The 56,684-nt window shown below is 70.6% G+C and carries 52 protein-coding genes and 1 tRNA gene (1 of these 53 running past the window's edge); 12 read left to right on the top strand and 41 right to left on the bottom strand.

Annotation, left to right across the window (positions count from 1 at the left end; genetic code table 11):
• The 5 genes from QM572_RS03395 to pdxH all read right to left on the bottom strand — a co-directional run.
• A partial coding sequence (locus QM572_RS03395) for a hypothetical protein (protein ID WP_415090038.1) occupies positions 1-229 on the bottom strand: 229 nt, incomplete at its 3' end.
• Positions 230-321: 92 nt separating this feature from the next.
• Positions 322-2,322 carry an ABC transporter ATP-binding protein gene (locus QM572_RS03400; RefSeq protein WP_415090040.1) on the bottom strand — a complete coding sequence of 667 codons (2,001 nt, stop codon included), beginning with the start codon at positions 2,320-2,322 and terminating at the stop codon, positions 322-324.
• Between the two features lie 55 nt (positions 2,323-2,377).
• Positions 2,378-4,111: an ABC transporter ATP-binding protein gene (locus tag QM572_RS03405; RefSeq protein ID WP_415090042.1), complete on the bottom strand. Its 1,734-nt coding sequence runs from the start codon at positions 4,109-4,111 to the stop codon at positions 2,378-2,380.
• A gap of 2 nt (positions 4,112-4,113) precedes the next feature.
• Positions 4,114-4,695, bottom strand: a complete 582-nt coding sequence (locus QM572_RS03410) for a TetR/AcrR family transcriptional regulator (protein WP_415090044.1) — start codon at positions 4,693-4,695, stop codon at positions 4,114-4,116.
• Between the two features lie 105 nt (positions 4,696-4,800).
• Complete coding sequence (pdxH, locus tag QM572_RS03415; RefSeq protein ID WP_415090046.1) at positions 4,801-5,457, bottom strand: pyridoxamine 5'-phosphate oxidase; 657 nt, start codon at positions 5,455-5,457, stop codon at positions 4,801-4,803.
• A gap of 52 nt (positions 5,458-5,509) precedes the next feature.
• Here pdxH and QM572_RS03420 point away from each other — a divergent pair, with 52 nt between their 5' ends.
• Positions 5,510-6,610, top strand: a complete 1,101-nt coding sequence (locus QM572_RS03420; protein WP_415090048.1) for a citrate synthase 2 — start codon at positions 5,510-5,512, stop codon at positions 6,608-6,610.
• A 108-nt stretch (positions 6,611-6,718) separates the two neighbouring features.
• On the opposite strand, the gene QM572_RS03425 is transcribed toward QM572_RS03420, so the two are convergent.
• Positions 6,719-7,189 carry a GNAT family N-acetyltransferase gene (locus QM572_RS03425; protein WP_415090050.1) on the bottom strand — a complete coding sequence of 157 codons (471 nt, stop codon included), beginning with the start codon at positions 7,187-7,189 and terminating at the stop codon, positions 6,719-6,721.
• Positions 7,190-7,208: 19 nt separating this feature from the next.
• On the opposite strand from QM572_RS03425, the gene serC reads away from it, so the two are divergent.
• Positions 7,209-8,324, top strand: a complete 1,116-nt coding sequence (gene serC / locus QM572_RS03430) for a phosphoserine transaminase (RefSeq protein WP_415090052.1) — start codon at positions 7,209-7,211, stop codon at positions 8,322-8,324.
• 219 nt (positions 8,325-8,543) lie between these two features.
• Here serC and QM572_RS03435 read toward each other — a convergent pair whose 3' ends face one another.
• The 5 genes from QM572_RS03435 to QM572_RS03455 form a co-directional block, all read right to left on the bottom strand.
• Positions 8,544-9,554 (bottom strand): DNA topoisomerase IB, encoded by a 1,011-nt coding sequence (locus tag QM572_RS03435; protein ID WP_415090054.1) that lies wholly within the window; start codon positions 9,552-9,554, stop codon positions 8,544-8,546.
• Positions 9,555-9,563: 9 nt separating this feature from the next.
• A complete protein-coding gene (locus QM572_RS03440) occupies positions 9,564-10,565 on the bottom strand; it encodes a hypothetical protein (RefSeq protein ID WP_415090056.1) in 1,002 nt (333 codons plus the stop codon).
• Positions 10,566-10,567: 2 nt separating this feature from the next.
• Positions 10,568-11,776 carry a class I SAM-dependent methyltransferase gene (locus QM572_RS03445; protein ID WP_415090183.1) on the bottom strand — a complete coding sequence of 403 codons (1,209 nt, stop codon included), beginning with the start codon at positions 11,774-11,776 and terminating at the stop codon, positions 10,568-10,570.
• A gap of 186 nt (positions 11,777-11,962) precedes the next feature.
• Entirely contained in the window at positions 11,963-12,337 is a 375-nt protein-coding gene (locus QM572_RS03450) for a type II toxin-antitoxin system death-on-curing family toxin (RefSeq protein ID WP_415090058.1), read from the bottom strand.
• Entirely contained in the window at positions 12,337-12,537 is a 201-nt protein-coding gene (locus tag QM572_RS03455) for a ribbon-helix-helix protein, CopG family (protein WP_415090060.1), read from the bottom strand. The genes QM572_RS03450 and QM572_RS03455 overlap by 1 nt, the downstream gene beginning before the upstream one ends.
• A gap of 164 nt (positions 12,538-12,701) precedes the next feature.
• Between QM572_RS03455 and QM572_RS03460 the strand changes: the two genes are divergently transcribed.
• On the top strand, positions 12,702-12,887 hold the full coding sequence (locus QM572_RS03460) for a hypothetical protein (RefSeq protein WP_415090062.1): 186 nt from the start codon (positions 12,702-12,704) through the stop codon (positions 12,885-12,887).
• 4 nt (positions 12,888-12,891) lie between these two features.
• On the opposite strand, the gene QM572_RS03465 is transcribed toward QM572_RS03460, so the two are convergent.
• The 3 genes from QM572_RS03465 to QM572_RS03475 form a co-directional block, all read right to left on the bottom strand.
• Positions 12,892-15,711, bottom strand: a complete 2,820-nt coding sequence (locus QM572_RS03465) for an FAD-binding and (Fe-S)-binding domain-containing protein (protein ID WP_415090064.1) — start codon at positions 15,709-15,711, stop codon at positions 12,892-12,894.
• 119 nt (positions 15,712-15,830) lie between these two features.
• The gene (locus tag QM572_RS03470) at positions 15,831-16,733 is read right to left on the bottom strand and encodes an NUDIX hydrolase (RefSeq protein ID WP_415090066.1); all 903 of its coding nucleotides are present in this window, start codon (positions 16,731-16,733) and stop codon (positions 15,831-15,833) included.
• A 118-nt stretch (positions 16,734-16,851) separates the two neighbouring features.
• Complete coding sequence (locus QM572_RS03475; protein WP_415090067.1) at positions 16,852-18,102, bottom strand: geranylgeranyl reductase family protein; 1,251 nt, start codon at positions 18,100-18,102, stop codon at positions 16,852-16,854.
• Positions 18,103-18,169: 67 nt separating this feature from the next.
• Between QM572_RS03475 and QM572_RS03480 the strand changes: the two genes are divergently transcribed.
• Positions 18,170-18,604 (top strand): hypothetical protein, encoded by a 435-nt coding sequence (locus QM572_RS03480; RefSeq protein ID WP_415090068.1) that lies wholly within the window; start codon positions 18,170-18,172, stop codon positions 18,602-18,604.
• On the opposite strand, the gene QM572_RS03485 is transcribed toward QM572_RS03480, so the two are convergent.
• From QM572_RS03485 to QM572_RS03595, 23 genes are all read right to left on the bottom strand, one after another.
• Positions 18,586-19,107, bottom strand: a complete 522-nt coding sequence (locus tag QM572_RS03485; protein ID WP_415090070.1) for a DUF4232 domain-containing protein — start codon at positions 19,105-19,107, stop codon at positions 18,586-18,588. The genes QM572_RS03480 and QM572_RS03485 overlap by 19 nt on opposite strands.
• 105 nt (positions 19,108-19,212) lie before the next feature.
• Positions 19,213-23,058, bottom strand: a complete 3,846-nt coding sequence (locus QM572_RS03490) for a DNA-directed RNA polymerase subunit beta' (RefSeq protein WP_415090073.1) — start codon at positions 23,056-23,058, stop codon at positions 19,213-19,215.
• 23 nt (positions 23,059-23,081) lie between these two features.
• The gene (gene rpoB / locus QM572_RS03495) at positions 23,082-26,558 is read right to left on the bottom strand and encodes a DNA-directed RNA polymerase subunit beta (RefSeq protein ID WP_415090075.1); all 3,477 of its coding nucleotides are present in this window, start codon (positions 26,556-26,558) and stop codon (positions 23,082-23,084) included.
• Positions 26,559-26,757: 199 nt separating this feature from the next.
• Entirely contained in the window at positions 26,758-27,258 is a 501-nt protein-coding gene (locus tag QM572_RS03500; RefSeq protein ID WP_415090078.1) for a hypothetical protein, read from the bottom strand.
• Positions 27,255-27,884: a hypothetical protein gene (locus tag QM572_RS03505; RefSeq protein ID WP_415090080.1), complete on the bottom strand. Its 630-nt coding sequence runs from the start codon at positions 27,882-27,884 to the stop codon at positions 27,255-27,257. Before QM572_RS03505 ends, QM572_RS03500 begins: the two co-directional genes overlap by 4 nt.
• Positions 27,881-29,077 carry an MCE family protein gene (locus QM572_RS03510; RefSeq protein ID WP_415090082.1) on the bottom strand — a complete coding sequence of 399 codons (1,197 nt, stop codon included), beginning with the start codon at positions 29,075-29,077 and terminating at the stop codon, positions 27,881-27,883. Before QM572_RS03510 ends, QM572_RS03505 begins: the two co-directional genes overlap by 4 nt.
• Positions 29,074-30,483 carry an MCE family protein gene (locus QM572_RS03515; protein WP_415090084.1) on the bottom strand — a complete coding sequence of 470 codons (1,410 nt, stop codon included), beginning with the start codon at positions 30,481-30,483 and terminating at the stop codon, positions 29,074-29,076. The genes QM572_RS03510 and QM572_RS03515 overlap by 4 nt, the downstream gene beginning before the upstream one ends.
• A gap of 122 nt (positions 30,484-30,605) precedes the next feature.
• Positions 30,606-31,739, bottom strand: a complete 1,134-nt coding sequence (locus QM572_RS03520; protein ID WP_415090087.1) for an MCE family protein — start codon at positions 31,737-31,739, stop codon at positions 30,606-30,608.
• Positions 31,739-32,707: an MCE family protein gene (locus tag QM572_RS03525; RefSeq protein ID WP_415090090.1), complete on the bottom strand. Its 969-nt coding sequence runs from the start codon at positions 32,705-32,707 to the stop codon at positions 31,739-31,741. The genes QM572_RS03520 and QM572_RS03525 overlap by 1 nt, the downstream gene beginning before the upstream one ends.
• On the bottom strand, positions 32,704-33,756 hold the full coding sequence (locus QM572_RS03530; protein ID WP_415090092.1) for an MCE family protein: 1,053 nt from the start codon (positions 33,754-33,756) through the stop codon (positions 32,704-32,706). The genes QM572_RS03525 and QM572_RS03530 overlap by 4 nt, the downstream gene beginning before the upstream one ends.
• The gene (locus QM572_RS03535; protein ID WP_415090093.1) at positions 33,753-34,850 is read right to left on the bottom strand and encodes an MCE family protein; all 1,098 of its coding nucleotides are present in this window, start codon (positions 34,848-34,850) and stop codon (positions 33,753-33,755) included. Before QM572_RS03535 ends, QM572_RS03530 begins: the two co-directional genes overlap by 4 nt.
• A gap of 7 nt (positions 34,851-34,857) precedes the next feature.
• Complete coding sequence (locus QM572_RS03540; protein WP_415090094.1) at positions 34,858-35,682, bottom strand: MlaE family ABC transporter permease; 825 nt, start codon at positions 35,680-35,682, stop codon at positions 34,858-34,860.
• Between the two features lie 10 nt (positions 35,683-35,692).
• Positions 35,693-36,454 carry an MlaE family ABC transporter permease gene (locus QM572_RS03545; RefSeq protein WP_415090185.1) on the bottom strand — a complete coding sequence of 254 codons (762 nt, stop codon included), beginning with the start codon at positions 36,452-36,454 and terminating at the stop codon, positions 35,693-35,695.
• Positions 36,455-36,499: 45 nt separating this feature from the next.
• Positions 36,500-37,453 carry an ABC transporter ATP-binding protein gene (locus tag QM572_RS03550; RefSeq protein ID WP_415090096.1) on the bottom strand — a complete coding sequence of 318 codons (954 nt, stop codon included), beginning with the start codon at positions 37,451-37,453 and terminating at the stop codon, positions 36,500-36,502.
• A 112-nt stretch (positions 37,454-37,565) separates the two neighbouring features.
• Positions 37,566-37,958 carry a 50S ribosomal protein L7/L12 gene (rplL, locus tag QM572_RS03555; RefSeq protein WP_415090098.1) on the bottom strand — a complete coding sequence of 131 codons (393 nt, stop codon included), beginning with the start codon at positions 37,956-37,958 and terminating at the stop codon, positions 37,566-37,568.
• 14 nt (positions 37,959-37,972) lie between these two features.
• Positions 37,973-38,629 (bottom strand): 50S ribosomal protein L10, encoded by a 657-nt coding sequence (gene rplJ, locus QM572_RS03560; RefSeq protein ID WP_415090100.1) that lies wholly within the window; start codon positions 38,627-38,629, stop codon positions 37,973-37,975.
• Between the two features lie 242 nt (positions 38,630-38,871).
• Complete coding sequence (locus tag QM572_RS03565) at positions 38,872-39,582, bottom strand: hypothetical protein (RefSeq protein WP_415090102.1); 711 nt, start codon at positions 39,580-39,582, stop codon at positions 38,872-38,874.
• A 91-nt stretch (positions 39,583-39,673) separates the two neighbouring features.
• The gene (gene rplA, locus QM572_RS03570; RefSeq protein WP_415090104.1) at positions 39,674-40,387 is read right to left on the bottom strand and encodes a 50S ribosomal protein L1; all 714 of its coding nucleotides are present in this window, start codon (positions 40,385-40,387) and stop codon (positions 39,674-39,676) included.
• Positions 40,388-40,400: 13 nt separating this feature from the next.
• A complete protein-coding gene (gene rplK / locus QM572_RS03575) occupies positions 40,401-40,832 on the bottom strand; it encodes a 50S ribosomal protein L11 (protein WP_415090106.1) in 432 nt (143 codons plus the stop codon).
• 134 nt (positions 40,833-40,966) lie between these two features.
• Positions 40,967-41,701, bottom strand: a complete 735-nt coding sequence (nusG, locus tag QM572_RS03580; protein ID WP_415090109.1) for a transcription termination/antitermination protein NusG — start codon at positions 41,699-41,701, stop codon at positions 40,967-40,969.
• A gap of 22 nt (positions 41,702-41,723) precedes the next feature.
• Positions 41,724-41,969, bottom strand: a complete 246-nt coding sequence (secE, locus tag QM572_RS03585) for a preprotein translocase subunit SecE (protein WP_415090111.1) — start codon at positions 41,967-41,969, stop codon at positions 41,724-41,726.
• 24 nt (positions 41,970-41,993) lie between these two features.
• Positions 41,994-42,066 (bottom strand) — tRNA-Trp (locus tag QM572_RS03590).
• Between the two features lie 158 nt (positions 42,067-42,224).
• Complete coding sequence (locus QM572_RS03595) at positions 42,225-42,806, bottom strand: GNAT family N-acetyltransferase (protein ID WP_415090113.1); 582 nt, start codon at positions 42,804-42,806, stop codon at positions 42,225-42,227.
• Between the two features lie 18 nt (positions 42,807-42,824).
• Between QM572_RS03595 and QM572_RS03600 the strand changes: the two genes are divergently transcribed.
• Positions 42,825-43,430, top strand: a complete 606-nt coding sequence (locus QM572_RS03600; RefSeq protein ID WP_415090116.1) for a helix-turn-helix domain-containing protein — start codon at positions 42,825-42,827, stop codon at positions 43,428-43,430.
• Positions 43,431-43,457: 27 nt separating this feature from the next.
• On the top strand, positions 43,458-44,387 hold the full coding sequence (locus tag QM572_RS03605) for a carbohydrate kinase family protein (protein WP_415090119.1): 930 nt from the start codon (positions 43,458-43,460) through the stop codon (positions 44,385-44,387).
• Here the strand turns inward: QM572_RS03605 and QM572_RS03610 are convergent.
• Positions 44,335-45,549, bottom strand: a complete 1,215-nt coding sequence (locus tag QM572_RS03610) for an ROK family protein (RefSeq protein WP_415090121.1) — start codon at positions 45,547-45,549, stop codon at positions 44,335-44,337. The genes QM572_RS03605 and QM572_RS03610 overlap by 53 nt on opposite strands.
• Positions 45,550-45,634: 85 nt before the next feature.
• Here QM572_RS03610 and edd point away from each other — a divergent pair, with 85 nt between their 5' ends.
• The 3 genes from edd to QM572_RS03625 are packed head-to-tail and all read left to right on the top strand — an operon-like array spanning position 45,635 to position 49,884.
• Complete coding sequence (gene edd / locus QM572_RS03615) at positions 45,635-47,608, top strand: phosphogluconate dehydratase (RefSeq protein ID WP_415090124.1); 1,974 nt, start codon at positions 45,635-45,637, stop codon at positions 47,606-47,608.
• Entirely contained in the window at positions 47,601-48,263 is a 663-nt protein-coding gene (eda, locus tag QM572_RS03620; protein WP_415090126.1) for a bifunctional 4-hydroxy-2-oxoglutarate aldolase/2-dehydro-3-deoxy-phosphogluconate aldolase, read from the top strand. The genes edd and eda overlap by 8 nt, the downstream gene beginning before the upstream one ends.
• A gap of 28 nt (positions 48,264-48,291) precedes the next feature.
• Complete coding sequence (locus QM572_RS03625) at positions 48,292-49,884, top strand: catalase (RefSeq protein ID WP_415090128.1); 1,593 nt, start codon at positions 48,292-48,294, stop codon at positions 49,882-49,884.
• A gap of 177 nt (positions 49,885-50,061) precedes the next feature.
• Here the strand turns inward: QM572_RS03625 and QM572_RS03630 are convergent, their stop codons facing one another.
• Positions 50,062-51,408: an NAD-dependent succinate-semialdehyde dehydrogenase gene (locus tag QM572_RS03630; protein WP_415090130.1), complete on the bottom strand. Its 1,347-nt coding sequence runs from the start codon at positions 51,406-51,408 to the stop codon at positions 50,062-50,064.
• Between the two features lie 115 nt (positions 51,409-51,523).
• On the opposite strand from QM572_RS03630, the gene QM572_RS03635 reads away from it, so the two are divergent.
• The 3 genes from QM572_RS03635 to QM572_RS03645 all read left to right on the top strand — a co-directional run bounded on the left by QM572_RS03635 (position 51,524) and on the right by QM572_RS03645 (position 54,527).
• Positions 51,524-52,720 carry a pyridoxal phosphate-dependent aminotransferase gene (locus QM572_RS03635; RefSeq protein ID WP_415090132.1) on the top strand — a complete coding sequence of 399 codons (1,197 nt, stop codon included), beginning with the start codon at positions 51,524-51,526 and terminating at the stop codon, positions 52,718-52,720.
• Positions 52,721-52,823: 103 nt separating this feature from the next.
• Positions 52,824-53,849 (top strand): adenosine deaminase, encoded by a 1,026-nt coding sequence (locus QM572_RS03640; protein WP_415090134.1) that lies wholly within the window; start codon positions 52,824-52,826, stop codon positions 53,847-53,849.
• A 99-nt stretch (positions 53,850-53,948) separates the two neighbouring features.
• Positions 53,949-54,527 carry a DUF4190 domain-containing protein gene (locus QM572_RS03645; protein ID WP_415090136.1) on the top strand — a complete coding sequence of 193 codons (579 nt, stop codon included), beginning with the start codon at positions 53,949-53,951 and terminating at the stop codon, positions 54,525-54,527.
• A gap of 12 nt (positions 54,528-54,539) precedes the next feature.
• Here the strand turns inward: QM572_RS03645 and rlmC are convergent, their stop codons facing one another.
• Entirely contained in the window at positions 54,540-55,655 is a 1,116-nt protein-coding gene (gene rlmC / locus QM572_RS03650; RefSeq protein WP_415090138.1) for a 23S rRNA (uracil(747)-C(5))-methyltransferase RlmC, read from the bottom strand.
• A gap of 7 nt (positions 55,656-55,662) precedes the next feature.
• Positions 55,663-56,684, bottom strand: partial view of a UDP-N-acetylmuramate dehydrogenase gene (locus QM572_RS03655; RefSeq protein ID WP_415090140.1) — the 3' portion only. Its footprint extends 13 nt past the window's final position; only the last 1,022 of its 1,035 coding nucleotides appear in the window; its start codon lies off the right edge, out of view; it ends in the stop codon at positions 55,663-55,665.

Genomic DNA, 56,684 nt, shown 5'->3' on the forward strand with positions numbered 1-56,684 from the left:
GGACGGCGCGCGCCGCCTGCCGGGCGACCCGCAGCGTCCTGCCGCTGCGGTCGAGCGCCAGCACGGGCGCCACCAGCCCGGCCGCGTCGAAGGCCCCGATCAGGGTGGAGCGCTCACTCTCGAGCTCGGCCACCCGCTCCCGCGCCACGACGAGCTCCGAGCGCACACGGACGAGGAGGACGGCGAGCACCACCGCGGCGACGGCGAGAACCAGCGCGACAGCCCACACGGTCCCGATTCTCCCATCGCCCCCGACCCGCGCGCGGTCCTACTCTCCGATTGTGCGGTCGGCAGGGCCCGGCCGGCGTCAGGCGGCGCCGGTCACGTCGCCGACGCGAACTGCGACTGGTAGAGCCGCGCGTAGGCGCCGCCTGCCGCGATGAGCTCGTCGTGCGAGCCCTGCTCGACGATCCGCCCCGCCTCCATCACCAGGATCAGGTCGGCGTCCCGGATCGTCGAGAGCCGGTGCGCGATCACGAACGAGGTCCGGTCGGTGCGCAGGGCGGCCATCGCCTGCTGCAGCAGCAGCTCGGTGCGGGTGTCGACCGACGAGGTCGCCTCGTCGAGGATCAGCAGCGCCGGCTGGGCCAGGAAGGCCCGGCAGATGGTGAGCAGCTGCCGCTCGCCCGCGCTCAGCGAGCCGCCGTCGGCGTCGACGAGGGTGTCGTAGCCGTCGGGCAGCGAGTGCACGAACCGGTCGACGAAGGTCGCCCGCGCCGCCTCCAGCAGCTCGTCGGTCGTCGCATCCGGCCGGCCGTAGAGCAGGTTCTCCCGGATCGTGCCGGCGAAGAGCCAGGTGTCCTGGAGCACCATGCCGGTCTGCTCGCGGAGCACGCCACGCGGGATCGAGGTGATGTCCACACCGTCGAGCGTGATCCGGCCGCCGTCCAGCTCGTAGAACCGCATGATCAGGTTGACCAGCGTCGTCTTCCCCGCGCCGGTCGGCCCGACGATCGCCACCGTCTGGCCGGGCTGCGCGACGAGGGACAGGTCCTGGATCAGCGGGTGGGCGGGGTCGTAGGAGAACGAGACCTCCTCGAAGCGGACCTCCCCCCGCGCGCCAGATGATGCGGCGGGCAGGGAGCCGTCCCGGTCGGGCACCTGCTCCGGCGCGTCGAGCAGCTCGAAGACCCGCTCGGCCGACGCCACGCCGGACTGCAGCAGGTTGAGCATCGAGGCGACCTGGGTGAGCGGCATGTTGAACTGCCGGGAGTACTGGATGAAGGCCTGCACGTCACCGACCGTCATCGCTCCGTGGGCGACCCGGATGCCCCCGACGACCGCGACGGCGACGAAGTTGAGGTTGCCGATGAACTGCATCGCCGGCATCACCAGGCCGCTGGCGAACTGCGCCCGGAAGCCGGCCCGGAAGAGGCCCTCGTTGCGCTCGGCGAAGACCTCCTCGACGTCGCGCTGGCGGCCGAAGACGCGGACGAGGTCGTGGCCGGAGAAGGTCTCCTCGATGTGCGCGCTGAGCTGGCCGGTCTGGCGCCACTGCTCCTTGAACTGGCCCTGCGAGCGCTGCATCACCATCCGCGCGACGCCCATGGAGATCGGGACCGACACGAGCGCGATCAGGGCGAGCAGCCAGCTGATCGAGAACATCATCACGAGGATGGTCACCACCTGCGCGACCGAGGTCAGCAGCTGCGACATCGTCTGGCCGAGGGTCTGGCTGACGTTCTCGATGTCGTTGGTGACGCGGGAGAGGATCTCGCCCCGCGGCTGGGAGTCGAAGTACTCCAGGGGCAGCACCTGGAGCTTCTCCTCGACGTCGCCGCGCAGCTCCCGCATCGCCGCCTGGACGACCCGGTTGAGCAGCAGGCCCTGCACCAGGCCGAAGACCTGGGCGACGACGTAGAGCCCGATGACGAGCAGCAGGATGTGGCCGACCGCGCCGAAGTCGACGCCCTTGCCGGGCACGAGGTAGTCCATGCCGGCGATCACGTCGGCGAGACGGTCCTGGCCCCGCTCGCGGAGGCCGGCGACGATCTGGTCGACCGTCTCCCCCGCGGGCAGCTTGCGGCCGGTCGCGCCGGCGAAGATCCGGTCGGTGGCGTGGCCGAGGAAGCGCGGCGCCAGCGACTGCAGCACCACCCCGACCACGGCGAAGAGCACGACCGCGGAGAGCAGCAGCCGCTGCGGGGCCATCCGGCCGAGCAGGCGCTTGGCGGACGGGCCGAAGGTGGCGGCCTTCTCCGCCACCATGGGGCCGCCCATCGGGCCGCCCCGCCCGGGTCCGCGCGGGCCCGGAGCGATGCGCTCGGTCGCCTTCATCTGCTGCCCGACCTTGGGCGTGGCGGACGAGTTGTCAGCGCTCATCGGGGTCCCCGCTCGATGGTGCGGAGCGCAGCGGAGCAGCATCGCGTGGGGGTGTTCACGCCGCCTCCTCCGCGCTCAGCTGGGAGGCGACGATCTCCTGGTACGTCGTGTTGCCGGCCAGCAGCTCGGCGTGGGTGCCCCGCCCGACGATCCGGCCGTCGTCCAGCACGAGGATCTGGTCGGCGTCGCGGATCGTGGAGACCCGCTGGGCGACGATGACGACCGTCGCGTCCGTGGTCTCCGGCTTGAGCGCGGCGCGGAGCCGGGCGTCGGTCGCCAGGTCCAGCGCGCTGAAGGAGTCGTCGAAGAGGTAGATCTCGGGACGGCGTACGAGAGCGCGGGCGATGGCGAGACGCTGGCGCTGACCGCCGGAGAAGTTCGTGCCGCCCTGGACGACCGGGGCGTCGAGCCGGTCGTCCAACGCGGCCACGAAGTCGCGGGCCTGGGCGATCTCGAGAGCGCGCCACAGCTCCTCGTCGTCGGCGTCCTCCCGGCCGAAGCGCAGGTTGGAGGCGATCGTGCCGGAGAAGAGGAACGCCCGCTGCGGGACGAGCCCGAGACGCGACCCGAGCGCGTCGGGGTCCCAGTCGCGGACGTCGACGCCGTCGACCCGGACCGAGCCCGCGGTGGCGTCGAAGAGCCGCGGCACGAGGTTGACCAGCGTCGACTTGCCGGCGCCGGTCGAGCCGATGATGGCCAGCGTCTGGCCGCGGGTCGCGGCGAAGGAGAGGCCGGTGAGGACGGGCTGCTCGGCCCCGGGGTAGGTGAAGTCGACGCCGTCGAGGACCAGCTCGCCGCGGGTCTCGGCCGTCGTGACCCCGGCGGCCGGGGCGAGGATCGACGGCTCGGTGTCGAGCACCTCCTGGATGCGCTCGGCGCACACGGCCGAGCGCGGCACCTGCATGAAGACGAAGGTCCCCATCATGACGCTGAACATCACCTGCATGAGGTAGGAGAGGAAGGCGGTGAGCGGGCCGACCTGCATGTCGCCGGAGTCGACGAGGTGACCCCCGAACCAGATCACGCCGGCGCTGGCGACGTTGACGATGAGCAGCATCGACGGGAAGAACGCGGCGAGCCACCGGCCGGCGCGACGGCTGACGTCGGTGAGGTCGTCGTTGGCGCGCTGGAAGCGGGCGCGCTCCAGCGGCTCGCGGACGAAGGCGCGCACCACCCGGATGCCGGTGATCTGCTCGCGCAGGATCCGGTTGACCGCGTCCAGCCGGGACTGCACGAGCGACATGCTCGGCACGATCCGCGACACGATGAGCGCGACGGTCAGGAAGAGCGCCGGGATGAGGACGGCGAAGAGCCAGGCCAGGTGGGTGTCCTGGTGCAGCGCCATGAAGACCGCGCCGACCATCGTGATCGGGATGGACGCGCCCATGCCGCACAGGAGGTACGCCAGCATCTGCACCTGCTGGGCGTCGTTGGTCCCCCGCGTGATGAGGCTCGGGGCGCCGAAGCGGCCGATCTCGAACGCCCCGAACGAGCCGACCTTGTGGAAGAGATCGCGTCGCAGGTCCCGCCCGAACGCCATCGCCGAGCGTGCCGCCACGAAGCCCGCCGCCACCTGGCACACCACCTGCGCGAGCGCGACGAGGAGCATCACCCCGCCCACGCGCCAGATGTAGCCCTGGTCCCCCTGCGACACCCCGTTGTCGATGATGTCGGCGTTGAGCGTCGGCAGGTAGAGCATCGCCCCGACGCTCACCAGCTGGAGGGCGGCGATCACCGCCAACGACCGACGATAGGGCGCGAGGAAGGTCCGCAGGAGCCTGATGAGCATGGTCAATCGCCTATCGTGAGTACGCCGTGGAGGAGGGTGTCGACGATCTGCTCGGGGGTGAGCAGCTGACCGTCGGAGATCTGTTCGTTGCTGCCCGCGAAGGTCAGCATCCGCAGCATGTGGACGAGCATCTCGGGGGTCACCGACAGGCGCCACGCGTCGTTGGCGACGATGGCGGCCATGGCGGCGCGGGTCTCGTCGACCGCCGCGCGGCGGCTCTCGTCGAGGAGGTGCTTGGGCGGCCCCATCTGGCCGAGGGCGTGCATCAGCCCGAAGATCGCCCGGAACCGCTGCTGCAGGACGCTGACCAGCTTCAGCAGCTTCTCCCGCAGCGGCGCGTCAGGGTCGATCTCGTCGAGTCGTGCCAGCATCCGGCCGGGCGCGAAGGCCGTGGCGACGGCGGCGTCGATGAGCTCGTCCTTGGACTCGAACGCCCGGAAGATGGTGCCCTCGGCGACGCCGGCCGCCTCGGCGATCTGGCGCGTCGTCACGGCCCGGCCGTGCTCGTAGAGCAGGGGCAGCGTGGCCGCGACCAGCGCCTCGCGACGCTGGTCGGGCGACATCGGCCGGGCCCGCTCCCTCACGCCGGACACCCTAAGTGAGTGAGCACTCACTCACAACTGGATAAAATGGCCCTTTCGACAGAGGGGCATCGTCGCCCAGGTCAGGGCGAGCGCCAGGGTTCCCGCCTACGGCGCCAGGCGCTCGGTCGCCCAGCCGTCCTCGGCGAGCCGATAGACGAGGCGGTCGTGCATCCGGCCGGTGCGGCCCTGCCAGAACTCCACCACCTCGGGCGTGACGCGATAGCCACCCCACTCCTCGGGCGGCGGGATCTCCTCGACCCCCTCGAAGCGCCTCTCCGCCTCCGCGTACGCCGTCTCCAGCTCGGCCCGGCCGGAGACGACCTCCGACTGGTGGCTCGCCCAGGCCCCGAGGCGGCTGCCCCGCGGGCGGCGGGCGAAGTAGGCGTCGACCTCAGCCCGGCTCACCGGCGCCGCGGTCCCCTCGACCCGGACCTGCCGCTCCAGCGGGTGCCAGGGGAAGAGCAGCGCGACGCGGGGGTTGGCCGCGAGCTCGGCGCCCTTGCGGCTGGCCTGGTTGGTGTAGAAGACGAAGCCCCCGTCGGGACCGGCGTCGAAGCCCTTGAGCAGGACGAACCTCAGCGACGGCACGCCGTCCGGGGTGGCCGTGGCGACGGCCATCGCGTTGGGCTCGTGGATCCCGGCCGAGACGGCGTCGGCGTACCACCGCTCGAACATCGCCATCGGCTCGGGAGCCAGATCGGACTCGTCGAGCCCCCCGAGGGCGTAGTCGCGGCGTGCCGCTGCCAAGTCTCGCGCATCCATATCGCGACCCTAGGACATGCGCGACGGGGGGATCGCAGGCACAATGCGAGGCATGACTGAGGTACACCACGGCCTGGAGGGCGTCGTCGCCTTCGAATCCCAGATCGCCGAGCCCGACAAGGAGGGGTCCTCGCTGCGCTATCGCGGCGTCGACATCGAGGAGCTCGCCGGCCGGGTGCCGTTCGAGAAGGTGTGGGGCCTGCTGGTCGACGGTTCCTTCGATCCCGGCCTCCAGCCCGCCGAGGCGTTCTCGCTGCCGGTGCACACCGGCGACGTCCGCGTCGACCTCCAGTCCGCGATCGCCCAGCTGGCCCCGGCCTTCGGCATCACCTACACCTACGACTCGACGCCGGAGAAGGTCCGCGAGGACCTCGGTCGCGCGGCCGTCATGGTGCTCGCCTGGGCCGGCCAGTCGGCCCGCGGCATCGGCCACCCGGTGGTCTCGCAGAAGAAGGTCGACGAGGGCACGACGCTCGCGGAGAAGTTCCTCATCCGCTGGCGGGGCGAGGCCGACCCGAAGCACGTCCAGGCCGTCGACGCCTACTGGTCCTCCGCCGCCGAGCACGGCATGAACGCCTCCACCTTCACCGCCCGTGTCATCACCTCCACGGGCGCCGACGTCGCCGCCGCGCTCTCGGGCGCGATCGGCGCCATGTCCGGCCCGCTGCACGGCGGTGCCCCCTCCCGCGTCCTGGGGATGATCGAGGACGTCGAGCGCAGCGGCGACGCGACGGCGTACGTCAAGAACCTGCTGGACTCGGGCGAGCGGCTCATGGGCTTCGGCCACCGGGTCTACCGCGCCGAGGACCCGCGCGCCCGCGTGCTGCGCCGGACGGCCAAGGAGCTGGACGCCCCGCGCTACGAGGTCGCCGAGGCGCTCGAGAAGGCCGCCCTCGCCGAGCTGCGCGAGCGCCGCCCCGACCGCGTGCTGGAGACCAACGTGGAGTTCTGGGCCGCGATCGTCCTCGACTTCGCCGAGGTGCCGGCTCCGATGTTCACCTCGATGTTCACCTGCGCTCGCACGGCCGGCTGGTCGGCGCACATCCTGGAGCAGAAGAAGACCGGCCGCCTGATCCGCCCCAGCGCGATCTACACCGGCCCCGCGGCCCGCTCGGTCAAGGAGATCGACGGGTACGACGCCGCCTGGGCCTGAGCCGAATGGGGCCTCCCCTCCCGCCGAATGGGGGCTCCCCTCCCCCGAGTAGGGCCTCCCCTCCCGCCGAGTGGGGGCTCCGGGATCGGGGCGGCGGGCCGAGTCGGCTCAGAGGCGCTTGCCGAAGCAGCGGTTGAGGGGCATGCCGGCGTAGTGGCCGAAGCCCTCGATCGGCTCATAGCCGTGACGCCCGTAGAAGGCGATCGCCTCGGGCTGACCCAGTCCCGTCGAGAGGATGAGGGCCTCGATCCCCGCCTCCCGAGCCGACTCCTCGAGCGCGAGCAGGACCTCGCCCGCGAAGCCGCGGCGCTGGGCTTCGGGAACGACGTGCATCCGCTTCAGCTCGGCCGTGCGGGTCGTGCCGAGCCGGTCCTCGCCGACGACGCGCCAGGCGCCCGTGGCCACCGGCACCTCGTCGAGATAGCCGACGAGGAAGACACCGTCGGGCAGCACGAACTGGGCCGGGTCGGTCGGATCGTCGTCCCCGCCGCCGTACCGCTCGGTGTAGAACGCCTGCAGCCGCGAGGTGAGCGCCTGTGCGTCGGGGTGGTCGTAACCGAGGCGACGAAGCTCCAACACGGATGGGAGGATAGGCGCCGTGAGGCTCGAGATCCCAGCCGGTTTGCTGCCCGCCGACGGACGCTTCGGCTCCGGGCCGTCCAAGGTCCCGGCCGGCCGCCTGGAGGCGCTGGCCGCCACCGGCGTGACGCTCATGGGCACGTCCCACCGTCAGCCGCCGGTGAAGCAGCTCGTCCGCCGGGTCGTCGACGGCCTCGCCGAGCTCTTCGCCCTGCCCGACGGCTTCGAGGTCGCGATCGGCAACGGCGGCTCGGCCGCGTTCTGGGACCTCGCCACCTTCGCGCTCATCGAGCGGCGCAGCCAGCACGCCGTGTTCGGCGAGTTCGGCGCGAAGTTCGCCAAGGCCGCCAACGCCGCGCCGTGGCTCGCCTCCCCCGGGATGCGTACGGCGGAGCCCGGCTCCCTCGTCACCCCCGTGTTCGACGCCGACGTCGACACCTACGCGTGGACCCACAACGAGACCTCGACCGGTGTCGCGGCGCCGGTCGTGCGTCCCGCGGGAATGACGGCCGACCAGCTCACCGTGGTCGACGCGACCTCCGCGGCCGGCGGCCTCGGCGTCGACGTCAGCGCGGCGGACGTCTACTACTTCGCCCCGCAGAAGTCCTTCGCCTCCGACGGCGGCCTGTGGATCGCGACCCTCTCCCCCGCCGCGATCGAGCGCGCGGAGCGGATCGCGCGCAGCGACCGCCACATCCCGGAGTTCTTCTCCCTCGTCACGGCGCTCAAGAACACCCGTGCCGACCAGACGCTCAACACCCCGGCCATCGCGACGCTCTTCCTGATGGCCGAGCAGCTCGACCAGATGATCGCCGACGGCGGCCTGACGGCGATGGCGGCACGGAGCGCGGCGTCGGCCGAGGTGCTCTACGGATGGGCGGAGAAGTCGCCCTATGCGGCCCCCTTCGTCGACGACCCGACCCACCGCTCGCCGGTCGTCGGCACGATCGAGCTCGACCCGGACCTCTCCAAGGCGAGCGTCATGGAGGTCCTGCGGGCCAACGGCATCGTCGATCTCGACGCCTACCGCGGCATCGGCGCCAACCAGCTGCGCATCGCGATGTACCCCGCTGTCGACGCCGCCGACGTCGAGGCTCTCACCGCCTGCATCGACTGGGTCGTCGACCACCTCTAGCGACGCCTGGCACGCACGCTCCAGACGCCGCTGGCCCACCGGCTCAGCCAGATCCACCGATTTTCGCCGTCGCGAGCGTCACCAGACGGGTGCGCCGGCAAGGCGGAGTGCCGAAGGCGGGCCGAGGTCTGAACGAAGTGGCCTCCGTCGAGGTGCGACAACGCCGCCGGCGTGCCCGGATGGGGGCGCGCAGCAGGCGCAAAATCGGTGGATCTGGGCTCAGGCGTCGGCCTCGTTGCGGATCAGCCGCAGCGTTGCCCGCTCCAGCGCCACCTGGCGCTCGTCGGGGGTGTCGTAGGTCCGGCGGGTGACCGCGGCGATGGTGCGGCCCTCCTCGTAGGCCGACACGACCCGCGGGTCGACGTACGCGGATCGGGCGAGGGCGGGGGTGTTGCCCAGGAACTCCGACACCTCCCGCATCGTGGCGGCGACGACCCGCTTGCGCGCGGCCTTCGAGGTCGCCTCCGGAGCCTCGGCGAAGGCGGCAGCGGCGAGCACGCTGGCGTGCCAGGTCCGGAAGTCCTTCGCGCTCGCCGTCGCTCCGGTCACCTCGCGCACGTAGGTGTTGACCAGCTCGGGCAGCATCGCGCGCCAGTGCCGCTCGAGCCGGTAGGCCAGCAGCGTCTTGTCCGTGCTCCGCCGCCGGCGCATCACCTCGATCGCGTCGGTGACGGCCGCGTCGTCGATCTCGATGCGATGGTCGACCCCGGACTTCCCGGTAAAGGTGAAGACCAGCGTGTCTTGGTGCCGACGGACATGCGACCGCTGCAAGGTGGTCAGCCCGAAGCTGCCGTGGGCGTCGGCGTACACGTCGTTCCCGATCCGGAAGTAGCCGAGGTCCAGCAGCCGCACGGCCACGGCGCAGGCGCGCTCGAGGGGCATGCCCTCGCGGCCGAGGTCGTCGACGACCTGCTCGCGAGCGCGCACGAGCGCCTCCCCGAAGAGCAGCACGCGGTCGAACTTCTCGGCGTCGCGACGGGTGCGCCAGGCCGGGTGGTAGAGGTACTGCCTCCGCCCGGCGTCGTCGGTCCCCACCGCCTGCAGATGCCCGTTGTCGTACGGCGTGATCCACACGTCCTTCCAGGCCGGCGGGATCACGAGCGCCCGGATCCGGTCGACCGCCTCCGAGGGCAGCCGCTCGCCGTGCTCGTCGAGGTAGGTGAAGCCCTTCCCGGCGCGCCTGCGGGTCCAGCCCGCCTGATCCGGAGACGTACGACGGAGCCTGACCACGACAGGTGCTTACCCGTTCGGGTGCCGCCTCAACCGCACCCACCACGCGGCCAGCCCGGCCGCGACGACGCCTCCGGCCGCCCAGGGCCACCACTCCGAGCCCCCACTCGACTGAGGGGAGCCCCCACTCGGCTGAGGGGAGGACCCATTCGGCTGCGGGGAGGCCCCACTCGGGGAGGGAGAGGAGGGAGAGGGGGAAGGGGAGGTGGGGGCGACGATCGCCTGCAGCTCCGGGGTGAGCTGGAGGTGGAGCACCTCGGAATGGACGCCCTCGCTGGAGAGCCACAGGCTGCCGTCGGCGGCGATGCCGAGACCCTCGCCCTGCTTCTGGCTCGGCAGGGTCATCGACCCCAGCCGGTCGAGGCTCGGCCAGGCGTAGAGCGTCGCCGAGGTGTAGCCCCGCACGAGGAAGTGGCGCCCGTCGGGGAGGAACGCGCCATCGGTCGCCATCGGGAGCATCACATCGGGCGAGCTGAGCGCCTCCAGCGTGACCGGTCCCGTGGCGTCGTACTCCTGCGGCGTGGCGTAGAGCGTGCCGCCCAGGAAGCCCTTGGTGACGATCAGCAGCCGGCCGTCGGGGGCCTCCATGAGCGTCTCCGCGTCGTGGGCGCCGTCCGGGTAGCGCAGCTCGCGCGGGACGGAGCCCTCCTGGGTCTCCTGGTCGCCGAGGCCGACCTTCGCCACCCCCACGGTGATCGAGTCGCGGATCGCGGCGTTGTCGCCGATGTCGCCGACCCAGACGCGATCGTCGCGCGCCGGCCAGCCGAACGGCGCGAGCGCCTCGACGTCGGTGGCGTCGTCGGCCCACGCGCTGACCCGCAGGGTCTTCCCCTCCGGGCTGACGACGAAGACGCGCGCGGAGTCGCCAGAGTCGTTGGTCGTCACGAAGTCGCCGTCCGGCAGCACGACCAGCGCCGAGGACTCGGTGATCTCGGCATCCTGGAACGAGAACGCGCCGTCGCTCGACGGTCCGAGCGCCAGCACGACCGCCGCCGCGACCCGCGCGATCATCGTCAGAGCCCCAGAAGATCGGCGAGCTTGGGCCGCACGCCCCAGGTCGAGACGAGCTCGTCGTACTCCTTGCGGACGCTGCCTCCCTTCATCGCGCCGACCGCTCCGCCCGTGCGGACGGCGCGCAGCAGGGTGTTGCGTGGGGTGTGCCGGCTCTCGACGAACTGCACGACGTCGACCTTGTAGCCGCTGATCCGCAGCAGGCTCGCGCGGATGCCGTCGGTGAGCGTGTCGGCCAGGCGCTCCCGGAGGATCCCGTGGCGCGTGAGCATCGCGTACGGCGACGGGGTCGGCGCCCTGCGGAGCTGGGCCGCGATGTCGTGGTGGCAGCACGGCGCGGCCAGGACGAGCGGCGCCTCCCACGCGACGGCCCGCGCGAGGGCGTCGTCGGTCGCGGTGTCGCAGGCGTGGAGGGCGAGCACCACGTCGGGCGCCTGGTCGAGCTCGACGCCGTCGATCGTGCCGACGACGAACCGCGCGTCGACGCCCAGCTGCTCCGCCACGGCCGCGTTGTGCGACGCCGACTGCTCCTTGACGTCCACGCCCGTGACGACGACCGGCAGCTCGCGGACGGAGGCGAGGTAGCGCTGGGCGGCGAACGTGAGGTAGCCGTTGCCGCAGCCCAGATCAACGATCCGCAGCGGCTCCTCAGTGGTCGGTGTGCGGAGGCGCCCGCTGCCCAGGGCCTCGGAGATCGCGGCGTCGAGCTGCCGCAGGAACTCCTCGACCTGGCGGTACTTCGCGGTCCGGCTCGGCTTGAGCCGCCCGTCACGGTCGCTGATCCCGAGCGCCACGAAGACCGGATCCGACTCGGGGAGCAGCCGCTCCTTGGCTCGGTCGTGGGAGGCGGCTGCCGGCGAGGCCCCGCCAGAGGCGCCTTCCCCGTCGGATTCAATCGCCTCGGTGGTGACGAGAGCGGTGTGGGGCGTCTTGGCCTCGACCGTGGTCCTCTCCGTGCTCGTCGTCACCACCCAGCGGGCCAACGGGAGGTCGAGGAGCTCGTCGAGCGCGGCGATCAGCGCAGGGCCGCCGACCGGGTGGTTCGCGGTGAACGCCTGCGTGGCGTCGTACGTCGTGATCTGGAGGTGCCGCCCGGCCTTGAGCTCGACGTAGCGGATCTCCACCCGCCGCCACGGCGGCGTCGTGCCGCGCTGACGACCCGAGGCGACCGCCGTGACCAGCCGATCGGGGTCGAGGATCGCCGACCGCATCCGGTTGAGCGCACGCAGCAGTGGCTCGCTGGTCCGACTCGGCGCGCTCGCCACTCCGCTCACTTGACCACCTGGGCGATCACCACGATCACCAGCAGGGCCGCCAGCGCCGCAGGGATGATCAGGCGACGCTGCTTCGGGCTCACCGGTCCAGTCTACGAAGCAGCGCCGATGGCTCCCGCATCGTCACCGCTCCACGAGGAACTGCTCGATCCGGGCAGCGATCTCCTCCACGTCGCGCAGCGAGCCGTCGGCGATCGCCATGATCAGGTCGAACTTCTCGTCCTGCGTCGCGTCGAGGTCGTGACCGTTCATGCCGACGAAGAGACGCAGACCGACCAGAGCGATGCGCTTGTTGCCGTCGACAAGGGCGTGGTTGGACACCAGGGAGTGAGTCAGCGCCGCCGCCTTGAGCACAAGGGACGGATACGCCTCGTCACCGAAGACCGTCGCAGCGGGGCGGGCAAGAGCTGACTCGAGCAGCCCGACGTCACGGATGCCCGGGGAGCCGAGCACCGTCTCGATAGCGAGCAGATCCTCGAGCCGTAGGAACTCGGTCATCAGACCGAGCCGAGGCGGTCGAGAGCCTCACGGTCCTCGTCCATGATCTTCGCGATCAGGGCGTCACGCTTCTGCTCCCGCTTCGAGACGTACTCCCCGATCGCGACGACGACGGTCTCGTGCATGGACCGCCCCTCGCGCTCGGCCGTCTCACGGAGCGCGGCAGCCTGCTCGTCCGTCAGTCGCAGAGTCATCGCCATGCCTCGATGGTACGACGCGATATCACCTGATACCACCACGTTGTGCTGGCTACCCGCCTGTCAGTGCGACCGAATCCTGCTCCCAGGATCTGCCTCTACGGCATGATCCCGGCTACAAGACTCCGACCGGAATCGGCAACCGGGAGAGCAACCGGGGGTGGATCGTGGCGCGTGAAGCCGAGGAGATCGTCGATCACACGCCACTGGCCGCGAGCAGGATCGACATCGCGTCGCGGATCGGCTGGCTGCTACGCACATGGCGGACGAACTCCGGGCTCTCGTTGCGCGCGGTCGCCGAGCGCCTCGACCGCGCCTTCAACACCATCGCCACGACCCTGCAGCTGGCCTGAGCAATCACTGTCCGAGGCGCGACGCCAGGAGCTCGGCGAGGTGCATCGTGCGGACGCCGGCGAGGTCGTCGAGCTGGACCCGGCAGCTCATCCCGTCGGCGAGGATGACGGTGTCGGGCCCCGCGGCGCGTACGGCGGGGAGCAGGTGCGTCTCCGCGATCGCCACCGAGACCTCGTAGTGGCCCCGCTCGACCCCGAAGTTGCCGGCCAGCCCGCAGCAGCCGGCCACCTTCGTCACGGTGGCGCCCGCGCGCTCGAGGAGCTGCTGGTCGAGCTTCCACCCGACGACCGCGCTCTGGTGGCAGTGCGGCTGGGCGACGATCTCGACGCCGGAGAGATCGGGCACCGGCAGGTCGAGCTTCGTCACCAGCTCGGCGAAGCTCAGCATCCCCACGGCGACGTCGACCGCCTCCGGGAGGTCGGTCAGCTCGATCGAGTCCGAGCGCAGCGTCGCGAGACACGACGGCTCCAGCCCGACGACAGGCACCCCTGAGGCGACGTACGGCGCCAGCGTCCGCACCGTCCGCTCCATGATCGACCTGGCCTGGTCGAGCTGGCCCGTCGTGATCCAGGTCAGCCCGCAGCAGGCGTCGTCGCCGATGACGCGGACGGTGAGCCCCTGCGCCTCGAGGAAGCGGACCGCGGCCTTGCCGGACTGGGTGAAGAAGTGGTCGGTGAAGCTGTCGGCCCAGACCCACACGTCGGGCGAGGCACGCCCTGTCCGCGCGGTCGTCGCGCCACGCTTGAGCGTCCGGGACGCGAAGGTCGGCACCGAGCGGCGCTGGTCGATCCCCGCGACCCACTTGGCGATCCACGCGATCAGCCCGATCCTCATCATCAGGTTGGTCAGTCGCGCGAACGGCGCACCCAGCCGCGCCCACTGCGGCAGCCGCCCCAGGAGATAGTGCGACCTCGGCCGCCGCCTCCCCTTGAAGGCCTGGTAGAGCGACTCCGACTTGTACGTCGCCATGTCCACGCCACTCGGGCAGTCGGTGGAGCAGCCCTTGCAGGCCAGGCACAGGTCGAGCGCGCCTGCCACCGCCGGGTCGGCCAGCCCGTGCACGAGCCCGCCGTCGAGCGCCTCCTGCAGCACTCGTGCACGGCCGCGGGTGGAGTCCTTCTCCTGCCTCGTCCCGAGGTACGACGGGCACATCACGCCCGACGTCGCCGGGGCCACGCACTTGCCGACTCCGGTGCAGCGGTGCACGGCCGCACCCAGGTCGCCGTCGTCGTGGACGAGCCGCAGCGCGGCCCGCGGACGCGCCCGGGGGCGGACCGGCCGGAGGTCGTCGGTGATGGCGGCCGGCCCGGCGCCGTCGGGCGAGGCGATGTTGCCGGGGTTCATCAGGTTCTCGGGGTCGGCCACCTGCTTGACCTGCGTGAAGAGGTCGATCGAGGTGGCGTCGTACATGAGCGGCAGCAGCTCGGAGCGGACCCGGCCGTCGCCGTGCTCGCCGGAGAGCGTGCCGCCGTACTTCCTGATGCCCTGCGCGCACTCGGTCATGAAGTCGCGGAAGACGGCCGCCGACGCCGGATCCCCCGGCTGGAAGGGGAAGTCGATCCGGCAGTGGATGCAGCCGTCGCCGAAGTGGCCGTAGGGGATGCCGTGCAGGCCGTAGGAGTCGAGGATGGCGTCGAAGTCGCGCAGCCAGGAGCCGAGGTGCTCCGGCGGGACGGCGGAGTCCTCCCAGCCGGAGTAGGCGGGCGTGGGCAGCGAGCGCCCGGCGAGGCCGGCGCCGTCCTCGCGGATCTTCCACAGCGCCGCCATCTCGCCCGGGTCGCGGACCAGGCGGGCGCCGAGCGCACCGGCTGCGGCCGCCACCGCCGTCAGCAGCTCCTCGGCATGGATGCCGGCGGCCTCGGCCATCAGCCAGCCGCCGCCCGCGGGCAGCTCGGGAACGGCGTTGCCCTTCGCCTTGACCAGCTCGACGATGCGGGCGTCGAGGCCCTCGCAGGCCAGGAGGGTGCCGGCGCTCGCGCGGGCCGCGGCCAGGACCGCCGTTACGGCGTCGGCGGCGTCGGGCATCGTCGGGTAGCCCAGCACCAGCAGCATCCGCCCCGGCTCGTCGACGACGAGCCGCACGGTCGTCTCGAGGATCGTCGCCAGCGTGCCCTCCGTGCCGACGAGGAAGCGATCGATCCGGCGGCCCTTCTCCGGCAGCAGGTGCTCGAGGGAGTAGCCCGAGACCTGCCTCCCGAAGCGGCCGAACTCCGTCCGGAGGTGGGCGAGATGGGCGTCTCCGATCGCCACCAGGGCGGTCGCCGCCGGGCCGGTCGGCGACGTCGTACCGGAGTATTCGATAACCTCGCCGGTCCCCCACACGACCTTGAGCGCCTCGACGTTGTCGACGGTGCGGCCGTAGCCCAGCGCACGGTTGCCGCAGGCGTTGTTGCCGATCATCCCGCCGATCGTGCAGCGCGGGTGGGTCGAGGGGTCGGGGCCGAAGCGCAGCCCGTACGGCGCCGCCGCCCGCTGCAGGTCGGCGTGGACGATCCCCGGCTCGATGCGCGCCGTCCGCGCCTCCGGATCGATGGCGACGACCCGGCGCAGGTCGCGGGTGTCGACGACGATCCCGGGCCCGACCGCGTTGCCGGCGATGGAGGTGCCGGCGCCCCGGAGCGTCACCGGAACCCCGAGCGCCCGCGACGCCTCGTGGACCGCGATCAGCTCGTCGGTGTGCTGCGGCCGGACGACGACCTGCGGGATGACGCGGTAGAGCGAGGCGTCGGAGGAGTAGAGCGCCCGCGCGAGGGTCGAGTCGTCGACCCCGCTGATGCCCCGGCTCCGCAGCTCGGCGGCCAGGTCGAGGGCAACGGCGGTCACACCCCCGATTCTCCCACCCGCACGGCTGCACACCGAAGTCGCCTCGCGCCGCGCCGGACCGGCCGCGTTCACGCGGGGCGGCGTCCGACCGCCCCGACTTCGGTGTGCAGCCGTGCAGGTCAGCGCCGGAGACCGGCGGCGCGGAGGGCGGCGGCGGTCTGCGGCGTGATCACGCGAGACGCGACGTCGGCGACCGCCACCCACTCGACGGCGTCGGTCGTCCCGTCGAGCTCGACGACCGCGGGCTCCGCGGTGTCGGAGGTCGTCACGGCGAAGATCAGATGGATCCCGTGGAACTCCTCCCAGCGCCCGGACGGCGCGGCGGCGGTGAGCGACACGTCGCGTACGTCGAGCGGCCGGCCGACCTCGACCTCGAGCCCGGTCTCCTCCTGGAACTCCCGCCGCAGCGCCTCGCGCGGCGACTCGCCGAAGTCGATGCCGCCACCGGGGAGATGCCAGCGTCCCCCGTGGACCGCGTGGGGGGCGATCCGGGTGAGCAGCACCTCGACGCCCTCGGCCGTGCCGCGGGTCAGCAGCCCGTAGACCCCGACCCGCTGCACCTGGGTCACGTGATGGTGGGTGAGCGCCTCGAGGACCAGCGGGACGGTCGGGACGGTGCCGTCGAGCACGTCGGCGAGTGGCAGCCACGCCGCCTCGGCGGTGGAGCCGCCGACCTCCACGGTGCGGGGCTCGGGCGCGTCGACGGCCACCCAGCCGTCGTAGACGATCCGCAGCGCGTGCGCGTCGACGTTGCGACCACGCCGCCAGGCGTTGGCCTGGTGGCTCGACAGCACCCACGCGGTCTCGCCGATGACGACGTCGAGCCCGGTCTCCTCCTGCACCTCGCGCACGACTGCCGCACGCGGGTCCTCGCCGTGGTCGAGCCCCCCGCCCGGCAGCGTCCACATCGGCGTCGCCGTCAGCGTGTCGGACAGCCGCGACATCAGGATCGCCCCGTCACGGAGCACGACGGCGTACGCCGCCACCCGCTGCACCTGCGGCAGCCTCTCCCGCCGCCTCATGGCCCACCGCCCGGTGAGGAGTCACCGGTTAACCGGGAACTGGGGAACTTCTCGGCCGGCGCACTGGCCGAGAAGTTCCCTTTTCGCCGGTTAACCGGGGACTCCTCACCTCTGGATCTCATGAGAAGAGGGGCCGGCGGTCGACGGCGAGCGAGCGGCGCCCCGCCCACTGCCAGACCCGAGCGGCCCGGTCGCGGTCGTCGTCGGTCACGAGGTTGCCCATCCAGCGCAGCGCGAGGGTCATCAGCCACTCGCTGCGCATGCCGAGGGGACCGAGCGCGGCGACGAGGCGGGGGTTGGTGGCGATGCCGGCCAGCCGCCGGGCGATCGAGAAGGCCTCGCCGTACTGCTCCCGGAGCAGCTCGGGCCACAGATGCGTCAGCGAGGTGTTCGGCGCGGCGGCGAGGACGTCGGCGACGATCCGCCCCGTCTCGAGGCCGTAGTCGATGCCCTCGCCGTTGAGCGGGTTCACGCAGGCGGCCGCGTCGCCGATCAGAGCCCAGTTCGGGCCGGCGACGCCTCTGACCGCACCGCCCATCGGCAGCAGCGCGCTCGCCTCGGCCCGGAGCTCGCCGATCAGGCCGAACTCGTCGCGGATCTGCTCGGCATAGAGCCGCATCAACGGCTTGATCGCCACGTCGGCCGGCCGCTGGGAGGTCGCGAGCGTCCCGGCGCCGAGGTTCACCTGACCGCCGCCGAGCGGGAAGACCCAGCCGTACCCCGACAGCACCGCGCCCGCCTCGTCGCGCAGCTCGAGGTGCGAGGAGATCCACGGGTCGTCGCTGCGCGCGCTGGCCACGTAGGAGCGGCCGGCCACGCCGTAGACGGTGTCGCGGTGCCACTCCCGCCCGAGCACCTTGCCCAGCGGCGACCGTACGCCATCGGCGACGATCAGCCGGCGGCAGGCGATCTCCCTCGTCGATCCAGGGCCGTCGGCGACGAGGACCGCCTCGGCCCGGCCGTCCGCGCCACGGCGTACGTCGACGGCGCGCAGCCCGTCGAGCGCGGTCGCGCCCGCCTTGATCGCCGTGGTGCGCAGGTGGTCGTCGAGCTCGGTGCGCGCGACCGCGGAACCCCAGTCCGGCAGGCCTCCGCCGGGCCATGGCAGCTCGAGCGTCTGCCCGAAGCCGTGCGCCCGCAGCCCGCGGGACACCGGATGCGTGCGCACCCAGTCCTCCAGCCCGAGCAGGCCCAGCTCGTGGACGGCCCGCGGCGTCAGCCCGTCGCCGCAGGTCTTGTCCCGCGGGAACGTCGCCATGTCGACGAGTACGACGTCGAGCCCTGCCCGGGCGGCCCAGGCGGCCGCGGACGACCCCGCCGGCCCGGCCCCCACGACCAGCACGTCGCACCTGGCCGGGGAGGAACTCATGAGCACAAGGCTATCCGGACGCCCGGTCACGCATGCGACGTCGCGCCGCGGGCAGCACAATCACCCCATGAGACTGCTCCGCACGGCGTTGGCCACGCTGGGCTGGATCGCGCTGTTCGACGTCCTGGGGGTGGTGCTGCTCCTGCTCGCCGAGCTCGTCGCCGCGCTCGACATCGTGTGGCAGGACAGCATCGGGCTGGGCTACGTGGTCTGGTTCGTGACCGGCGTCTTCTGCTCGGTGACGATCTATCTCCACGGCAACGAGGACGCCTCCGTCGACGTCGTACGCCGGGCGGGGCTGCTCCGCGTGGCGGTGACGATCCCCGTCTGCCTCCTGGTGGGCCTCGTCTCGAGCCCCTTCTGGGCCGACGACGTGGAGGTGCGCGCGCCGCCCGACAGCGGCCCGCTGACGATCACCTACCTGGTGACGATCGTGGCCGCGATGCTCTTCTGGCACTTCGTCGTGTTCACGCCGACGAGGCGTCAGCCGACCTTGCGGTAGGCCCGGTGGGCCAGCAATGTCAGGCGGCTGTTGGCGCACGTCCGCGTCCGGTGGGCGACGAAGAGGGACACGGTCGAGTCCGGCGGGTAGACCCGGAAGCCGTCGACCGCCGTCGGGCGGCATCGCCGCGTGCCGTAGGGCGCCGCGGTGGTCTGGTCGACCAGGCTCGCCGCCCGCTCCCCGGGCGCGAGCCAGACCCGCCGCACCGTCGAGGGTGTGCGGGTCGCGGCATGACCGACCTGGGTGCCGTCGCCGCCTCCGACGAAGGAGAGCCCGCCGTAGCCGCGGAGCCAGCAGCGGGTCGCCGACACGTTGGTCAGCCGGAGCGCGCCGAAGCGATGCGACGCGCCTGCCCCTCGGCGGACGTAGCCGGCGGCGAGTTGCCCGGCGGTGCACTCCGTCGCCACGGTGGGCCTCGCGGCCCGGGCGGGCCCCGCGAGGGAGGCCGGCAGCAGCGCGGCGACGAGCAGGACGGCCGGGGCGAGGATCCGGGAAGGTCTCATGTGACCCATTCAACGTCGCGCTCCGGCTGAGACAAGGCGCCCGGGACGGCACAGCGCCCGGCCCCTGACGGGACCGGGCGCTGTGGACGTCGACGCGGAGTCGGATCAGCTCGGGTAGGAGCCGAAGTCGAAGTCCTCGATCCCGACAGCCTGGCCGGAGCCGTTGCCGAAGTCGTAGTCGTAGGACTCGTAGCCCGTCACCGAGTAGGCGGCCGCGCGGGCCTCCTCCGTCGGCTCGACCCGGATGTTCCGGTAGCGCTCCAGGCCGGTGCCGGCCGGGATGAGCTTGCCGATGATGACGTTCTCCTTGAGACCGCGCAGGCTGTCGGAGCGGCCGTTGATCGCGGCGTCGGTGAGGACGCGGGTGGTCTCCTGGAAGGAGGCCGCCGACAGCCACGACTCGGTCGCGAGCGACGCCTTGGTGATGCCCATGAGCTCCGGACGGCCCGAGGCCGGCTTGCCGCCCTCGGTCACCACGCGGCGGGACTCCGCCTCGTAGAGCGCCCGGTCGACCAGGTCGGACGGGAGCAGGTTGGTGTCACCGGACTCCAGCACCGTGATCCGGCGCAGCATCTGCCGCACGATGATCTCGATGTGCTTGGCGTGGATCGACACACCCTGGCTCTTGTAGACACCCTGGACCTCGTCGACGAGGTGCTTCTGGGTGGCACGGACACCGAGGATGCGGAGAACCTCCTTCGGGTCGGGCGTGCCGACCGTGAGGGTGCGACCGACCTCGATGTGCTCGCCGTCGGCCACGTTGAGCCGCGAGCGACGGGACACGACGTACTCCACGACCTCCGAGCCGTCGTCGGGGGTGACGAGGACCTTGCGGGCCTTGTCCGTCTCCTCGATCTGGACGCGGCCGGCGGCCTCGCTGATCGGGGCGACGCCCTTCGGCGTACGCGCCTCGAAGAGCTCGACGACGCGGGGCAGACCCTGCGTGATGTCGTCGGCCGAGGCCACACCACCGGTGTGGAAGGTGCGCATCGTCAGCTGCGTGCCCGGCTCACCGATGGACTGGGCGGCGATGATGCCGACCGCCTCGCCGATGTCGACGAGCTTGCCGGTCGCGAGCGAGCGGCCGTAGCACTTCGCGCAGGTGCCCGTCGCGGCCTCACAGGTGAGGACGGAGCGGATCTTCACGTCGGTCACGCCGGCAGCGGCGAGCTCGGCGATCTTGACGTCGCCCAGGTCCTCACCGGCCACCGCGAGCACGTCGCCGTTCGGGCCGACGACGTCCTCGGCGGCGGTCCGCGCGTACGCCGTCGTCTCGACGTCATCGTCGACGATCGAGACCAGGAAGCCACGCTCGGTTCCGCAGTCCTCCTCGCGGATGATGACGTCCTGCGACACGTCGACCAGACGACGGGTCAGGTAGCCCGAGTCGGCCGTGCGGAGCGCGGTGTCGGCAAGACCCTTGCGGGCACCGTGGGTCGAGATGAAGTACTCGAGCACGGAGAGGCCCTCGCGGAAGTTGGCCTTGATCGGGCGCGGGATGATCTCGCCCTTCGGGTTGGCCACGAGGCCACGCATGGCGCCGACCTGGCGGATCTGGTTGAAGTTTCCAGAGGCGCCCGAGATGACCTGCATGTAGATCGGGTTCTTGCGGTCGAAGGCCTTCTCCATGGCCTCACCGACCTCCTTGGCCGCCTCGGTCCAGATCTCGACGAGCTCCTGACGACGCTCCTCGTCGGTCACGAGACCGCGCTCGAACTGCTTCTGGATCTTGGTGGCCTTGTCCTCGTAGCCCTTGAGGATCTCCACCTTGTTCGACGGCGTGGTGACGTCGTCGATCGAGACCGTGACCCCCGAGCGGGTGGCCCAGTGGAAGCCGTTGTCCTTGAGCGCGTCGAGGGACGCCGCGACGACGACCTTCGGGTAGCGCTCGGCGAGGGCGTTGACGATGGCGCCGAGGCGCTTCTTGCCGACCTCCTCGTTGACGTAGGGGAAGTCCGCGGGCAGCGTGTCGTTGAAGATGGTGCGGCCCAGGGTGGTCTCGAGGATGACGGCGTCACCCTCGGCCCAGCCCTCGGGAGCCTCCCAGCCCTCCGGCGGCACGATGTCGTCGAGGCGGATCTTGATCGGCGACTGCAGCGAGATCTCGCCGCGGTCGAAGGCCATGATCGCCTCGGCCGGCGACGCGAAGGCACGGCCCTCGCCCGGCTGACCGTCGCGGTCGGTCGTCAGGAAGAACAGGCCGATGATCATGTCCTGGGAGGGCATGGTCACCGGACGGCCGTCCGACGGCTTGAGGATGTTGTTCGTCGACAGCATGAGGACGCGGGCCTCGGCCTGCGCCTCCGCGGACAGCGGCAGGTGGACCGCCATCTGGTCGCCGTCGAAGTCGGCGTTGAAGGCGCCGCACACGAGCGGGTGGAGCTGGATCGCCTTGCCCTCGATGAGCTGCGGCTCGAACGCCTGGATGCCCAGACGGTGGAGCGTGGGCGCACGGTTGAGCAGGACCGGGTGCTCGGTGATGACCTCTTCGAGGACGTCCCACACGACCGGCCGGGCGCGCTCCACCATCCGCTTGGCGGACTTGATGTTCTGCGCGTGCGACAGGTCGACGAGGCGCTTCATGACGAAGGGCTTGAACAGCTCGAGCGCCATCTGCTTGGGCAGACCGCACTGGTGCAGCTTGAGCTGCGGACCCGACACGATGACCGAGCGGCCCGAGTAGTCGACGCGCTTGCCGAGGAGGTTCTGACGGAAGCGACCCTGCTTGCCCTTGAGCATGTCGGAGAGCGACTTGAGCGGGCGGTTGCCCGGACCGGTCACCGGACGACCACGGCGGCCGTTGTCGAACAGCGAGTCGACGGCCTCCTGGAGCATCCGCTTCTCGTTGTTGACGATGATCTCCGGAGCACCCAGGTCGAGCAGTCGCTTGAGCCGGTTGTTGCGGTTGATCACGCGACGGTAGAGGTCGTTGAGGTCGGAGGTCGCGAACCGGCCACCGTCGAGCTGCACCATCGGGCGCAGGTCCGGCGGGATGACCGGGACGGCGTCGAGCACCATGCCGATCGGCTGGTTGCCGGTCTTGCGGAAGGCGTCGACGACCTTGAGCCGCTTGAGGGCGCGGACCTTGCGCTGGCCCTTGCCGGTCGCGATGGTCTCGCGCAGCGACTCGACCTCGCCCTCGATGTCGAAGTCCTGGAGGCGCTTCTGGATCGCCGTGGCGCCCATGTGGCCCTCGAAGTACTTCCCGAACCAGTTCTTCATCTCGCGGTAGAGGAGCTCGTCGCCCATGAGGTCCTGGACCTTGAGGCTCTTGAAGGTGTCCCACACCTCCTCGAGACGGGCGAGCTCGGCCTCGGAGCGCTTGCGGATGGCGGCGAGCTCACGCTCGGCACCGTCGCGCACCTTGCGCTTCTGGTCGGCCTTGGCGCCCTCGGCCTCCAGAGCCGCGAGGTCCTCCTCGAGCTTCTTCTGGCGGTCGGCGAGCGCCGTCTCCATGCGGTTGGTGAGCCGGTCGCGCTCGAGGCCCACCTTGCTCTCCAGCGAGGACAGGTCGCGGTGGCGAGCGTCCTCGTCGACGGAGGTGATCATGTACGCCGCGAAGTAGATGACCTTCTCGAGGTCCTTCGGGGCCAGGTCCAGGAGGTAGCCGAGACGCGACGGCACGCCCTTGAAGTACCAGATGTGGGTCACGGGAGCGGCGAGCTCGATGTGGCCCATCCGCTCACGGCGCACCTTGGAGCGGGTGACCTCGACGCCACAGCGCTCGCAGATGATGCCCTTGAAGCGGACCCGCTTGTACTTCCCGCAGTAGCACTCCCAGTCCCGGGTGGGACCGAAGATCTTCTCGCAGAAAAGGCCGTCACGCTCGGGCTTGAGCGTGCGGTAGTTGATGGTCTCCGGCTTCTTGACCTCACCGTGGCTCCACGCGCGGATCTCGTCCGCGGTGGCCAGGCCGATCCGAAGCTGGTCGAAGAAGTTGACGTCCAACACTGTATGTATCCCTAACCCTCTGTTCAGACTTCCTCGACGGACGACGGCTCACGACGCGAGAGGTCGATGCCCAGCTCCTCGGCGGCGCGGAAGACGTCCTCCTCCGCGTCCTTGAGCTCGATCGCCGAGCCGTCCTGCGAGAGGACCTCGACGTTGAGACACAGCGACTGCATCTCCTTGACGAGCACCTTGAACGACTCGGGGATGCCGGAGTCGGGGATGTTCTCGCCCTTGACGATCGCCTCGTAGACCTTGACGCGGCCGGGCACGTCGTCGGACTTGATGGTCAGCAGCTCCTGGAGCGCGTAGGCGGCGCCGTACGCCTCCATGGCCCAGACCTCCATCTCACCGAAGCGCTGGCCACCGAACTGGGCCTTGCCGCCGAGCGGCTGCTGGGTGATCATCGAGTACGGGCCGGTCGAGCGGGCGTGGATCTTGTCGTCGACCAGGTGGTGGAGCTTGAGGATGTACATGTAGCCCACCGAGACCGGCTCCGGGAACGGCTCGCCGGAGCGGCCGTCGAAGAGGCTGGCCTTGCCGTTGGTGCCGACCACCCGGACGCCGTCGCGGTTGGGCCGCGTGGCGCTGAGCAGGCCCGTGATCTCGTCCTCGAGCGCACCGTCGAAGACCGGCGTGGCCACCTTCGTGTCCGGCTCGGCCTTGTCGGCGTGGATCGACATCAGGCGCTTGGCCCACTCGGTCGACTTCACGTTCTTGTCGTCGGCGAGGTCGAGGTCCCAGCCCTGCTTGGCGAGCCAGCCGAGGTGGAGCTCGAGGACCTGGCCGATGTTCATCCGTCGCGGGACGCCGAGCGGGTTGAGGATCACGTCGACCGGGGTACCGTCCTCCATGAACGGCATGTCCTCGATCGGCAGGATCTTGGCGATGACGCCCTTGTTGCCGTGACGGCCGGCGAGCTTGTCGCCGACGGAGATCTTCCGCTTCTGCGCGACGTAGACGCGCACCAGCTGGTTGACGCCCGGCGGCAGCTCGTCGCCCTCCTCGCGGTCGAAGACGCGGACGCCGATGACGGTGCCCTCCTCGCCGTGCGGCACCTTCATCGAGGTGTCGCGGACCTCGCGCGCCTTCTCACCGAAGATCGCGCGGAGCAGGCGCTCCTCGGGGGTCAGCTCGGTCTCGCCCTTGGGCGTGACCTTGCCGACGAGGATGTCACCGGTGGTGACCTCGGCGCCGATGCGGATGATGCCGCGCTCGTCGAGGTCGGCCAGCATCTCCTCGGAGACGTTGGGGATGTCCCGGGTGATCTCCTCCGGGCCGAGCTTCGTGTCGCGGGCGTCGACCTCGTGCTCCTCGATGTGGATCGAGGTGAGGTAGTCCTGCTGCACGAGACGCTGCGACAGGATGATCGCGTCCTCGTAGTTGTGACCCTGCCACGGCATGAACGCCACGAGCAGGTTCTGGCCCAGCGCCATCTCGGCGCCGTCGGTGGCCGGGCCGTCGGCGATCGGCGAGCCGACCTCGACGCGGTCGCCCTCGGTGACGAGCGGGATCTGGTTGACGCACGTGCCCTGGTTGGAGCGGGTGAACTTCGCCAGCTTGTACGTCGTGTACGAGCCGTCGTCGTTCATGGTCTCGATCACCTCGGCCGAGACGTCCTTGACGACGCCGGCCTTCTTGGCGGTGACGACGTCGCCGGCGTCGACCGCGGCGCGGTACTCGATGCCGGTGCCGACCAGCGGCGCCTCGCTGCGGACCAGCGGGACGGCCTGGCGCTGCATGTTGGCGCCCATGAGGGCGCGGTTGGCGTCGTCGTGCTCGAGGAACGGGATGAGGGCGGTCGCGACCGACACCATCTGGCGCGGCGAGACGTCCATGTAGTCGACCTCGGCGGCCGGGACCTCGGAGACCTCGCCGTCGGCGAGGCGGACCAGCACGCGCTCGTCGACGAAGCGGCCGGACTTGTCCAGAACCGCGTTGGCCTGCGCGATGACGGTGCGGGACTCGTCGTCGGCGGTGAGGTAGTCGACCTGGTCGGTGACGACGCCGTCGACGACCTTGCGGTAGGGCGTCTCCACGAAGCCGAACGGGTTGATCCGGCCGAAGGAGGCCAGCGAGCCGATGAGGCCGATGTTCGGGCCCTCAGGGGTCTCGATCGGGCACATCCGGCCGTAGTGCGACGGGTGGACGTCGCGGACCTCCATGCCGGCGCGGTCGCGGGAGAGACCACCCGGGCCGAGGGCCGACAGACGCCGCTTGTGCGTCAAGCCCGCGAGCGGGTTGTTCTGGTCCATGAACTGCGACAGCTGCGAGGTGCCGAAGAACTCCTTGAGCGCCGCGACGACGGGCCGGATGTTGATCAGCGACTGCGGCGTGATGGCCTCGACGTCCTGGGTCGTCATGCGCTCGCGGACGACGCGCTCCATGCGGGCCAGACCGGTGCGGAGCTGGTTCTGGATGAGCTCGCCGACCGTGCGCATGCGGCGGTTGCCGAAGTGGTCGATGTCGTCCGGCGTGATGTCGATGACGCCCTGCGGGGTCTCGAGCTGGGTCTGGCCGTCGTGCAGCGCGACGATGTACTTGATCGCGGCGACGATGTCGTCCACGGTCAGCGTCTGCTGGTCGAAGGCCTCGAGCAGGCCGAGCTTCTTGTTGACCTTGTAGCGGCCGACCTTGGCGAGGTCGTAGCGCTTCGGGTTGAAGTAGTAGTTGTTGAGCAGCGTCTGCGCGGCCTCGCGCGTGGGCGGCTCGCCGGGACGGAGCTTGCGGTAGATGTCGAGCAGCGCGCTGTCCTGGTCGGCGACGTTGTCCTTCTCCAGGGTCAGCATCATCGACTCGTACTGCCCGAACTCCTCGCGGATCTGCTCGTTCGTCCAGCCGAGCGCCTTGAGCAGGACGGTGACGTTCTGCTTGCGCTTGCGGTCGAGGCGGACGCCGACGAGGTCGCGCTTGTCGATCTCGAACTCGAGCCAGGCGCCGCGGCTCGGGATGAGCTTGGCGGTGAAGATGTCCTTGTCGGACGTCTTGTCGGCGGTGCGCTCGAAGTAGACGCCGGGGCTGCGGACGAGCTGCGACACGACGACGCGCTCGGTGCCGTTGATGATGAAGGTGCCCTTGTCGGTCATGAGCGGGAAGTCGCCCATGAAGACCGTCTGGCCCTTGATCTCGCCGGTGTCGTTGTTGGTGAACTCGGCCGAGACGTAGAGCGGCGCGGAGTAGGTGAAGTCCTTCTCCTTGCACTCCTCGACGGTGTACTTGGGGTCGTAGAACACCGGGTTCTCGAACGAGAGCGACATCGTCTCGGAGAAGTCCTCGATCGGGGAGATCTCCTCGAAGATCTCCTCGAGGCCGGACTTGTCCGACACGTCCTCGCCGGCGGCGCGGCGGGAGGTGATGCGCTCGGCGTGGACCTCGTTGCCGATCAGCCAGTCGAAGCTGTCGGTCTGGAGGGCAAGGAGCTGCGGGACCTCGAGAGGCTCGGTGATCTTTGCGAAAGAAAGGCGACGGGAAGTGGAATCAGCGGAGGAGCTGCGCGCGGCCAAGAGGAATCCTTCAACAGGTTTCGCTGTGATGAGCGCGGCCGACCACCGTGGAGTCACCGGACAGACCCGAGGCATTTGAGGGCACGCGCAAAGAGCAACGATACCCTAAAGGGCGCGGCGACTCAACATCATGAGCCTGCGCCTGCCTCAGGTCAAGCATTGACTTGTCGTCGGCGTGGTGCGACGGGGGTCTGTCCGGCTACTGAGTGACCAGATCGTCGATCAGCCATACCCCGCCGGTCTTCACCATCGTGAGGGTGACGTGGTCCTGGTAGGTGACCGGCGTGGTGTTCTCGGTGTTGCTGGTGGGGCGGTCGACCAGCACGAGGACCTGGACCCGGCCGGGGGTGGCGTGGACCACCCCGGAGCCGACCACCTTGGCCGTGATGACCGTCTTGGCCGCGGGCGCGTTGTCCTCGATCGTCTGCCAGAGGTCGGCGAAGGTACGCCGGTAGGACGCGGTGAGATAGCTCTCCGCCTCCTTCTCGTCGTCGTCCAGGGTCCGGTAGTCGTAGGTCAGCACGGGGATGACCGCCTGCTCGGCGGTCTGCCGGGCGTCCCGGGCGTCGTCCTCGGCCGCGACGGGATCGGGGCGGGTCCAGGCCCAGGCGGCGACCGCGATCGTCACCAGCGCGAGCACGCCCACCAGCGCGAGGAGCCATGCCGGCGGCTCCTTGCCCCACGCCGCCGGGCGGCTCATGGCGTGGCCTCCTGCGTCGGTGTGGCGGAGGCGCTCGGGTCGGCCGACTGGCTCGACTGCTGCTGCGCCTCCTGGCCGACGGGGGTGAAGTCGTCGACCTTCCAGACGCCACCCTGCCGGACGAGGGTGACCTCGACGCGGTAGGGCTGCGGGTCGGCGGACTGGCGGGCCTCACTGCCCGTGGCGTCGTCCTTGCTGCTCTTGTCGGGGAAGGAGTTGGTGAGCTCGCCGGCCACCAGGACGGTGGCGCGGCCGCGCTCAAGGTCGAGATCGCCGACGCCGGTGGCGTAGACGGTCGTGGTCCGGCCGAGCCCCGACTGTGCGACCGTCGCCTCGGCGTACGGGACGTTCTGCTCGAAGTCGGCCTTGAACTTGGCCGTCACGAGTGCCTCCACGTCCTTGCGGTACGACGGCATCGTCGACCCGTCGAGCAGGTCGGGGCCGTAGGTGTTGACCGTCGTCATGAAGGCGCGGGCCTGGGTCATGACCACGTCGCGGGCGTCCTGGGTGGGATTGTCCGTCGCCCATGGAGCGCCGTCACGATGGACCGCCTGATAGCCCAGCGCCGCGACCGAGAGCACGATGAGCGCTCCGAGGACCGCGAGGATGCCTCGCCGCAGGATCACTCGGGGGCGCCCCAGCTGAACGTGTGCGTGGCGTCGTCGTAGGAGCCGATCACCGTAGAAGTATCCACGCTGCCGGTCATCGGGGCCGCCCGGTCGAGGTTCTGCGCGCCGCGCGGGTCCGACGTGCTCGGCGACTCGGTGCACTTGGCGTCGGTGTTGAGCGGCTTGTTCGTGCCGACCTGCGGCGCCTGCTTCTTGGTGCCCTCGTAGCCCTTCTCGCAGAGCTTGTCCTGGGTGAGCACGAGGCCGAAGTGGGCGTTCCACACCCCGCCGACGTCGTCGTCGACGACGGTGTAGCCACCCTCGACGACGTACGGGTAGAGGACGAGGACCTGCTTGAGGCCCGGGAGGCGCTGGTAGACGATGTCGCCGATCGTCACCGACTCGCTCAGCAGCTCGGTCAGGTCGACGTTGTTCTCGTCGAGGAACGTCTTGAGCTGGGCGGCGCCCGCGGCGCCATTGGCGATGAGGCGGCGCAGGTTCTTGTCGTTGCCGGCGAGCACCCCGCTGAAGAGCGAGAGGTTCTTCGCGAAGCTCGTGATCGCGCTGCTGGTGGCGACCTGGCCGTCCAGGACCGTGTTGCCGTCGCGGAGCAGCGCGGAGGTGAGGTCGAAGTTCTGGTTGGCGGTCTCGATGAACGAGGTGCTGGTGTCGATGATCTTCTGCAGGTCCAGGCCGGTGCCGGCGAAGGCCGTCCCCAGCTCGTGGATCGTGGTCGCGAGCGAGTCGCGGTTCACCGAGTCGACCGTCTCGGCGGTGTCGCCGAGCAGCTTCTCCGTCGGCAGGGGCGTCCTGGTGTGCGCCTGGGCGATCTCCGAGCCGTCCCGCAGGTAGGGCTGCGCGCTGCTCTGCGGCTGGAGGTCGACGTACTGCTCGCCGACGGCCGACCGGTTGGCGACGGCCGCGATGGCGTCCGACGGGATGGCGTCGTACTCCTTGTCGATGTCCAGGTAGACGTCGACGCCGTCGTCGGTGAGCACCATCTTCGAGACCTCGCCGACCTTGACCCCCCGCCAGTCCACCTCGGCGCCCTCGTAGATCCCGCCCGAGGAGAGGAAGTGCCCGACGACGGTGTAGCCGGGGTCGCGGACGAGCCGGTCGAGCCGGGCGTAGCGCGCGCCGGCGTAGGTGACGCCGATGAGCGTGATGAGGACGAAGACGAGCAGCTGGACCTTGACGCGCCGGGTGATCACTGGACTGTCTCCTTCACGGCGAGACCCGGGACGAGGAGGCGCACCAGGCTCGGGTCGTAGACCTCGCTCAGCTGCTCGTAGGTGACCTTCGACCGCCCGTCGGCGCCGACCGGCGCGCGGGAGAGCCCGGCGAGCGCGCCGCCGAGGACGTCGCCGACGCCCGGGATGGCGCTGGCGAGCTGGGAGGCGAGGTCGGAGGGGATGATGGTGACGCCGGCCGTCGGCAGCCCGGGCACCTGGTTGATCAGCTTGCAGAGCGCGGTGTCGCGGTTGGACGGCTTCTTGCAGGCGTTGATGATGTCCAGCACGGTCGTCCCGGCGGCGAGCAGGTCCTTGCACGCCTGGCTGCTCAGGTCGCCCGAGGTGAGGCACTTCGTCAGGTTGCTCACGACGTTCGTCGGGTTGAGCACCGACGGCACCGCGCTGCTGGCGTCGAGGAGATCCGAGGCGTCGACCTGCAGGGTGATGGAGAGGTTGACGTAGTCGCCCATGTGGAGGTTCTTCGCGACGGTCGGGTCGCGACCGACGACCTCGTCGACGAAGGGATAGGTGAAGGCGGTGTCGAGGGAGTTCACCAGGTGGTCGCCGGCGTTCGCGAGCTGGGTGAGGGTCGGCTCCAGGTTGTCGAACGTCCGGATCACCTGGGCCTTGGAGGCCTTGATGACCCGGGTGCCGACCTCGCCGAGGTCACTGAGCGCCTGGAGCATCGTGACCAGGTCCTTGCGCTGGGACTCGATGCTGGTCAGCGCGCCGGGCAGCTCCTCGAGCGTCGCGTCGATCGTGTCCTCCTGGGACCGGGCCGACTTCGCGAGGCGGTCGACGGCCTCGATGGCGTTGACGATGTCGGCCTTGTGGTCGTCGAGCTGGGTGACCAGCTGGTTGACCTGCGTGAGCACGTCGCGGGCGGCGTCCTCGTGGCCGGCGAGCGCCTTGTTGAGCTCGGTCGAGATGGTCTGCAGCTGAGCGACGCCGCCGCCGTTGAGGACCAGGCTCAGCGCGCCCAGGACCTCCTCGATCTCGGGGTTGCGGCCGCTGTTGGCCAGCGTGATCGTGTCGCCGCTGGCGAGCATGGTGGTGCTGGGGTCAGTCTCCGGCGCGGCCAGGTCGACGAACTTCTCGCCGAGCAGGCTGGTCTGGCGGATGGTTGCGACGGCGTTGACCGGGAGCTTGGTGTCCTTGCGCAGCTGGACCCGGACGTCGGCGTGGCCGTCGTCGAGGGCGATGTCCTGCACCCGTCCGACCGTGACGTCCCCGACCTTCACCGACGAGTCCGGCACGAGGTCGAGCACGTCGGCGAACTGGACCGTCACCGTGATCGGGTCGTCGCCGGTGTCGGCGCCACCGGGCAGCGGCAGCGAGTACGCGTCGAAGGAGCATCCGCTCAGGCCGAGCGTCAGCACCAGCACGGCCGCGATGGATGAGCGGCGCCAGGCGCGTGCGATGGCAAGGCGGAGCGCCGAAGGCGGCCTTGGAGCGAAGCGGGCCGTCGAGGCGCGACAACGCGGCCGGCGTGCGTGCATGGCGTCGCTCATCGCACCAGACCTCCGAGGGTGAGATCACTCTTCTTGCCGTAGCTGGACCCGGTGCCGGCGTACGCGCCGAAGAGGTCGCCGCTGCGGCCCGAGCCGCCGATCGCCTTGCACAGGCTGCCCGAGGAGTCGACGTTGTCGAGGATCGTGCAGAGGGCGAGCGCGGGATCGGCGAGGTCGAAGCCGAGTGCCTTGTCCAGGTTGGAGTTGGTGTCCAGCGTGCCCGCCTGGGGGTTGTAGCCGTAGAAGAGGTTGTTGAGCGCGAGCGGCGCGTTGTTGAGGGTCTCCGCGAGCTGGTCGCGCCGCTTGACGACGACCTTCGCCAGCCGGTTCAGGCTCTTGATGTCGCTGTGCAGGACGTCCTTGTTGTCCTTGACGAACGTCTGGACGGCTCCCAGCGCCGTGGCCAGGTTGCGGACCGAGTTGGCGAGGTCGGTGCGCTCCCCCGCGAGCATCTCGGAGACCGACGCGAGCGAGGTGTTGAAGTCGCGCACGGTGTCGTCGTTCTTCGCCAGCGTGCTGATGAACCCCTCGAGCTGCTGGGCCGAGGAGAAGAACTCGTCCTTGTTGTCGTCGAGCGTCTGGGTGAGGTCGCTGAAGTCGCCGATCGTCTCGTGGAACTGCTCGCCCTCGCCGCCGAAGTTCTTCGCGGTCTGGTCGAGGAGGTCCGACAGCGCACCGTTCTTGTTGGCGCCCTCGGGGCCGATCGCCACCACGAGGTCGTCGAGGTTGCTGTAGATGTCGTCGAGCTCGAGCGGCGTCGCGGTCCGCGAGGTGTCGAGGACGGCCCCGTCGGCAAGCGTCGGCCCCGAGGTCCACGCCGGCGTCAGCTGGACGAACCGGTCGCCGACGACCGAGGGGGCCACGATGAGGGCCTTGGCGTCCTCGGGGACCTTGACGTCGTCGTCGTAGTGCATCGTCACCTTGACCGACGTGCCACCGGGCTCGACCTTGTCGACCTGGCCGACCGTGACGCCGAGGATCCGGACCTCGCTGCCCTCGTAGATCGAGACTGTGCGCGGGAACTCGGCGACCAGGGTGCGCTGGCCACCGCCGACGAGCGTCTTGAGGCCGGCCAGGACGACCAGCAGGGCCACCGCCCCGATGGCGAGCCACTTCAGGATCGCGCGCATCAGCCCACCGCCGCCGTCGGGGGGATGTTCTGGATGTAGGAGTCGAACCACGGGCCGTTGCCGAGGACATTGCTGAAGATCCGGTAGAACGGCGCCATCAGCCGCAGGCTCTCGTCGATGTTGTCCTCGTTCTTCTCCAGCACGTTGAGCACGCTCTGCACCTGGGTGAGGGCGGGGTTGAGATCGGCCTTCGTCTCCTTGATGAGGGTGGTCAGCCGCTGGGACAGGCTCGAGGTCGAGGTGAGCAGCTGGTGGACCGCGTCGCGGCGCGCCACGAGGGCGGTGAAGAGGCTGTCGGCGTCCTTCATCAGGGCGACGAGGTCGCCGTCCCGCTCGTCGAGCACCTTCGAGACCCGCTCGAGGTTGGTGAGGAGGGTGCCGATCTGCTCGTCCTTCGCGGCGAGCGTCTTCGACAGCGCGGAGACGCCGTCGAGCGCCTGGCGGAACGACTCCGGCGTCGTGCGGGTGAGGTCGGAGAGCGTCGTGAGCGCCGCGGCGAGCTGGTCGGTGTCGATGTCGCCGGCGGTGTTCGCCAGTCCGGTGAACGCCTGGACGACGTCGTACGGCGACGTGGTCCGCTCCACGGGGATCTCGGCGTCCTCGGCGAGCTGGCCGCTGCCGGCGGGCTCGAGCGCGACGAACATCGCGCCGAGGATGGTCTTCACCTTGATCGAGGCCCGGGTGTCCTTGCCGAAGGCGGAGTCGGTCTTGAGCCGGAAGCCGACCCGCACGTGGCCACCGACGAGCTTGATCTGGTCGACCTTGCCGACCCGGACGCCCGCGATCCGGACCTCGTCGCCGGACTTGAGGCCGCCGATCTCCGCGAAGTCGGCGTAGTAGCGGGTGCCGCCGCCGATGAGGGGCAGGCTGCCCGCCTTGAAGGCGCCGAGCATGAGGAGCGCGATCACGGCCAGGCTGATGGCGCCGATCGTGATCGGGTTGCGCTCGCGGAAGGGCTTGTGATTCATCCGAGGTTGCACCTCGCCCCCGCGTTGAACTTGATGGTCGAGGTGCCCAGCTTGACCTCCTGGCCGCCCGGCAGCTTGACGCTGCCGTCGAAGTCGCAGAGGTAGAAGTTGAACCACGACCCGTAGGAGCCGACGTTGCCGATGTTGTTGAGCTTGATCGGCAGCACCTGGAGCATGCGGTCGAGCTCGGCGCTGTTCGCGTTGATGTTGGTGGCGACCTTGCGCAGCTGCTTGACGTCCTCGGGAAGCGGGTCGCTCAGGCCCTTGAGCAGGTCGGCGGTCTGGGTGGACACCTCCGAGATCTGGTCGAGCGAGCCGAGGATCGCGTCCTTGTCCTCGGCGAGGCCGCCGACGAAGGTGCGGAACGTCGTGATGAGGTCCGAGAGCTGCGTGTCGCGGTCGGCGAGGTGGTCGAGCACCTGGTTGAGGTTGTCGATCAGCGAGTCGATCACGGCGTCGCGGCTGGACAGCGTCTGCGTCACCGAGGCCGTGTGGGTCAACAGGCTCTCCAGCGTCCCGCCCTCGCCCTGGAACACCTGGACGATCTCGTAGGACAGCTTGTTGATCTCGTCGGGCGACAGCGCCTGGAAGAGCGGCTTGAAGCCGTTGAACAGGGTGCTCAGGTCCAGGGACGGCTGGGTCTGGGAGATCGGGATCGTCTGGCCGGGCTTGAGCCGGCTGCCGCTCTCGAGGGTGTCGGTGAGCGCGAGATACCGCTGGCCGACGATGTTGCGGTACCGGATGGTGGCCCTGGTCGCGGTGGCCAGGTGCTGGTCGTCGGTGACGGTGAAGGTGACCAGCGCGTGCGTGCGGTCGGTGATCCGGATGTCCTTGACCGTGCCGACCTTCACCCCCGCAATGCGTACGTCGTCGCCCTTGGCCATCCCGGTCGCCTCGGCGAACACCGCCTTGTAGCTCTCCGAGCCGCCGAAGGAGAGGTTGCCGATGGTGAGGATGAGGATGCCCGTCGCCATCGCCGTGATCACCATGAAGATCAGCAGGCGGACGAGGTCGCCCGCCGTCTTGCGGTCCAGTCCCGAGCGGCTCATCGGACGGCCCCCTGGACGCCGTCGTTCACGTTGTTCGGCACCACACGCAGCGGGTTGTCCTGCGACCACGTGGCGTTGGGCAGGTGCCCGCAGGTCGGGCCGCGGTCCTCACCGAAGTGCGGCTGGTCGGCCGCGGTGTAGGTGCGAGGCTGCTTCGGCAGGGTCTCCAGCACGATGTGGAGGGTGTAGTTGCGGAAGACGACGCCCTCGCGCTGGCCGAGCTTGTCGAGCCCGGCGAGCAGGCAGGGGAACTCGGTGGAGTAGCGGGCGGTGTTGGACAGCAGGCCGTCGTTGATCCTCGCCAGGTCGGTGAGGCTCTTCTCGTTGGTGGCGAGGAAATCCTTCGCCGTGTTCGACAGGCTGGTGACGTTGGTGAGCAGGTCGTGGACCGGCTGCTCCTTCTCCTCGAGGGTGCTGGTGGTGGTGATGGTGTCGCGCAGGATCTGGGCGAGCTCGGGCACCACGGAGTTGTAGGTGTCGGCGACCTGCGCGGTCTTGCGGAGGTCCTCCACCAGCTGGGGGATCTGGGGGTTGAGCCGCTCGAGGTAGCCGTCGGCGGTCTCGAGGGACTGCCCGAGCTGGTCGCCCCGCCCCTCGAGCGCCGTCGCGACGGCGTTGAGCGTCATGTTGAGATCGGCCGGCTGGACGGTGCGCAGCAGCGGGTAGAGGTCGGAGAGCACGGCGTCCAGCTCGGTCGAGACCCGCGTACGGGAGATGACGGTGCCCGCCTTGATCGGCTCGTTGTCGGAGTCCGTCGGGATGTCGAGCGAGACGTACTTCTCGCCGAACAGGGTCTTCGGGAGGATGGCGCCGGTGACGTCCGCGGGCACGGTGTCGAGCTTGTCGGGGTCGATGCCGAGCGTCAGCGTGGCGCCGCCGGCGGTCGCCTCGGAGCGGAGCACCTCGCCTATGAGGACGCCCCGGATCTTGACGTCCGCGCGGTCGGGCAGCTGGAGCCCGATCGTGCTGGTCTCGAGCGTGAGCTCGTCGTAGGAGGTGAACTTCTGCGAGAAGACGGCGTAGACCAGCCACACGCCCAGGAGGATGAGCGCGAGGAAGCAGACGCCGAGTGCCCGGAACCGCACCGCGTTCATGAGCGGCTCATCCCGCCAGCCTCACCGTCGTCGAGGCGCCCCAGATCGCCATCGACAGGAACAGGTCGAGCACCGACACGGCGACGATGCTCGTCCGGACCGCCCGGCCCACGGCCACGCCGACGCCTGCGGGGCCCCCGCTGGCGGTGTAGCCGTGGTAGCAGTGGATCAGGATGATCACGACGCTGAACACCAGCACCTTGCCGAAGGACCACAGCACGTCGCCCGGGGGCAGGAAGGTCCAGAAGTAGTGGTCGTAGGTGCCTGAGCTCTGCCCGTAGAGATAGACGACGGTGAGCTTGGTCGCGATGTACGACGACAGCAGCCCGATCACGTAGAGCGGCATGATCGCGATCAGCCCCGCGATGATCCGGCTGGTGACGAGGAACGGCAGCGACGGGACGGCCATGACCTCGAGCGCGTCGACCTCCTCGGAGATCCGCATCGCGCCGAGCTGCGCCGTGAAGCCGCAGCCGACCGTCGCCGCGAGAGCGATCGAGGCGACGAGCGGCGCGATCTCGCGGGTGTTGAAGTAGGCGCTGACGAATCCGGAGAAGGCGCTCGTGCCGAGCTGGTTGAGCGCGGCGTACCCCTGGAGGCCGACCTCCGTGCCGGTGAAGAACGTCATCGCGGCGATGACGCCGATGGTGCCGCCGATGACGGCCAGCGCACCGGTACCGAAGGTGACCTCGGCCAGCAGCCGGCCGATCTCCTTCTTGTAGCGCTTCACCGTGCGCGGCGCCCAGCCGAGGGCGCGCAGGTAGAAGGCCAGCTCGTGGCCGAGGTGGTCGAGGCCGTTGAGCGGCTTCTTCAGAAGCGTGGGGAGTGCCATGTCCAGCCGCCTATCCGGTCTTCGCCGGGACGACCTGGAAGTAGATCGCGCTGATCACGAAGTTGACGACGAACAGGAGCATGAACGTCACGACGACCGACATGTTGACCGCGTCGCCGACGCCCTTCGGGCCGCCGCCGGCGTTCATTCCCATGTACGAGGCCACGATCGCGGCGATGAGGCCGAAGATGAGCGCCTTCGCCAGGCCCTGCCAGACGTCGGGAAGCTGGGCCAGCGCGGTGAAGCTCGCCAGATAGGACCCGGGCGTGCCGTGCTGCAGGATCACGTTGAAGACGTAGCCGCCCGAGACGCCGACGACGCTGACCATGCCGTTGAGGAAGACGCTCACCAGCATGCAGGCCAGGACGCGGGGCACGACGAGGCGCTGGATCGGGTCGATGCCGAGCACCATCATGGCGTCGAGCTCCTCGCGGATCTTCCGGGCGCCGAGGTCGGCGGCGATGGCCGAGCCGCCGGCGCCGGCGATGAGCAGGGCGGTCGCGATCGGGCCGGCCTCGCGGACGACGGCCAGCACGCTGGCGGAGCCGACGAACGACTGCGCGCCGAACTGCTTGATCAGGCCGCCCACCTGGAGCGCGATGACCGCGCCGAAGGGGATCGCGACCAGCGCCGTGGGGACGATGGTGACCGACGCGATGAACCAGGCCTGCTGGATGAACTCGCGCAGTTGGAAGGGGCGCTTGAAGAGGGCGAGGAAGACGTCGAGACCGAAGGCGAAGAAGTTGCCTGCGGTCCCGACCGGCTTCAGCACCTTTGCTGCCGTCAGGGCGGACACGGGCTCAGCGATCCAGCAGGCTCAGGAACCGCCGGCGAGGACTGCGTCCGGCTGGAACGAGCCCGGAGGAGGCGTGACTCCGTGCTCGCGGCACCACTCCCCCGGCGGGCGCTGGCTCTTGCGCGGGATCCCGTTGGAGGGCTCGAGCTGCAGCGCGATCGGGGGCAGCGGGGGCAGGTCCATGTCCTTCTCGGCCGCGAGCTGGTCGGCGTCCTTCTCCTCGGACATGCCGATCGGGCCGACCCGCTGGGCGTTGAGGAACTGTCGCACGACCGGCTCCTCGGAGCTGAGCAGCTGCTCCCGGTGACCGAACATCGCCAGGTGCTTGTGGTAGAGCAGGCCGAGGTTGTCCGGCACGGTGCGCGCGGTGTTGATGTCGTGGGTGACGATGAGGAACGTCGCGTCGATCTGCGCGTTGAGGTCGACGATCAGCTGGTTGAGGAACGCGGTGCGGACCGGGTCGAGGCCGGAGTCGGGCTCGTCGAAGAGCACGATCTCGGGGTCGAGCACGAGTGCGCGGGCGAGGCCGGCGCGCTTGCGCATGCCACCGGAGATCTCGCCGGGGAGCTTCGTCTCGGCGCCGATGAGGCCGACGAGGTCCATCTTCTCCATGACGATCCGGCGGATGTCGGACTCGGACTTCTTGGTGTGCTCGCGCAGCGGGAAGGCGACGTTGTCATAGAGGTTCATCGAGCCGAACATCGCGCCGTCCTGGAAGAGGACGCCGAAGAGCTTGCGGATCTCGTAGAGCTCCTTCTCGGAGCACGTGACGAGGTCGGTGCCCTCGATGATCACCGAGCCCCGGTCGGGCTTGAGCAGCCCGATGAGGGTCTTGAGGAGGACGGACTTGCCGGTTCCCGACGGGCCGAGCATCACGCAGATCTCGCTCGCCGGCACCGTGAGGGTGACGTCACCCCAGATGAGCTGCTTGCCGAAGCTCTTCGTGAGGTGCTCAATCTTGATGTCGACGCCCATGACACTCCCAACGTTCAGTTGTGACGTAGGTTACGCGCCGGTAGCCAAAGACGGGAGGGGCACCCGCAATTGCGGATGCCCCTCCCGTACGAGGTGCTCTAGCGAGCAGGGGTCACTTGAGGGTGACCGACGCGCCGGCGGCCTCGAGGGCCTCCTTCGCCTTGTCGGCGGTCTCCTTGTTGACCTTCTCGAGAACCGTCTTGGGGGCGGCCTCCACGAGGTCCTTGGCCTCCTTCAGGCCGAGGGACGTGAGCGCGCGCACCTCCTTGATGACGTTGATCTTCTTGTCGCCGGCGGCCTCGAGGACGACGTCGAACTCGTCCTGGGCAGCGGCCTCCTCGGCAGCGCCACCGGCGCCACCCGCGGCGGGGGCGGCGGCGACGGCCACCGGAGCGGCGGCGGTGACGCCGAAGGTCTCCTCGAACGCCTTCACGAACTCGGAGAGCTCGATGAGGCTGAGCTCCTTGAACGCGTCGAGCAGCTCGTCAGTGCTGAGCTTCGCCATGATTGGCCTTCCTTTCAGTTCTCGGTCTCGGCCGGGGCGTCAGCCTCGGTCTCGACCGCATCGGTGGTGGTGTCGGCAGCGGTCTCCTCGACCGCGGCCTCTGGTGCCTCCTCGGCAGCAACCGGAGTGCCGGCACCACCTGCGAGGATCGTGGGGTCTTCGGCGGCCTTGGCGGCGAGGGCGGCAGCGAGCTGCGCGGCCTTGCTCGGCAGGGCGTTGAAGACGTAGAGCGCCTGGGCAAGCGACGCCTGCATGGCGCCGGCGAGCTTGGCAAGGAGCACCTCACGCGACTCCAGGTCGGCGAGCTTGCCGACCTCGGACGCGTCGAGCGCCTTGCCCTCCAGGAAGCCGCCCTTGATGACAAGAGCGGGGTTGGCCTTGGCAAAGTCACGCAGACCCTTGGCGACCTCGACGACGTCACCCTTGATGAAGGCGACGGCGGTGGGGCCGGCGAGGAAGTCGTCGAGACCGTCGAAGCCCGCCTCCTTGGCGGCGATCTTGGTCAGCGTGTTCTTGACCACGGCGTAGTTGGCGTTCGCACCGAGGGAGCGGCGCAGGTTCTGCAGCTCCTTGACGGTGAGACCGCGGTACTCGGTCAGCACGGCACCAGCGGACTCGTTGAACTCGCCAACGATCTCCGCGACGGCCGCGTTGCGATCTGCCCGCGCCATGGGTCTCCTTCTTCCGTGGGCGAGACCCCCGTGGCCCTCAAATGACGAACGCCCCGAGCGCAGGCTCAGGGCGGGAACTCCGGCGGAACGTCGTACGCCGTCATCGTGCTCTGTCACCTGCGCAGGCCGTCCGCTTCGCGGAACCTTCACCTCTCTCCTGGTGGAGCGAGGAACCGGCGGTCTCTGGTTTCAGGGAGGAACTCTACGACGCGCTCCGGGTCCCGCCAAATCGTCGCGAGCGCTCAGGATCGCTCCGGGAGCAGCGGATCCTCGAGGGCGCCGTTGCAGCCGTAGATCGGGATGCCGACGCACCCGAGCGTCTCCGACCTGACCTCCTCGGAGCCGGCGGTGACGGCCACCCAGCTGCCGCCCTCGGGCAAGGTGACGGGGTCGGCGTCCTCCCGGAAGCCCACCGCCTCCCAGGAGTAATCGTCGTGCAGGCTGATCGAGGTGCGGGGGTCCTGGCAGCCGGCGCCGTACCAGGCGAGGTGGCCACCGGCACCAGGACTCCCGCTCTGGACCGGGACGTAGATGGAGGTGCCGCACTGTTCCTCCTCGCCGCTCACCGCGGCTCCGCGGCCCACTCGCGCCGCGATCTCGGCGGACGTCGCGGTCGCCGCGTCGAAGACGGCCACGGCCTGCATCGTGCAGACCTGCTCGTAGTCGATCGGCACCCAGCCGGCGTCGATCGACGTGATCTCACACGAGAGGTAGGTCCAGCGGCCGGCCTCCGGGCCGAGGGCGCCGGCCAGTTGCCGTACCTTCTCCTCGAGGCGCTCCAGCGCCTCGCCCCGGCGCTGGAGCGCCTGGGTGCCCGCCTCGCGGGCCTTGCCCTTGGCGCTGTGCCTGGTGGTGATGTCGCTCAGCACCTTGAGCAGGACCAGCGCCAGGACGACGGCCAGCGCGACCAGCCCGATCCGGGCCCAGAGCGACCTCCCCCTCCACAACGCCACGTCGCCAGCGTAGGGCTGGGGCACGTGCCAGGAACGCCGAACGGGCCCCGCACCCGGAGGTGCGAGGCCCGCTCACCGAGTCGGCCGAGGATCAGGCCTCGTCGTCGCCGGCCACGTTGCGGGTGCGGTTGGGGTCCACCTGGACGCCCGGACCCATCGTCGTGGAGACGGTGACCTTCTTGACGTAGCGGCCCTTGGAGCTGGCCGGCTTGAGCCGGAGCACCTCCTCGAGCGCCGCGGCGTAGTTCTCCGCCAGCTGGGCCTCGGAGAAGGAGGCCTTGCCGATGATGAAGTGGAGGTTGGCGTGACGGTCCACGCGGAACTCGATCTTGCCGCCCTTGATGTCGGTCACGGCCTTGGCCACGTCGGTGGTCACCGTGCCGGTCTTCGGGTTGGGCATGAGGCCACGGGGACCGAGGATGCGGGCCACCTTGCCGACCTTGCCCATGAGGTCCGGGGTCGCGACGGCCGCGTCGAAGTCGGTCCAGCCGCCGGCCACGCGCTCGATGAGCTCGTCGCCGCCGACCTCGTCGGCACCGGCGGCGCGGGCCTCCTCGGCCTTCTCGGCGTTGGCGAACACGATGACGCGGACGGTCTTGCCGGTGCCGTGGGGCAGGCTCACGGTGCCACGGACCATCTGGTCGGCCTTGCGGGGGTCGACGCCGAGACGCATGACGACGTCCACGGTCTCGTCGAACTTCTTCTTGCTCGCACCCTTGGCGATCTTGATCGCGGCCAGCGGGCTGAAGATCTCGTTCTTGTCGAACGAGTCAACCGCGGCACGGTAGGTCTTGCTGCGCTGCATGTCAGTCTCCTCCTCAGGCCTCGGTCGTGACGCCCATAGAACGGGCGGTGCCCTCGACGATCTTCATCGCGGCCTCGATGTCGTTGGCATTGAGGTCGGGAAGCTTGGTGGTGGCGATCTCGCGGACCTGGTCCTTGGTCAGCTTGCCGACCTTGTCCTTGTGCGGGACCGAGGAGCCCTTGGCCAGGCCGGCGGCCTTCTTGATCAGCTCGGCGGCCGGGGGCGTCTTGGTGATGAACTCGAAGCTGCGGTCCTCGTAGATGGTGATCTCGACGGGGATCACGTTGCCGCGCATGGACTCGGTCTGGGCGTTGTAGGCCTTGCAGAAGTCCATGATGTTGACGCCGTGCGGGCCGAGCGCGGTGCCGACCGGCGGGGCCGGGGTCGCGGCCCCGGCGTTGAGCTGCACCTTGACCAGGGCAGCGATCTTCTTCTTGGGAGGCATGCTCACTCTCTCTCTTCGCGTGGTCATGACGAGGCGGACGCCTCTGCCACTGGCTCCTTCGCCGTCGCGTACGACGTCAGGCGAGCCGATCCAACGGAGAAGTCTCCGGCATCAGCCGGGGACTCTCCAAAACCTCAGACCTTGGAGACCTGGCTGAAGCTGAGCTCCACCGGGGTCTCGCGGCCGAAGATCTCCACGAGCGCCTTGAGACGCTGCGACTCGGCGTTGATCTCGGTGATCGTGGCGTGCAGGGTGGCGAAGGGGCCGTCGACGACCATGACCGAGTCGCCCTCGCCGAAGTCGGCCACCTCGACCGGCTTCTTGGAGGCGAGGATCGTGCCCGCGCCACCCGTGGCGGCGGTGCCGGCGGCAGCGGCCTCGGCCTCCGCCTCGGCGGCGGCGACCACGGCCGGAGCGAGCATCGACTCGACCTCGGACATGGACAGCGGCACCGGCTGGTGCTGGTGGCCGACGAAGCCGGTCACGCTCGGGGTGTGGCGGACCGCGGCCCACGACTCGTCGCTGAGGTCCATCCGGACCAGGACATAGCCGGGGAGGACGGTGCGCTTGACCTTCTTGCGCTGGCCGTTCTTGATCTCGAAGACCTCTTCGGTGGGGACCACGATCTCGTGGATGTAGTCCTCCATGTTGAGGGAGATGATGCGGTTCTCCAGGTTGGACTTCACCCGGTTCTCCATGCCGGAGTAGGTGTGCACGACGTACCAGTCGCCCGGCTTCGCCCACAGCTCGCGCCGGAAAGCCTCCAGCGGGTCGTTCTCGTCGGTCTTGACGGCTTCGTCGGTCTCCTCGACCACCTCGACCTCGTCGGTCTCGGGGGTGGACTCGAACTCCTGCTCAGACACGCTCACTCCATCAGCTCTAGAAAACTCGTCAGTCGCGGCCGTTGAAGACCATGAAGAAGAACTTGCCGAGCCCCAGGTCGAGGAGCGACACGATCGCCATCATGATCAGCACGAACACCAGCACGACGATGAAATAGGTGGTCAGCTGCTGCTGCGTCGGCCAGACGACCTTCCGCAGCTCAGCGATCACCTGCCGGTAGAACGTGAAGGGGCTGGTCCGCTTCTCGCCGCCGTCCCGCTTGCGCGGGGCCGGGCTGGTCGTGCTCTCAGACATGCCTCTCCTCGTCCAACGTCGGTGCAGGGCACGAGGGACTTGAACCCCCAACCTTCGGTTTTGGAGACCGATGCTCTGCCAGTTGAGCTAGTGCCCTCCGATGGATCCTGTTGGGCCACGTGACGCCCCGAACCCGGAAAATGGGCGCAGAACATCATGTGGGAAATCCACCAGTCGAGGAGTCTACGGCGCTGCCAGACGGAGCACCAATCGAGCCCGGCGGACGCGCCCCGGGCGACACCGTGGCCCGCGAGCTCAGCCGAGAGCTCGGCCGCGAGGCCGCCCGAGCGCGCGCGGGGGCGACGCGGGATCGCCGTCGCCCTCCGGGTCGGCGAGGTCGAGCTCGAGGTAGGCGACGTCGTGCCAGGCGCCGTGCTTCCAGCCCACGCGGTGCAGCGTGCCGACGTCGGCGAACCCGAAGGACCGGTGCAGCCGCAGGCTCGCCTCGTTGGGCAGCGCGATCACGCCGATGAAGCGGCGGTACCCCAGGGCCGCCAGCCGCTCGATCAGCTCCGCGTAGAGCGCCCGGCCGCGGCCGCCCCCGCGGGACGACTCGTCGAGATAGACGCTCCCCTCGACCGCCCAGTCGTAGGCCGCCCGCGACTTGAAGGAGCCTCCGTAGGCGTAGCCGGTGACGACGCCGTCCTCCTCGAGCACCAGCCACACGTGACGCTCCTGGGCCTGCGCGATGCGCCGGGTCATCTCCTCGACGCCCGGCACCTCGGTCTCGAAGGTGATCGGGGTGTGGGCCACGTAGGGCGCGTAGATCGCGGCGCACGCAGCCGCGTCGGCAGCGGTCGCCACGCGGATGGTCCGGCTCGCGGAGTCGTCGCTCATGTCCATTATAGTAGTTGTATGAGTGACGATGGTGCCAGCCCCGCGGGCTCCGACGACCTCGGCGCCGCGCTGGCGGCCGCGATCCAGGGCGCACGCGCGGGGCGCGGCCTCACCGTCGCGTCGCTCGCCGAGGCCTCCGGCGTCTCGCGGGCGATGATCTCCAAGGTCGAGCGCGGCGAGGCGCAGCCCACCGCGGCCCTGCTCGCGAAGCTCTCCTCGGCGCTCGGCCTGACGCTCTCCGAGCTGATCGCACGTGCGGAGGGCGGCACCGCGCGGCTCGCCCGGCGGCGCGACCAGCCGCTGTGGACCGATCCCGAGACGTCGTACGCGCGGCGGGCGGTCTCGCCGCCGGCGAGCACCGGCGTCGAGCTGGTGGAGGTCGAGCTCCCGCCCGGCGCCGAGGTGTCCTACCCGGCCGAGAGCTTCCGCTTCGTCGACCAGCAGATCTGGGTGCTGGCCGGGCGGCTGCGGTTCCGCGAGGGCGCGGAGACGCACGAGCTCAACGCCGGCGATTGCCTGCAGCTCGGCACGCCGCAGGACTGCACGTTCGCCAACCCGTCCGCGCACGGCTGCCGCTACCTGGTCGTCCTCGGCAAGCCCGCGCTGGGCCGCCGCGCGCTCTGAGAGCGCGTTCGGGTGCAGACTGACGGCGTGCCCCCACGACGCGAGCCCGAGGCGCTGGTCATCGGCGAGGCCCTCGTCGACGTCGTCCACGACGGCGCGGGCCGGGTCACCGAGCGGCCCGGCGGCAGCCCGGCGAACGTCGCCGTCGGTCTCGCCCGGCTCGGCCGGCCCACGGCCCTGCTCACCGACCTCGGCGAGGACGCGTACGGCGACCGGCTGGTCGCCCACCTCGAGAGCGAGGGCGTCCACCTGCTGGCCGGACGGCGGCCGGGGAGGCGGACGTCGTCGGCGACGGCGCGCATCGGGAGCGACGGGTCCGCGTCGTACGTCTTCGACCTGAGCTGGGATCCGCCCGCGCCCGTCTCCGCCGGAGCGCCGCGCGTCGTCCACACGGGCTCGCTCGGAGCCGTGCTCGAGCCGGGCGCCGCGACCGTGCTCGCGCTGCTCGACCGGCTGCGGCCCACGGCGACCGTGAGCTACGACCTCAACGTCCGGCTGGCGGCGATGGGGACGCGCGAGGAGGTGCGCCGCCGGGTCGAGGCGGTGACGGCGCGGGCGGATGTGGTGAAGGCCTCCGACGAGGATCTCGAGAGCCTCTTCCCCGGCCAGGACCTGGTGTCGAGCGCGCGGTTCCTGCTCGACCTCGGGCCGGCGGCCGTCATCGTGACGTGCGGCGGCGAGGGCGCCCGCTGCCTGACCGGCTCGGACGAGACGTCGGTGCCGGCGGTGCGGGCGACCGTGGCCGACACGATCGGGGCCGGCGACTCGTTCTGCGGCGGGGTGATCGACCGGCTCTGGGAGCTCGACCTTCTCGGCGCCGGAGCCCGCGAGCGACTGCGCGGGCTGGACGCCGCGACCTGGCAGGACGTGCTCGCCCATGCGGCCGCGGTGGCCGCGGTGACGGTCAGCCGACCGGGTGCCGATCCGCCGACGCGAGCCGAGCTGGCCCACCGCTGAACCGCGGATCCGGGCTCGACAGCCGCTCGTCCACGGCCGCGGGCGCGAGGACGTGGTCGAGCGCCAGCGCGGCGCAGCCGATCAGGCCGGCCGAGTCGCCGTGGGCGGCGGGCAGGAACTGGAGGTCGCGGGTGGCCAGCGCGGTCGACCGCGCGTACACGCTCTCGCGGACGCCGGCGGCGTAGACCTCGAAGGCCGCGCCCATGTCGCCGCCGAGGACGACGGCCTCGGGGTTGAGCAGGTTGATCGCGACGGCGAGCACCTCGCCGAGCTCGCGACCCGACTCGCGCAGGAGGTTGCGGGCGACCGAGTCGCCGGCGAGCGCCATCGCGACGAGGTCGCGGACGTGCCCGGCGGTGCGGCCGGAGTCGTTGAACGCGTTGACCAGCGCCCAGCCGCCGGCCACCGACTCGAGGCAGCCGGCGGCGCCGCACCGGCAGGGCAGGTCGCCGGCCCCGATCCGGGTGTGCCCGATCTCCCCCGCGGCGCCGAGGCCGCCGGTGAGCACCCGGCCGTCGGCCACGACGCCCATCCCGAGACCCGTCGAGGCCTTCACGACCAGCAGGTCGCGATAGGGCGTGCCGGAGAAGAGCTCGGCGCGGGCCATCGTGTCGGCGTCGTTGGCGAGGAAGACGGGCGCGTCGGTGAGCGTCCGCAGGAACGGCACCAGCTCGACGCCGTCCCAGCCGCCCATGACGGGCGAGTCGACGCTCACCCGCCGGCGCTCGTCCACGACCCCGGGCAGGCTGATGCCGACCCCGGCGATCGGCAGGTCGATCGGGGCCACCATCGCCCGGAGGCGCTCGACGACGAGCGGCATCAGCTCCTCGGCCCCGACGCCGACCTCGTGGTCGCGGGTGTCGCCAGCGAGCTCACGGCCGACGAGGTCGAAGACCGCGAGCTGGCTGCGGCTGCGGCCGATGGCGACGGCGAGGACCACACCGGCGTCGGCCCGGAACCGCAGCGCCCCCGCGGGGCGGCCGCCGGTCGGCGCCTGCTCGTGGCCCTCCTCGATCAGGCCCGCCTCCTCCAGCGCGGCGAGGCGGGCCCCGACGGCCGTGCGCGAGAGGCCCGAGAGCCGCTGGAGGTCGGCGCGGGTGCGCGCGCGTCCGGCACGGAGGTGGTCGAGGAGGCCGCCTGCGGTGGCGGGCGCGTCGGGCATGGCGGAGATCCTAGCCACTACTTTTGTCGAAAAAATACCTAACCAGTGCTTGTATCGATCCAAAGTCTCTGGAACCGTGGGTCACGTGACCCCCGACACGCTCCGTCCCCCGGTCGACCCGACCCTCGCCGCCGTCACCGCGCGCCTCGTCGAGCGCAGCGCGCCCACCCGCTCCGCCTATCTCGCCCGGATCGCCGAGGCACGCCTCGCGGGCCCGGCCCGCGGGCGGCTCGGCTGCGGCAACCTCGCCCACGGCTTCGCTGCCGCGCCGATCGAGCACAAGCGCGAGCTTGAGATCACCGCGCCGCAGGGCAAGCCCAACGTCGCGATCGTGACCAGCTACAACGACATGCTCTCCGCGCACGCGCCGTACGCCGACTACCCGCCCGTCCTCAAGCACGCCGTCACCCGTGCCGGCGGCATCGCCCAGGTCGCCGGCGGGGTGCCCGCGATGTGCGACGGCATCACCCAGGGCCGGCCCGGCATGCAGCTCTCCCTCTTCAGCCGCGAGGTGATCGCGATGTCGACCGCCGTCGCGCTCTCCCACGACATGTTCGACGGCGCCCTCATGCTCGGCGTCTGCGACAAGATCGTCCCCGGCCTGATGATCGGCGCCCTCTCCTTCGGCCACCTGCCCACCGCGTTCGTGCCCGCGGGCCCGATGACGTCGGGGCTGCCCAACGCCGAGAAGTCGCGGATCCGGCAGCTGCACGCCGAGGGCAAGGTCAGCCGCGAGGCACTGCTGGCCGCGGAGTCGGCGTCCTACCACTCCTCCGGCACGTGCACCTTCTACGGGACCGCCAACTCCAACCAGCTCCTCATGGAGGTGCTCGGCCTGCACCTGCCCGGCTCCTCCTTCGTCAACCCGGGCACAGAGCTGCGCGATGCCCTCACCCGAGCGACCGCCGCCCAGCTCACCTCCCTCACCCTGGGCGGCGGGCCCGGGATCGGCGAGCTGGTCGACGAGAAGGCGATCCTCAACGCCTGCGTCGCCCTGCTCGCGTCGGGCGGCTCCACCAACCACACGATGCACCTCGTCGCCATCGCCCGCGCGGCGGGCATCGCGCTCACCTGGGACGACCTCTCCGACCTGTCGGCGGTCGTGCCGCTGCTCGCCCGGATCTACCCCAACGGCGAGGCCGACGTGAACCACTTCCACGCCGCCGGCGGCATCGGGCTCATGATCCGGAGCCTGCTCGAGGCCGGTCTGATGCACGAGGACGTCGAGACGATCCTCGGCCGCGGCCTCTCCCGCTACACCGCCGAGCCGAGGCTCGACCCCGAGGGGCTCGGCTCCCACCGCACCGCGCCCGGAGTCGTCTTCGTGGACGGGCCCGCGACGTCGTACGACGTCGACGTGCTGCGCCCGGTGAGCGAGCCGTTCTCCGCCGACGGCGGCCTGCGGGTGCTCCACGGCCCGCTCGGCACGTCGGTGATCAAGACCTCGGCGGTGAAGCCGGAGCACCGGGTCGTCACGGCCCCCGCCATGGTCTTCGACGACCAGGCCGACTTCCTCGCGGCCTTCGCCTCCGGCGCCTGCGACGACCGCGACCTCGTCGCCGTCATCCGCTACCAGGGGCCGGCGGCCAACGGCATGCCGGAGCTGCACAAGCTGACGCCCGCGCTCGGCGTCCTCCAGGACCGCGGGGCCCGCGTCGCGATCGTCACCGACGGCCGGATGTCCGGTGCGTCCGGCAAGGTCCCCGCCGCCATCCACGTCACACCCGAGGCGGCGCTCGGCGGGATGCTCGCCAAGGTCCGCGACGGCGACCTGGTCACCGTCGACGCCGAGCGCGGCGTGCTGACGGTCGACGTGCCGGCCGACGAGCTCGCCTTCCGCCCCGCCACCGGCCACGCCCTCTCCGACGAGGAGTGGGTCGGCACCGGGCGCGAGCTCTTCGCTTCCTTCCGCCACGCCGTCGGCCGGGCGGACCAGGGCGCGTCGGTCTTCGCCGGCTCCCGGGTCGTCCAGCCGGCGGCGCGGCCGCGGCACCCCGGCATCCCCACCGCCGTCGGCGTCTCCACGAACGCCCGCACCAAGGAGTCCTCCGTTGCCTGAGCCCACCACGTCAGGTCACGCCGACCTGCTCTCGCTCTCCCCCGTCGTCCCCGTCGTCGTCATCGACGACCTCGACCACGCGGTGCCGGTGGCCCGTGCGCTCGTCGCGGGCGGCGTGCCGGTCATCGAGCTCACCCTCCGCACCCCGGTCGCGCTCGACGCCATCCGCGCCATCGCGGACGAGGTCCCCGAGATCACCCTCGGCGCGGGCACCGTGGTCACCCCCGAGCTGGCCAAGCAGGCCGCCGCCGCGGGCGCGAGCTTCCTGGTCTCGCCCGGCACCACGCCACGACTGCTGGACGGGATGTTCGAGACCGGGCTGCCCTTCCTGCCCGGCACCGCGACGGTGTCGGAGATCCTGGCCATCCTCGAGGCGGGGATCACGCAGATGAAGTTCTTCCCGGCGGCGGCCATCGGCGGGGCGACCTTCCTCGCCTCGCTCAGCACCGTCGTGCCGACGGCGAGGTTCTGTCCGACCGGCGGGATCCGTCCCGCCAACGCGACGGCGTACCTGGACCTGCCCAACGTCGGCTGCGTGGGCGGCACCTGGCTCACCCCGCCCGCGGCCCTCGCCGGCGGTGACTGGGCGGAGATCACCAGGCTCGCCGCGGAGGCAGCGTCGCTCGGCTCATCCGCATCGCCCGGAGCCGCATAGCCCGGGACCGACCGGGTAGTCGGCAGGTATGACCGACCTCCCGCAGCCCGACGACGGCACGTCCATCAAGACCGCTCCCTCACCGGAGGCCGAGCTCGGCTCGACCACCGACACCGGCGCGCCCGCGTCGAGCGACCGCAACTCGCTGACCGTCGGGCCGGACGGCCCGATCCTGTTGCACGACGTGCACTTCCTCAATCAGATGGCGCACTTCAACCGCGAGCGGGTGCCCGAGCGCAACGTGCACGCCAAGGGGTCGGGCGCGTTCGGGTTCTTCGAGACGACGGAGGACGTGTCGGCGTACACGAGGGCGGGGCTCTTCCAGCCCGGCGTCCGCACGGACATGCTCGCTCGGTTCTCGACGGTGGCCGGCGAGCAGGGCTCGCCCGACACGTGGCGCGACCCGCGCGGCTTCGCGCTGAAGTTCTACACCGACGAGGGCAACTACGACCTCGTCGGCAACAACACCCCGGTCTTCTTCATCCGCGACACGATGAAGTTCCCGCACTTCATCCGCTCGCAGAAGCGACGCGGCGGCACCGGTCTGCGCGACAACAACATGCAGTGGGACTTCTGGTCGCTCAACCCGGAGTCGGCGCACCAGGTGACCTACCTGATGGGCGACCGCGGCATCCCGAAGTCCTATCGCCACATGAACGGCTACGGCTCGCACACCTACCTGTGGGTCAACGCCGCTGGGGAGAGGCACTGGGTGAAGTACCACTTCCACTCGAACCAGGGCGTTCAGGGCCTCACGGACGAGGACGCCACGAGGATCGCCGGCGAGGACGCCGACTTCCACCGTCGTGACCTGATCGAGGCGATCGACCGCGGCGACTTCCCGTCGTGGACCCTGTCGGTCCAGCTGATGCCGTACGACGAGGCGAAGACCTACCACCTGAACCCGTTCGACCTCACCAAGATCTGGCCGCACAGCGACTTCCCGCTCGTGAAGGTCGGCACGATGACGCTCGACAAGAACCCCGACAACTTCTTCGCCCAGATCGAGCAGGCGGCCTTCGAGCCGTCCGCGCTCGTGCCCGGGATCGGGTTCAGCCCGGACAAGATGCTGCTCGGCCGTGCCTTCGCGTACGCCGACACCCACCGTCACCGGATCGGCGCCAACTACCTCCAGCTGCCCGTGAACCGTCCCCGGGTCGAGGTGAACACCTACACCCAGGACGGGCCGATGGCCTACGACCACCACGGCGACGCCCCGGTCTACGCGCCCAACTCCTTCGGCCGCGGCTATTCGGACAACGTCGGCGAGGTCGACCCGGGCTGGGAGACCGACGGCGAGATGGTCCGGCAGGCCTACACGCTGCGCGAGGACGACGACGACTTCACCCAGCCCGGGATCCTGGTCCGCGAGGTGTGGGACGACGAGCAGCGCGACGCGTTCGTGAAGACCGTCGCCGGGCACCTGCTCGGCGGGGTCACCGGCGAGGTCCTGGATCGCGCCTTCGCGTACTGGAAGGCGGTCGACCCCGACTGCGGCAAGCGGATCGAGGATCTGGTCCGCCAGGACCCCGACCTCGGCGCCCCCGGCGCCCAGGACGACCAGGCCAAGGAGGACGCCCAGGACCCGATCGTCGAGGACGACACCAACGCCGCGCACTAGCTCACCACGCCGAGTGGGGCCTTGGATCAGGTCGAGTGGGGCCTTAGATCAGGCCGAATGGGGCTTTAGATCATGCGAGTGGGGTTTTGGCGTCGTACGGCGAAGCCAAAGCCCCCACTCGGCGGATCCAAGGCCCCACTCGCGGGATCCAAGGCCCCACTCGGCGGATCTAAAGCCCTATTCGATGATGCGGATGAGCTTCTTGTTCACGAACTCCTCGATGCCGAGGGTGCCGAGTTCGCGACCGAAGCCGGAGCGCTTGATGCCGCCGAAGGGGAGCTCGACGCCGTCGGCGAGGACGCCGTTGACGAAGACCATGCCGGCCTCGATCCTCTCCGCGACCCGGGCAGCCTGCTCGGCGTCGGGGGTGAAGACGTAGGAGCCGAGGCCGAACGGCGTGTCGTTGGCGATCCGCACGGCCTCGTCCTCGTCGGCGGCCTTGAACACCATGGCTACCGGCCCGAAGAGCTCCTCGTAGTAGGCGTCGTTCTCGGGCGTCACGCCGGTGAGGACGCCGGTCGGGAAGAACGCCCCGCGGCGCTCCCCGGCCGATGCCAGGGAGGCGCCGCCCGCGACCGCGGCATCCACCTGCTCCTGCAGCCGCGACGCGGCCGCCTCCGAGGAGAGCGGGGTGATGCCCTCGGCGCTCGCGAGCACCTTCTCGGTGAACTTCGCGACGAAGCTGTCGTAGAGGTCGGCCGCGACGACGAAGCGCTTGGCCGCGTTGCAGGCCTGGCCGGTGTTGTCCAGGCGCGCGGCGACGGCGGCCTCGACGGTCGCGTCGAGGTCCTCGGAGCCCAGCACGATGAAGGGGTCGGAGCCGCCCAGCTCGAGCACGACCTTCTTGAGGTTGCGCCCGGCGATCTCCGCGACGGCTGCGCCCGCCCGCTCCGAGCCGGTGAGCGAGACGCCCGCGACCCGCGGGTCCTCGATGATCGTGGCGACCTGCTCGTTGGTGGCGTAGAGGTTGACGTAGGCGCCCTTCGGGAACCCTGCGTCGTCGAAGATCTGCTGGATCGCGGCGGCCGACTCGGGGCACTGCGGCGCGTGCTTGAGGATGATCGGGTTGCCCGTGCACAGGTTGGGGCCGGCGAAGCGGGCGACCTGGTAGTAGGGGAAGTTCCACGGCATGATCCCCAGCAGCACGCCGTACGGCGAGCGCTTGACCACCGCGGAGCCGGAGCCGTCCAGCAGCTCGATGGGCTGGTCGGCCAGCAGCTTCTCGGCGTTGTCGGCGTAGTACGCGAAGATCGCGCCCGCGAACTCGGCCTCGCCGACGGCGTCCGCGAGCGGCTTGCCCATCTCGCGGACGATGATCGCGCCGAGCTCCTCCTTGCGCTCGTCGTGGAGCTCGGCGACCCGCTTGATCAGGGCCGCGCGCTCGGCGACGGTCGAGGTCTTCGACCAGGTGCGCCAGGCCTCGGTGGTGGCGGCGAGAGCCGCCTCGACGTCCGCGTCGGTCGCGGTCGGGAACTCCTGGACAACCTCACCCGTGGCGGGGTCCGTGACGGCGTAAACGCTCATCGGCGTCCTCGCTTCGCTGCGGGCGCCGATGAGGCTCGGAAAAGGCCGCGCTGAATGATTCGCTCGCTTCGCTCGCTCATGCGATCAGCGTAGTCACGCCGATAGAGTGAGGACCATGAGCAGCTCTCCTCGCGACCGTCGCATCTCCCAGCGGATCGGCGCCATCGCCGAGTCGGCCACGCTGAAGGTCGACGCGAAGGCGAAGGCGCTCAAGGCGGACGGGCGGCCCGTCATCGGGTTCGGCGCCGGCGAGCCCGACTTCCCCACGCCCGGCTACATCGTCGAGGCCGCCGTCGAGGCCGCGCGCGACCCGAGGAACCACCGCTACACCCCCGCCGGCGGGCTCCCCGAGCTCAAGGCCGCCATCGTCGCCAAGACCAAGCGGGACTCCGGGCTCGACATCAGCCTCGCGCAGGTGCTCGTGACGAACGGCGGCAAGCAGGCGGTCTACGAGTCGTTCGCCGCGATGCTCGACCCCGGGGACGAGGTGCTGCTCCCGGCGCCCTACTGGACGACGTACCCCGAGTGCATCCAGCTCGCCGGCGGTGTGCCGGTGGAGGTGTTCGCCGACGAGACGCAGGGCTACAAGGTGACCGTCGAGCAGCTCGAGGCCGCGCGCACCGAGCGCACCAAGATCCTCCTCTTCGTCTCCCCCTCCAACCCGACCGGCGCCGTCTACACCGCCGACGAGATCCGCGCGATCGGCGCGTGGGTCGCCGAGCACGAGCTGTGGGTCGTGACCGACGAGATCTACGAGCACCTGCTCTACGACGGCGTCGAGACCGGCTCGATCGCGACGCTGTGCCCCGAGATCGCCGACGACACCGTCATCCTCAACGGCGTTGCGAAGACCTACGCGATGACCGGCTGGCGGGTCGGCTGGATGATCGGCCCCGCCGACATCGTCAAGGCCGCCACCAACCTGCAGTCGCACGCGACGTCCAACGTCGCCAACGTGTCGCAGCGCGCCGCGATCGCCGCGCTGGAGGGCGACCTCTCGGCGGTCGACGAGATGCGCACCGCCTTCGACCGGCGTCGCAAGACGATCACGGCGATGCTCAACGAGATCGACGGCGTCGAGTGCCCGCTGCCCGAGGGCGCGTTCTACGTCTACCCCTCGGTCAAGGGACTCCTCGAGCGGACCGGCATCGCGTCGTCGGCCGACCTCGCGGAGTGGATCCTCGAGCAGGTCGAGGTCGCGGTGGTCCCGGGCGAGGCGTTCGGCACGCCCGGCTACCTGCGGCTCTCCTACGCGCTCGGGGACGACGACCTCGTCGAGGGCATCACGAGATTGCAGAAGCTCTTCGCGTGATCGGAGATCGCGCGTCAGCGCGTGTCCTGGCAAGGCGGAGGAGCGAAGGCGACCTGAGGGGCGGAGCGGTCGTCGAGCGACGACAACGCCGCCAGGGCACGCGATGACGCGTGATCTGCGGGCCCTGCCCAAGGCCCACCTGCACCTGCACTTCACCGGGTCGATGCGGCACTCGACGCTGCTCGAGCTGGCCGCCCGGGACGGGATCCGGCTGCCCGAGCAGCTCGTCACGGAGTGGCCGCCGGAGCTGTCGGCGGCCGACGAGAAGGGCTGGTTCCGCTTCCAGCGGCTCTACGACATCGCCCGCTCGGTGCTGCGCACGCCCGACGACATCTACCGGCTGATCCGCGAGGCGGCGGAGGACGACGTCGCCGACGGCAGCCGCTGGCTGGAGATCCAGGTCGACCCGTCGGGCTTCGCGGCGAAGTTCGACGGCATCACGGCCTTCACCGACCTCGTCCTCGACGCCGTCGCCGCCGCCTCCCGCGAGACCGGTCTCGCGATGTCGACGATCATCGCCTCCAACCGCACCCGGCATCCGCTGGACGCCCGGATCCTCGCCCGCCTCGCGGCGCAGTACGCCGGCAACGGGGTCTCCGGGTTCGGCCTCTCCAACGACGAGCGCCGCGGCTCGACCCCGGACTTCGCCCACGCCTTCGCCATCGCCGAGCGCGCCGGCCTCATGCTCGTCCCGCACGGCGGGGAGCTGCTCGGGCCCGCCCACATCGAGACGGTGATCGAGGCGCTGCACCCGACACGGCTCGGCCACGGCGTACGCGCGGCGGAGGCGCCGGAGCTGCTCGATCGCGTGGTGGAGGCCGGGATCGCGCTGGAGGTCTGCCCGACGTCCAACGTGTCGCTCGGGGTCTACTCCTCGCTGGCGGAGGTGCCGGTGCCGACGCTGATGGCCGCGGGCGCGACGATCGCGCTCGGCGCTGACGACCCGCTGCTGTTCGGCTCGCGGCTGCTCGGGCAGTACGCCGCCGTGCGCGCGGCCCACGACCTCGCCGACGCCCAGCTCGCGACCCTGGCGGCCGGGTCGATCCGTGCCTCGGCCGCGCCCGACTCGCTCAAGGCCGAGCTCCTGGCCGGGATCGACGACTGGCTCGCGGCGCCGCCCGAGCCGTAGGCGGAACCTCGAGGGCGTGGTGATCGATGCGGGGCCGACGCACAGCAGGTGCCCGCATCGATCACCATGCCCCGGGCGCGGATGGGGAATGATGAGGCCATGACCGAGTCGGAGCAGGATCCCGAGCCCACCACGCCGTTGCCGCCGCCGCAGTGGGGCGAGCAGCCCCCGCCGCCGCAGTACGGCCAGGGGCCGGCCTACCCGCCCCAGGGCCCGCCTCAGGGTCAGCCCTACGGCCAGCCGCAGAGCCCCGGGCAGCAGCCGAGCCCGCCCTACGGTCAGGCCTACGGGCAGCCCTACGGTCAGCCGCAGCCCACCCAGCAGTGGGCACCCCAGCCCGGCTACGCCGGCTACACCCAGGACGACCCCGGCGCGACCACCGCTCTCATCACCGGCATCATCAGCCTCGTCCTCGGGTTCATCTGCGGGGTCGGCTTCGTCGGCTCGCCCTTCGCGTGGGTGCTCGGCGCCCGCTCGAAGAAGCGGATCGACGCCTCCGGCGGCCGTCTCGGCGGCCGCGGCAACGCCCAGGCCGGCCTCATCCTGGGGATCATCGGCACGATCCTCCTCGTGCTCGCGATCCTGGCGATCATCGCGTTCGTCGTGCTGATCATCGTCGGGGTCACGACGTCGAACGACTTCTCGACGACCTACGACGACTACGGCACGAGCGCCTGAGGCGGCCGTACGTCAGGCCCGGCTGAGCAGGGTGAGCACCTCGTGGTGCTCGGTGTGCGGGAACATGTCGAGCAGCCGGGCGCTCCGGGGGACCAGCGACGGCATCCGCTCCAGGTCGGCGGCCAGCGTGCGGGCGTTGCACGAGGAGTAGACGACGTACCGCACGCCGGAGGCCTCCAGCCACGCCGAGAGCGCGGGGCCGATGCCGCGGCGGGGTGGGTTCACGACGACCAGCTCCGGCACGTGCCGCGGATCGCTGTCGAGGGCGAACGCGGTCGCATCGCCGGCGACCCAGGTCGCCTCCGCGCCGCGCTCGGCCGAGGTCAGCCGGGCGGAGTCGATCGCCTGCTCGCTCGTCTCCACCCCGACGACCGCCCGGCCCGCGGCGGCGACGTGCAGCCCGAATCCGCCGACGCCGCAGTAGAGGTCCCATACCGACGCCGGCGCCACGGCGTCGACCAGCCCGGACGCCTCGCCGTAGAGCCGCGCCGCGACCTCGGTGTTGGTCTGGAAGAACGACTGCGGCCGCAGGTGCAGCCCGATCCCGTTGACCTCCATCCGCAGCGTCTCCTGCTCGGTCAGCAGGATCTCGTCGGGCCCCTCGAGGATCGCCGTGTGCCGCGGCTGCAGGTTGACGCTCGCCACCACGACCGGCAGTGCGTCGGTGAGCAGATGGAGGTGCTTGCGCAGCCGAGGCACCGCCTCGCTCGAACGCAGCACGAAGCGGACCATCAGGTCACCGCTCGGCGCGACGGTCGCGATGACGTGCTTGAGCTCGCCCCGCCTCTCCGGCACCGCGTACGGCGTCACGCCGGCCGCCCGCACGAGGTCGGCGACCAGCGGCAGGGCGTCGTGGAGTCGTGGGTCGTGCAGGCCGCACTCGCGCAGGTCGACGCCGCGGCCGTCGTGGTCGAGGATCCCCAGCGTCGGCTCGGCGGCGGTGCCGCCGACGACCATCTTGGCCTTGTTGCGGAACCCGGACTCGTACGAGGCGACGGGCTCGCGCCAGCGGACCTCGGGGAGCATCGCGGCGACGGCGGCCTGCTTGCGCGCCAGCTGGACGGCGTACGGCGTTGTGAGCCAGTGGCAGGACCGGCATACGCCCGCGTCGAAGTAGCCGCAGTCCATCGGCGGCTCAGAGGTCGGCGCCGAGGAGCACCGGCTCGGGCACCAGCTCGATGCCGAACTCCCGCTCGACACCGTCACGGATCTCGCGGGCCAGCGCGATCAGCTCCCGGGTCGTGCCGGAGCCGCGGTTGGTGAGGGCCAGGACGTGCTTGGTCGACAGGCTGACCCGTCCGCCCCAGGGCGTCGTGGGCGCGGCGCCGTAGCCCCGCTCGTAGCCGGCGTGCTCGATGAGCCAGGCGGCGTTGATCTTCACCCTCCCGTCCGGCTGGGGATGTCCCCCGGCCCCGGGCGGCACGTCGGCCGGATCGACGAAGGGATTGGTGAAGAAGGAGCCGGCGCTCCAGGTGTCGTGGTCGGCGCGATCGATCACCATCCCCTTCGCGCCGCGCAGGGCGAGGACGGCCTCGCGGACCTCGGCGATCGGCGCCCGGCCGCCGGGCTCGACGCCGAGGGTGCCGGCCAGCTCGGCGTAGCGGATCGGGGCCGACAGCGTCCCCGGCTCGAGCTGGAAGACCACCTCGACGATCACGTGGCGGCCGGGGTCGGCCTTGAACCTGCTGTGCCGGTAGCCGAACTGGCAGTCGGCCATGGCGAAGGTGCGGAAGCCGCGGAGCACCCGGTCCCACACCCGCACCTGGGCGATGGTCTGGGACACCTCCGCGCCGTAGGCGCCGACGTTCTGGATCGGCGTCGCGCCGACGGAGCCGGGGATGCCCGAGAGCGCCTCGAGCCCGGTCCAGCCGTGCTCGACGGCGTAGGCGACGAGGTCGTCGAGCGACTCCCCCGCGGCGACCGTGACGAGCACCCCGCCGCACATCGGGCCGGTGTCCTCGGTGTCGGGCGCGATGCCGCGGGTGGCGACGTGGACGACCGTGCCCGGGACGCCCTCGTCGGCGACGACGAGGTTGGAGCCGCCACCGAGGATCAGCGCGTCGCGGTCGTTCGCCGCCTCGGTGAGCTCCTCGAGCGTCGTCGCCTCGACCCAGGTGCCCGCCGGTCCCCCCAGGTGGAGCGTGGTGTGGTCGGCGA

Origin of the sequence: Nocardioides sp. (genome assembly GCF_047607365.1) — a bacterium.
Classification (GTDB): Bacteria; Actinomycetota; Actinomycetes; order Propionibacteriales; family Nocardioidaceae; genus Nocardioides.

Bases quoted from the DNA above. Each gene is read 5' to 3' on its own strand.
- QM572_RS03400 (WP_415090040.1), bottom strand. From the start codon at position 2,322: ATGAGCGCTGACAACTCGTCCGCCACGCCCAAGGTCGGGCAGCAGATG.
- QM572_RS03405 (WP_415090042.1), bottom strand. From the start codon at position 4,111: ATGCTCATCAGGCTCCTGCGGACCTTCCTCGCGCCCTATCGTCGGTCG.
- pdxH (WP_415090046.1), bottom strand. From the start codon at position 5,457: ATGGATGCGCGAGACTTGGCAGCGGCACGCCGCGACTACGCCCTCGGG.
- QM572_RS03420 (WP_415090048.1), top strand. From the start codon at position 5,510: ATGACTGAGGTACACCACGGCCTGGAGGGCGTCGTCGCCTTCGAATCC.
- QM572_RS03440 (WP_415090056.1), bottom strand. From the start codon at position 10,565: ATGATCGCGCGGGTCGCGGCGGCGGTCGTGCTGGCGCTCGGACCGTCG.
- QM572_RS03445 (WP_415090183.1), bottom strand. From the start codon at position 11,776: ATGCGGTCGGCGATCCTCGACCCCGATCGGCTGGTCACGGCGGTCGCC.
- QM572_RS03450 (WP_415090058.1), bottom strand. From the start codon at position 12,337: ATGACCGAGTTCCTACGGCTCGAGGATCTGCTCGCTATCGAGACGGTG.
- QM572_RS03455 (WP_415090060.1), bottom strand. From the start codon at position 12,537: ATGGCGATGACTCTGCGACTGACGGACGAGCAGGCTGCCGCGCTCCGT.
- QM572_RS03470 (WP_415090066.1), bottom strand. From the start codon at position 16,733: ATGAGGCGGCGGGAGAGGCTGCCGCAGGTGCAGCGGGTGGCGGCGTAC.
- QM572_RS03475 (WP_415090067.1), bottom strand. From the start codon at position 18,102: ATGAGTTCCTCCCCGGCCAGGTGCGACGTGCTGGTCGTGGGGGCCGGG.
- QM572_RS03480 (WP_415090068.1), top strand. From the start codon at position 18,170: ATGAGACTGCTCCGCACGGCGTTGGCCACGCTGGGCTGGATCGCGCTG.
- QM572_RS03485 (WP_415090070.1), bottom strand. From the start codon at position 19,107: ATGAGACCTTCCCGGATCCTCGCCCCGGCCGTCCTGCTCGTCGCCGCG.
- QM572_RS03500 (WP_415090078.1), bottom strand. From the start codon at position 27,258: ATGAGCCGCCCGGCGGCGTGGGGCAAGGAGCCGCCGGCATGGCTCCTC.
- QM572_RS03520 (WP_415090087.1), bottom strand. From the start codon at position 31,739: ATGCGCGCGATCCTGAAGTGGCTCGCCATCGGGGCGGTGGCCCTGCTG.
- QM572_RS03525 (WP_415090090.1), bottom strand. From the start codon at position 32,707: ATGAATCACAAGCCCTTCCGCGAGCGCAACCCGATCACGATCGGCGCC.
- QM572_RS03530 (WP_415090092.1), bottom strand. From the start codon at position 33,756: ATGAGCCGCTCGGGACTGGACCGCAAGACGGCGGGCGACCTCGTCCGC.
- QM572_RS03535 (WP_415090093.1), bottom strand. From the start codon at position 34,850: ATGAACGCGGTGCGGTTCCGGGCACTCGGCGTCTGCTTCCTCGCGCTC.
- QM572_RS03540 (WP_415090094.1), bottom strand. From the start codon at position 35,682: ATGGCACTCCCCACGCTTCTGAAGAAGCCGCTCAACGGCCTCGACCAC.
- QM572_RS03550 (WP_415090096.1), bottom strand. From the start codon at position 37,453: ATGGGCGTCGACATCAAGATTGAGCACCTCACGAAGAGCTTCGGCAAG.
- rplL (WP_415090098.1), bottom strand. From the start codon at position 37,958: ATGGCGAAGCTCAGCACTGACGAGCTGCTCGACGCGTTCAAGGAGCTC.
- rplJ (WP_415090100.1), bottom strand. From the start codon at position 38,629: ATGGCGCGGGCAGATCGCAACGCGGCCGTCGCGGAGATCGTTGGCGAG.
- rplA (WP_415090104.1), bottom strand. From the start codon at position 40,387: ATGCAGCGCAGCAAGACCTACCGTGCCGCGGTTGACTCGTTCGACAAG.
- rplK (WP_415090106.1), bottom strand. From the start codon at position 40,832: ATGCCTCCCAAGAAGAAGATCGCTGCCCTGGTCAAGGTGCAGCTCAAC.
- secE (WP_415090111.1), bottom strand. From the start codon at position 41,969: ATGTCTGAGAGCACGACCAGCCCGGCCCCGCGCAAGCGGGACGGCGGC.
- QM572_RS03595 (WP_415090113.1), bottom strand. From the start codon at position 42,806: ATGAGCGACGACTCCGCGAGCCGGACCATCCGCGTGGCGACCGCTGCC.
- QM572_RS03600 (WP_415090116.1), top strand. From the start codon at position 42,825: ATGAGTGACGATGGTGCCAGCCCCGCGGGCTCCGACGACCTCGGCGCC.
- QM572_RS03610 (WP_415090121.1), bottom strand. From the start codon at position 45,549: ATGCCCGACGCGCCCGCCACCGCAGGCGGCCTCCTCGACCACCTCCGT.
- QM572_RS03625 (WP_415090128.1), top strand. From the start codon at position 48,292: ATGACCGACCTCCCGCAGCCCGACGACGGCACGTCCATCAAGACCGCT.
- QM572_RS03630 (WP_415090130.1), bottom strand. From the start codon at position 51,408: ATGAGCGTTTACGCCGTCACGGACCCCGCCACGGGTGAGGTTGTCCAG.
- QM572_RS03635 (WP_415090132.1), top strand. From the start codon at position 51,524: ATGAGCAGCTCTCCTCGCGACCGTCGCATCTCCCAGCGGATCGGCGCC.
- QM572_RS03640 (WP_415090134.1), top strand. From the start codon at position 52,824: ATGACGCGTGATCTGCGGGCCCTGCCCAAGGCCCACCTGCACCTGCAC.
- QM572_RS03645 (WP_415090136.1), top strand. From the start codon at position 53,949: ATGACCGAGTCGGAGCAGGATCCCGAGCCCACCACGCCGTTGCCGCCG.
- rlmC (WP_415090138.1), bottom strand. From the start codon at position 55,655: ATGGACTGCGGCTACTTCGACGCGGGCGTATGCCGGTCCTGCCACTGG.